This window comes from Erythrobacter westpacificensis, from assembly GCF_039542285.1.
GTDB classification, from domain to species: Bacteria; Pseudomonadota; Alphaproteobacteria; order Sphingomonadales; family Sphingomonadaceae; genus Alteraurantiacibacter; species Alteraurantiacibacter westpacificensis.
On the sequence record NZ_BAABHV010000005.1, the window covers coordinates 145,019 to 202,371 of the forward strand.

The 57,353-nt window shown below is 61.4% G+C and carries 50 protein-coding genes, 1 tRNA gene and 1 pseudogene (2 of these 52 running past the window's edge); 32 read left to right on the forward strand and 20 right to left on the reverse strand.

From position 1 onward, the window contains the following. Positions 1–479, reverse strand: the start of a protein-coding gene (locus ABFX23_RS03220; protein WP_346031685.1) for an SLC13 family permease. It extends 982 nt beyond the left edge of the window; only the first 479 of its 1,461 coding nucleotides appear in the window; the start codon lies at positions 477–479; the stop codon falls past the left edge of the window. A gap of 69 nt (positions 480–548) precedes the next feature. On the opposite strand from ABFX23_RS03220, the gene ABFX23_RS03225 reads away from it, so the two are divergent. From ABFX23_RS03225 to ABFX23_RS03240, 4 genes are all read left to right on the forward strand, one after another. After that, positions 549–926, forward strand: a complete 378-nt coding sequence (locus ABFX23_RS03225; protein ID WP_346031686.1) for a VOC family protein — start codon at positions 549–551, stop codon at positions 924–926. A gap of 129 nt (positions 927–1,055) precedes the next feature. Then, positions 1,056–2,321 (forward strand): OmpP1/FadL family transporter, encoded by a 1,266-nt coding sequence (locus tag ABFX23_RS03230; RefSeq protein WP_346031687.1) that lies wholly within the window; start codon positions 1,056–1,058, stop codon positions 2,319–2,321. A 105-nt stretch (positions 2,322–2,426) separates the two neighbouring features. Beyond that, positions 2,427–3,086, forward strand: a complete 660-nt coding sequence (locus ABFX23_RS03235) for a hypothetical protein (RefSeq protein ID WP_346031688.1) — start codon at positions 2,427–2,429, stop codon at positions 3,084–3,086. Positions 3,087–3,158: 72 nt separating this feature from the next. After that, positions 3,159–5,087, forward strand: coding sequence for a S9 family peptidase (locus ABFX23_RS03240; RefSeq protein ID WP_346031689.1), 1,929 nt, complete (start codon positions 3,159–3,161; stop codon positions 5,085–5,087). Between the two features lie 72 nt (positions 5,088–5,159). Here the strand turns inward: ABFX23_RS03240 and infC are convergent, their stop codons facing one another. Further along, positions 5,160–5,678, reverse strand: a complete 519-nt coding sequence (gene infC, locus ABFX23_RS03245; protein WP_346031690.1) for a translation initiation factor IF-3 — start codon at positions 5,676–5,678, stop codon at positions 5,160–5,162. A 121-nt stretch (positions 5,679–5,799) separates the two neighbouring features. Beyond that, on the reverse strand, positions 5,800–6,501 hold the full coding sequence (gene pdeM / locus ABFX23_RS03250) for a ligase-associated DNA damage response endonuclease PdeM (protein ID WP_346031691.1): 702 nt from the start codon (positions 6,499–6,501) through the stop codon (positions 5,800–5,802). A gap of 45 nt (positions 6,502–6,546) precedes the next feature. Here pdeM and hemF point away from each other — a divergent pair, with 45 nt between their 5' ends. Next, positions 6,547–7,401, forward strand: a complete 855-nt coding sequence (gene hemF / locus ABFX23_RS03255; protein WP_346031692.1) for an oxygen-dependent coproporphyrinogen oxidase — start codon at positions 6,547–6,549, stop codon at positions 7,399–7,401. Positions 7,402–7,429: 28 nt separating this feature from the next. On the opposite strand, the gene ABFX23_RS03260 is transcribed toward hemF, so the two are convergent. Together ABFX23_RS03260 and ABFX23_RS03265 are read right to left on the reverse strand one after the other, a co-directional pair. Beyond that, positions 7,430–8,362: a glycoside hydrolase family 16 protein gene (locus ABFX23_RS03260; protein WP_346031693.1), complete on the reverse strand. Its 933-nt coding sequence runs from the start codon at positions 8,360–8,362 to the stop codon at positions 7,430–7,432. 36 nt (positions 8,363–8,398) lie between these two features. Then, positions 8,399–9,244: a hypothetical protein gene (locus ABFX23_RS03265; protein WP_346031694.1), complete on the reverse strand. Its 846-nt coding sequence runs from the start codon at positions 9,242–9,244 to the stop codon at positions 8,399–8,401. A 226-nt stretch (positions 9,245–9,470) separates the two neighbouring features. Between ABFX23_RS03265 and ABFX23_RS03270 the strand changes: the two genes are divergently transcribed. Then, positions 9,471–11,399, forward strand: coding sequence for a M1 family metallopeptidase (locus tag ABFX23_RS03270; RefSeq protein ID WP_346031695.1), 1,929 nt, complete (start codon positions 9,471–9,473; stop codon positions 11,397–11,399). A 90-nt stretch (positions 11,400–11,489) separates the two neighbouring features. Beyond that, a complete protein-coding gene (locus ABFX23_RS03275; RefSeq protein ID WP_346031696.1) occupies positions 11,490–13,571 on the forward strand; it encodes a RelA/SpoT family protein in 2,082 nt (693 codons plus the stop codon). Positions 13,572–13,781: 210 nt separating this feature from the next. Here the strand turns inward: ABFX23_RS03275 and ABFX23_RS03280 are convergent, their stop codons facing one another. Continuing rightward, positions 13,782–14,723, reverse strand: coding sequence for a peptidylprolyl isomerase (locus tag ABFX23_RS03280; RefSeq protein ID WP_346031697.1), 942 nt, complete (start codon positions 14,721–14,723; stop codon positions 13,782–13,784). Between the two features lie 38 nt (positions 14,724–14,761). Continuing rightward, the gene (locus ABFX23_RS03285) at positions 14,762–15,166 is read right to left on the reverse strand and encodes a metallopeptidase family protein (protein ID WP_346031698.1); all 405 of its coding nucleotides are present in this window, start codon (positions 15,164–15,166) and stop codon (positions 14,762–14,764) included. 99 nt (positions 15,167–15,265) lie between these two features. Between ABFX23_RS03285 and ABFX23_RS03290 the strand changes: the two genes are divergently transcribed. Then, positions 15,266–15,356, forward strand: a tRNA-Ser gene (locus ABFX23_RS03290). A gap of 32 nt (positions 15,357–15,388) precedes the next feature. Beyond that, the gene (locus tag ABFX23_RS03295; protein WP_346031699.1) at positions 15,389–16,675 is read left to right on the forward strand and encodes a tyrosine-type recombinase/integrase; all 1,287 of its coding nucleotides are present in this window, start codon (positions 15,389–15,391) and stop codon (positions 16,673–16,675) included. A 3-nt stretch (positions 16,676–16,678) separates the two neighbouring features. Here the strand turns inward: ABFX23_RS03295 and ABFX23_RS03300 are convergent, their stop codons facing one another. Together ABFX23_RS03300 and ABFX23_RS03305 are read right to left on the reverse strand one after the other, a co-directional pair. Further along, a complete protein-coding gene (locus ABFX23_RS03300) occupies positions 16,679–16,882 on the reverse strand; it encodes a DUF5818 domain-containing protein (RefSeq protein WP_346031700.1) in 204 nt (67 codons plus the stop codon). Further along, complete coding sequence (locus ABFX23_RS03305; protein ID WP_346031701.1) at positions 16,879–17,448, reverse strand: lytic transglycosylase domain-containing protein; 570 nt, start codon at positions 17,446–17,448, stop codon at positions 16,879–16,881. Before ABFX23_RS03305 ends, ABFX23_RS03300 begins: the two co-directional genes overlap by 4 nt. A 224-nt stretch (positions 17,449–17,672) precedes the next feature. Between ABFX23_RS03305 and ABFX23_RS17735 the strand changes: the two genes are divergently transcribed. The 8 genes from ABFX23_RS17735 (at position 17,673) to ABFX23_RS03350 (ending at position 25,451) form a co-directional block, all read left to right on the forward strand. Continuing rightward, positions 17,673–18,488 (forward strand): DUF7146 domain-containing protein, encoded by an 816-nt coding sequence (locus ABFX23_RS17735; RefSeq protein ID WP_428831640.1) that lies wholly within the window; start codon positions 17,673–17,675, stop codon positions 18,486–18,488. A gap of 75 nt (positions 18,489–18,563) precedes the next feature. After that, positions 18,564–19,340, forward strand: a complete 777-nt coding sequence (locus ABFX23_RS03320; protein WP_346031702.1) for a hypothetical protein — start codon at positions 18,564–18,566, stop codon at positions 19,338–19,340. A 104-nt stretch (positions 19,341–19,444) separates the two neighbouring features. Next, positions 19,445–21,439, forward strand: coding sequence for a ParB/RepB/Spo0J family partition protein (locus ABFX23_RS03325; RefSeq protein WP_346031703.1), 1,995 nt, complete (start codon positions 19,445–19,447; stop codon positions 21,437–21,439). A 166-nt stretch (positions 21,440–21,605) separates the two neighbouring features. Beyond that, positions 21,606–22,535 (forward strand): ArdC family protein, encoded by a 930-nt coding sequence (locus ABFX23_RS03330; RefSeq protein ID WP_346031704.1) that lies wholly within the window; start codon positions 21,606–21,608, stop codon positions 22,533–22,535. Between the two features lie 11 nt (positions 22,536–22,546). After that, positions 22,547–22,987, forward strand: coding sequence for a hypothetical protein (locus tag ABFX23_RS03335; protein ID WP_346031705.1), 441 nt, complete (start codon positions 22,547–22,549; stop codon positions 22,985–22,987). Between the two features lie 219 nt (positions 22,988–23,206). Further along, entirely contained in the window at positions 23,207–24,145 is a 939-nt protein-coding gene (locus tag ABFX23_RS03340) for a DUF2493 domain-containing protein (RefSeq protein ID WP_346031706.1), read from the forward strand. A gap of 369 nt (positions 24,146–24,514) precedes the next feature. Then, positions 24,515–24,784 carry a hypothetical protein gene (locus ABFX23_RS03345; protein WP_346031707.1) on the forward strand — a complete coding sequence of 90 codons (270 nt, stop codon included), beginning with the start codon at positions 24,515–24,517 and terminating at the stop codon, positions 24,782–24,784. A gap of 268 nt (positions 24,785–25,052) precedes the next feature. Further along, a complete protein-coding gene (locus ABFX23_RS03350) occupies positions 25,053–25,451 on the forward strand; it encodes a single-stranded DNA-binding protein (protein ID WP_346031708.1) in 399 nt (132 codons plus the stop codon). Between the two features lie 66 nt (positions 25,452–25,517). Here the strand turns inward: ABFX23_RS03350 and ABFX23_RS03355 are convergent, their stop codons facing one another. Next, entirely contained in the window at positions 25,518–25,784 is a 267-nt protein-coding gene (locus tag ABFX23_RS03355) for a DUF6437 family protein (protein ID WP_346031709.1), read from the reverse strand. 335 nt (positions 25,785–26,119) lie between these two features. Between ABFX23_RS03355 and ABFX23_RS03360 the strand changes: the two genes are divergently transcribed. The 3 genes and pseudogenes from ABFX23_RS03360 to ABFX23_RS03370 form a co-directional block, all read left to right on the forward strand. Then, on the forward strand, positions 26,120–26,341 hold the full coding sequence (locus ABFX23_RS03360; RefSeq protein ID WP_346031710.1) for a hypothetical protein: 222 nt from the start codon (positions 26,120–26,122) through the stop codon (positions 26,339–26,341). A gap of 682 nt (positions 26,342–27,023) precedes the next feature. Continuing rightward, a complete protein-coding gene (locus ABFX23_RS03365) occupies positions 27,024–27,353 on the forward strand; it encodes a hypothetical protein (RefSeq protein ID WP_346031711.1) in 330 nt (109 codons plus the stop codon). Further along, positions 27,343–28,830 (forward strand): annotated as a pseudogene (locus ABFX23_RS03370) (type IV secretion system DNA-binding domain-containing protein); the annotation flags it as partial. The gene ABFX23_RS03365 and the pseudogene ABFX23_RS03370, both read left to right, overlap by 11 nt. Before the next feature lie 401 nt (positions 28,831–29,231). Here the strand turns inward: ABFX23_RS03370 and ABFX23_RS03375 are convergent. Genes ABFX23_RS03375 through ABFX23_RS03385 form a run of 3 tightly spaced genes read right to left on the reverse strand, consistent with a single transcriptional unit; the run spans position 29,232 to position 39,007 of the window. Then, positions 29,232–30,749 (reverse strand): hypothetical protein, encoded by a 1,518-nt coding sequence (locus ABFX23_RS03375; RefSeq protein ID WP_048885066.1) that lies wholly within the window; start codon positions 30,747–30,749, stop codon positions 29,232–29,234. A 4-nt stretch (positions 30,750–30,753) separates the two neighbouring features. After that, positions 30,754–32,541: a hypothetical protein gene (locus ABFX23_RS03380; protein ID WP_346031712.1), complete on the reverse strand. Its 1,788-nt coding sequence runs from the start codon at positions 32,539–32,541 to the stop codon at positions 30,754–30,756. Next, a complete protein-coding gene (locus tag ABFX23_RS03385; protein WP_346031713.1) occupies positions 32,525–39,007 on the reverse strand; it encodes an NACHT domain-containing protein in 6,483 nt (2,160 codons plus the stop codon). The genes ABFX23_RS03380 and ABFX23_RS03385 overlap by 17 nt, the downstream gene beginning before the upstream one ends. Positions 39,008–39,346: 339 nt before the next feature. Here ABFX23_RS03385 and ABFX23_RS03390 point away from each other — a divergent pair, with 339 nt between their 5' ends. The 3 genes from ABFX23_RS03390 to ABFX23_RS03400 all read left to right on the forward strand — a co-directional run bounded on the left by ABFX23_RS03390 (position 39,347) and on the right by ABFX23_RS03400 (position 42,451). After that, on the forward strand, positions 39,347–40,483 hold the full coding sequence (locus ABFX23_RS03390; protein WP_346031714.1) for an SH3 domain-containing protein: 1,137 nt from the start codon (positions 39,347–39,349) through the stop codon (positions 40,481–40,483). A gap of 100 nt (positions 40,484–40,583) precedes the next feature. Beyond that, positions 40,584–41,168, forward strand: a complete 585-nt coding sequence (locus tag ABFX23_RS03395; RefSeq protein ID WP_048885070.1) for a hypothetical protein — start codon at positions 40,584–40,586, stop codon at positions 41,166–41,168. Then, on the forward strand, positions 41,165–42,451 hold the full coding sequence (locus ABFX23_RS03400; RefSeq protein ID WP_048885071.1) for a hypothetical protein: 1,287 nt from the start codon (positions 41,165–41,167) through the stop codon (positions 42,449–42,451). The genes ABFX23_RS03395 and ABFX23_RS03400 overlap by 4 nt, the downstream gene beginning before the upstream one ends. 338 nt (positions 42,452–42,789) lie before the next feature. Here ABFX23_RS03400 and ABFX23_RS03405 read toward each other — a convergent pair whose 3' ends face one another. The 3 genes from ABFX23_RS03405 to ABFX23_RS03415 all read right to left on the reverse strand — a co-directional run bounded on the left by ABFX23_RS03405 (position 42,790) and on the right by ABFX23_RS03415 (position 45,030). Continuing rightward, on the reverse strand, positions 42,790–43,656 hold the full coding sequence (locus ABFX23_RS03405) for a nucleotidyl transferase AbiEii/AbiGii toxin family protein (RefSeq protein WP_346031715.1): 867 nt from the start codon (positions 43,654–43,656) through the stop codon (positions 42,790–42,792). Further along, positions 43,649–44,269 (reverse strand): type IV toxin-antitoxin system AbiEi family antitoxin domain-containing protein, encoded by a 621-nt coding sequence (locus tag ABFX23_RS03410; RefSeq protein WP_346031716.1) that lies wholly within the window; start codon positions 44,267–44,269, stop codon positions 43,649–43,651. The genes ABFX23_RS03405 and ABFX23_RS03410 overlap by 8 nt, the downstream gene beginning before the upstream one ends. A gap of 125 nt (positions 44,270–44,394) precedes the next feature. Beyond that, positions 44,395–45,030: a LexA family transcriptional regulator gene (locus tag ABFX23_RS03415; protein ID WP_346031717.1), complete on the reverse strand. Its 636-nt coding sequence runs from the start codon at positions 45,028–45,030 to the stop codon at positions 44,395–44,397. Between the two features lie 110 nt (positions 45,031–45,140). Here ABFX23_RS03415 and ABFX23_RS03420 point away from each other — a divergent pair, with 110 nt between their 5' ends. Both ABFX23_RS03420 and ABFX23_RS03425 read left to right on the forward strand, forming a co-directional pair. Further along, entirely contained in the window at positions 45,141–45,473 is a 333-nt protein-coding gene (locus ABFX23_RS03420; protein ID WP_346031718.1) for a hypothetical protein, read from the forward strand. Then, positions 45,470–45,679 carry a hypothetical protein gene (locus ABFX23_RS03425; protein ID WP_346031719.1) on the forward strand — a complete coding sequence of 70 codons (210 nt, stop codon included), beginning with the start codon at positions 45,470–45,472 and terminating at the stop codon, positions 45,677–45,679. Before ABFX23_RS03420 ends, ABFX23_RS03425 begins: the two co-directional genes overlap by 4 nt. Position 45,680: 1 nt before the next feature. Here ABFX23_RS03425 and ABFX23_RS03430 read toward each other — a convergent pair whose 3' ends face one another. The 3 genes from ABFX23_RS03430 to ABFX23_RS03440 are packed head-to-tail and all read right to left on the reverse strand — an operon-like array spanning position 45,681 to position 48,968. After that, the gene (locus ABFX23_RS03430; protein WP_346031720.1) at positions 45,681–48,317 is read right to left on the reverse strand and encodes a conjugal transfer protein TraG N-terminal domain-containing protein; all 2,637 of its coding nucleotides are present in this window, start codon (positions 48,315–48,317) and stop codon (positions 45,681–45,683) included. Positions 48,318–48,329: 12 nt separating this feature from the next. Further along, entirely contained in the window at positions 48,330–48,617 is a 288-nt protein-coding gene (traL, locus tag ABFX23_RS03435; protein ID WP_054525598.1) for a type IV conjugative transfer system protein TraL, read from the reverse strand. A gap of 36 nt (positions 48,618–48,653) precedes the next feature. Continuing rightward, positions 48,654–48,968, reverse strand: a complete 315-nt coding sequence (locus tag ABFX23_RS03440) for a hypothetical protein (RefSeq protein WP_428831637.1) — start codon at positions 48,966–48,968, stop codon at positions 48,654–48,656. A 375-nt stretch (positions 48,969–49,343) separates the two neighbouring features. Here ABFX23_RS03440 and ABFX23_RS03445 point away from each other — a divergent pair, with 375 nt between their 5' ends. Further along, positions 49,344–49,835 carry a hypothetical protein gene (locus ABFX23_RS03445; protein ID WP_346031721.1) on the forward strand — a complete coding sequence of 164 codons (492 nt, stop codon included), beginning with the start codon at positions 49,344–49,346 and terminating at the stop codon, positions 49,833–49,835. A gap of 4 nt (positions 49,836–49,839) precedes the next feature. Continuing rightward, positions 49,840–50,043, forward strand: coding sequence for a helix-turn-helix transcriptional regulator (locus tag ABFX23_RS03450; RefSeq protein ID WP_346031722.1), 204 nt, complete (start codon positions 49,840–49,842; stop codon positions 50,041–50,043). 160 nt (positions 50,044–50,203) lie between these two features. On the opposite strand, the gene soxR is transcribed toward ABFX23_RS03450, so the two are convergent. Continuing rightward, positions 50,204–50,650: a redox-sensitive transcriptional activator SoxR gene (soxR, locus tag ABFX23_RS03455; protein WP_346031723.1), complete on the reverse strand. Its 447-nt coding sequence runs from the start codon at positions 50,648–50,650 to the stop codon at positions 50,204–50,206. Between the two features lie 188 nt (positions 50,651–50,838). Between soxR and ABFX23_RS03460 the strand changes: the two genes are divergently transcribed. The 5 genes from ABFX23_RS03460 to ABFX23_RS03480 form a co-directional block, all read left to right on the forward strand. Beyond that, positions 50,839–51,210 (forward strand): DoxX family protein, encoded by a 372-nt coding sequence (locus ABFX23_RS03460; RefSeq protein ID WP_346031724.1) that lies wholly within the window; start codon positions 50,839–50,841, stop codon positions 51,208–51,210. Continuing rightward, positions 51,210–52,352, forward strand: coding sequence for an efflux RND transporter periplasmic adaptor subunit (locus ABFX23_RS03465; protein WP_346031725.1), 1,143 nt, complete (start codon positions 51,210–51,212; stop codon positions 52,350–52,352). Before ABFX23_RS03460 ends, ABFX23_RS03465 begins: the two co-directional genes overlap by 1 nt. A gap of 1 nt (position 52,353) precedes the next feature. Further along, entirely contained in the window at positions 52,354–55,443 is a 3,090-nt protein-coding gene (locus tag ABFX23_RS03470) for an efflux RND transporter permease subunit (protein WP_346031726.1), read from the forward strand. Next, complete coding sequence (locus ABFX23_RS03475) at positions 55,436–56,848, forward strand: TolC family protein (protein ID WP_346031727.1); 1,413 nt, start codon at positions 55,436–55,438, stop codon at positions 56,846–56,848. The genes ABFX23_RS03470 and ABFX23_RS03475 overlap by 8 nt, the downstream gene beginning before the upstream one ends. 105 nt (positions 56,849–56,953) lie before the next feature. Next, a protein-coding gene (locus tag ABFX23_RS03480; RefSeq protein ID WP_428831638.1) for an IS3 family transposase occupies positions 56,954–57,353 on the forward strand; the annotation gives its coding sequence in 2 pieces (ribosomal slippage) (positions 56,954–57,286 and positions 57,289–57,353; 1,347 coding nt in all) (it continues 949 nt past the right edge of the window).

A 57,353-nucleotide genomic window follows, 5' to 3' on the forward strand; every position in this document is an offset into this window, starting at 1 on the left:
ACGACCTTGCCGCCCGCGAGCACCGCCAGCGCCATCGGCATCATGATCAGCGTGGTGGAGGTGTTGGAGATAATGTTCGAAAGGATCGCGGCGGCGATCATGAAACCGAGCAGCAGCCCGAATGTCCCCCCGCGCCCGCCGATCCGGTCGAGGATGAACGTCGCCAGCCGCTTGTGCAGCCCGGTGCGTTCGATGGCGAGAGCAAGGAACGCGCCGCCCAGCAGCAGGAAGATGATCGGCGAGTAATAGTCGCCCGCCACTTCGCCCGCCGTGCCCCCACCGCTGAAAGGCAGCACCACGAACGGCAGCAGTCCGGTGACGGTCAGCGGGACGGCCTGCGTCATCCACCATGTTGCCATCCAGCATACCAGGCCCGCCACACGCCACGCCTCTGCGGCCATGCCCTCGGGCGCGGGCAGCAGCACGGTGAGTGCGAACAACGCCGGCCCCAGCCAGAAGCCGATGCCCTTGGCGTTCATGCTGTGGTATCCTCCCTGCCCATGGGGGCAATCGTGGCGCAGCGGCGCGGGCGAGGCAAGGAGGGTTGCATGGCAGACGGCAAGGTTCTGGGGATTGGCGGGCTGTTCATTCGCTCACCCGATCCGGCGGCGCTGGCGGCATGGTACCGCGACCACCTGGGCATCGCGGCGACCGAGAGCGGCCAGCCTACGCCCGATGGCGAATGGGTGTGGATGCAGCAGTCCGGGCCGACGGTGTTCGCAGGCTTTGCAGCAGACAGCGATTACTGGCAGGCGGAGCGGCAGGTGATGCTGAACCTGCGCGTGGAAGGGCTGGAGGCGCTGCTCACCCGCCTGGAGACTGCTGGAGTGGCGATTTCGCACCGCGAAGGCATGGAGGGCGTGGGCAATTTCGCTCGTATTCAAGACCTTGATGGAAACCCCTTGGAGCTGTGGGAACCGGCCTAAAGTTAAAATTGACGGCCCACTAGAAACCTTGCGTTTTGCGGCGCGAGAGGAGGACCCATCTGCGCGGCTCCAAGGCTCGGTGCACCCGCATCGCCAAAGCCACTTCGCATATTAACAGAAGGTCGTTCCATGCCCACTTCCCCCATGCGCATTGCCGCGCTCGCCAGCGCCGCTCTCATCGCCACTCTCGCCAGCAATCCCGCGCAGGCGACCGACGGCTATTTCCTCAACGGCGTGGGGGCCAAGGGCAAGGGCATGGGCGGCGCGGGCATCGCCTATCCGCAGGATGGCATGGCCGCGGTCAACAACCCCGCCAGCATCGCCGGGATGGAATCGCGCCTCGACCTTGGCGTGGAGATCTTCGTGCCCGACCGGGGAGCCGATATCTCCGGCAATGGCGCGGGCCTGAACGGCAGCTATGACGGCAATGGTTCGAACCCGTTCGTCCTGCCGGAATTCGCCTACGTCCGCCCGCTGAGCAACGACCTGACCTTTGCCCTGACGATCAACGGCAATGGCGGGATGAACACCGATTACGAGACCAATCCCTTCGCCAGTTTCGGCGCGCAGGGGGACGCGGGCGTGGACCTGAAGCAGGTCTTCATCAGCCCCACGCTGGCCTATGAATTCGCTGAGGGGCATTCCGTCGGCGTTTCCGCCATCGGGCTGGTGCAGGGCTTCCGCGCCAGCGGCATCCAGCCCTTCACCGCCGCATCCAGCGATCCCGCCAACTTCACCGATCGCGGCACCGACGCCTCTTTCGGTGCTGGCTTCCGGGTCGGCTATTATGGCGAGCTGAACGATGTCGTCTCGATCGGCGCGTTCTACCAGTCGACCATCTGGGCAGACGAATTCGACAAGTATGCCGGACTGTTCGCCGACCAGGGCGGGTTCGACGTGCCTACGTCCTACGGCGCGGGCATTGCCTTGCACCCGACCGACCGCCTGAGCCTTGCCGCCGATGTGAAGCGCATCGAGTATTCCGACGTGGGTTCGGTGGGCAACCCGCTGGCCCCCTTGTTCTCCGGCGTGCCGTTCGGCGCGACAGACGGGCCCGGCTTCGGCTGGGACGATGTGACCGTGTTCAAGGTGGGCGCGGATTACGACGTCAGTGACCGTTTCACCGTGCGCGCCGGCTATGGCCGTTCGGAGAACCCCGTGCCGCAGTCCGAAACCTTCCTCAACATCCTCGCCCCGGGCGTGGTGCAGGACCATTTCACGGTGGGCGCGACCTGGCAGGCGAGCGACCGCATCGAGATCACCGGCTTTGCCATGCGCGCGCCGAGAAACACGGTGGAAGGCAGCGGCTCGATCCCGGTGAACTACGGAGGCGGAGAGGCGGACGTCTACCTCGCCGAAACGTCGTTTGGCCTGGGATTCGGGCTGGAGCTGTAATCCTGTCCCGGGAAGCAGGGGCGGCGCGCCGCGCGGGGAAAGCCTGAACGGCGCGCCGCGGGTGAATTCAGCATCTTGTCAGCCACGGCTGGCTAATCTCCTGGCATGAAACGTCGCACCTTCCTCCTCTCCGGCCCTGCGTTCGGTGCCCTGCTTGCCGCCCCCTCGGCGGCAATGGCGCGCGGCGATGGCTGGGTGCGCGAGTGGGAGATCGGTCCGCAAATCCGGGGCCGCAACTACTCGGTCAACATGCCGCCGCATCCGCTTGCGAGCCATGAAGGCTGGTATTTCGATTTCCCCGGTCCGCGCCGCCGCGACGGCCACGTGCATTACCTGACGCGCGCCAGCGGCCCGCTTGACCGTGCGCGCGGCATTCGCCTGCGCTATCGCATCGATGCGCGGCCCGGCGCGCGCTTTGTCTCGCAGGAATACCCCGACCGGCAGCCGCTGCTCTCGCTCTATATCCAGCGCGCAGGTGACGACTGGCGCGCCGATGGCCGCACCCGCTATCACCGCTGGTATTCGCCCGACAGCCGCGTGGTGCCCCTGCGCCCCGGCGAGCACGAGGTGACGATCATGTTCGACGAGAACTGGATCTCGGTAATGGGATCAGACCGCAAAAACTCGCCCCGCGAGTTCGCCGCTGCCTTGAGGGATGCGGCACGCATCGGCTTTACCCTTGGCACGCAGGGCGGGCGCGGGCACGGCGTTTACGCAACGGCCCCCGCGCGCTTCACGGTGCTGGATTTTTCGGTCCTTCGCTAGCGTTCAAGTCCGCTTTGCCGCGGGCCGGTTCTGTGCGATGACCCGCGCACAGATTCACGGAAGGCACCTGATATGACTGGAACAATTCGCCTGCTGCTGTCGGCCAGCGCCCTTGCCATTTCCTTCCCGCTGGCCACCGCGCCCGCGACCGCGCAGGATACCGAGGCCGAGGCACCGTCTCGGACATATTCGGCGGAGGAGTTCTACACCTCCACCACTTTCGGCACCGTTTCGGGGCAGGGCCATGCTTTCTCTCCCGATGGCAGTGCTGTGCTGATCACCAGTGACGAAAGCGGCGTGCGCAACGCCTACTGGCAGCCGCTGAACGGCGGGGAGCGCATGCAGCTGACCGCGTCGCAAAGCGATGCCTACAACGCCGTCAGCGCATTTCCGGGCGACGGGCGCATCCTGTTCACCGCCAACAGCGGCGGTAACGAGATCAACCATCTCTTCGTGCGCGAGGAAGACGGCACGATACGCGACCTGACCCCGGGCGAGGAAACCCGCGCCGGGTTCAGCGGCTGGACCGCTGACGGCTCTGCCTTCTACGTCGAGACGAACGAGCGCGATGCCTCGTCGTCCGACCTCTACCTGTTCGACGCGGGCGATTATTCACGCGAACTCGTGTTCCGGAATCCGGGAGGCTACTGGCTCGGCAGCGTATCGCCCGACGGGCGCTGGCTGGTGGTGACCAAGGAAGAAACGAACACCGATTCGGACCTGTACCTGGTGGACCTGCAAGGTGATGGTGAGCCGGTGCTCATCACGCCGGGCGATGCCGAGGCGACCCACGGCGCGGAAGGGTTCACGCCTGACAGCGCGAACCTGGTCTATACCACCAACGAATTCGGCGAATTCCGCCAGGCGTGGACATACGACATCGCCACCGGCGAGCGCGAGCTGCTGGCAGAGGACGAGTGGGACGTGTCCTTCGTCGATTACTCGCCTTCGGGACGTTACCGCGTCACCGCGTTCAACCGCGACGGGGCGACCGATGTTACCGTGTTCGACACGGTGGAAGGCGAGGAGATCGACCTCGGAATGGAGGTTGCCAACATGGGCGGTTTCCGCTTCTCGCCCGACGAAGGCATGGCGACGTTCGCCGCCAACACCGATACCTCGCCTACCGATATCTATCAGCTTGATCACGCGAGCGAGCAGGTGACGCGCCTTACCAGCGCGCTAAATCCCGCGATTGCCGAGAGCGATCTCGTCACCTCCACCGTGGCGCGCTTCGTCAGCTACGACGGAGTGGAAATTCCCGGCATCCTCTATCGCCCGAAAGGCGCCGATGCGCAAAACCCCGCGCCTGCGGTGGTCTATGTCCACGGCGGTCCGGGCGGGCAGAGCAGGCAGGGCTACAACCCCGTCATCCAGCACCTGGTGAACCACGGCTACGCGGTCTACGCGATCAACAATCGCGGCTCGTCGGGCTATGGCACCACGTTCTACCACATGGACGACCTGAAGCATGGCGATGCCGACCTGCGCGACGTGGTCGCCTCCAAGGATTTCCTGCAGGGCATGGACTGGATCGCCGACGATCGCATCGCGGTGATGGGCGGTTCCTACGGCGGATACATGACGGCGGCGGCGCTGGCGTTCCATCCGGAAGTGTTCGATGCGGGCATCAACATCTTCGGCGTCACCAACTGGCTACGCACGCTGGAATCGATCCCCGCCTGGTGGGGCCCGCAACGTGATGCGCTGTTCGATGAACTGGGCGACCCGGCGACGGACAGCGAACGGCTGCGCGCCATCTCGCCGCTGTTCCATGCCGACCGGATCGTGAAGCCGATGCTGGTGGTGCAGGGTGCCAACGATCCACGCGTGTTGCAGGTGGAAAGCGACGAGCTGGTGGAAGCCGCGCGGGCCAATGGCGCGCCGGTGGAATATGTGCTGTTCCCTGACGAGGGACACGGGTTCACCCGCCGCGACAACCGTATCACCGCCTCGGAAGCCTATCTCGCCTTCCTGAACGAGCACGTCGGCGCGGACTAGTAACGGCACGACATGAAAAAGGGGCGTTGCCACTGCCGGCATCGCCCCTTCTTTCCGGCTGGCGGTGTTGCCCTATTTGGGCGCGAGCACCATCAGCATCTGACGCCCTTCGAGGCGCGGATAGGCTTCGACCTTGGCATCTTCTTCCATGTCGTCCTGCACGCGCTTGAGCAGGTCCATGCCCAGGTGCTGGTGCGCCATTTCGCGGCCACGGAAGCGCAGGGTGACTTTCACCTTGTCGCCATTGTCGATGAACTTGTGCATCGCCTTCATCTTCACGTCGTAATCGTGATCGTCGATGTTGGGACGCATCTTGATTTCCTTGATGTCCTGCGTCTTCTGCGTCTTGCGCGCCGCATTGGCCTTTTTCTGGGCTTCGTAGCGGTATTTGCCGACATCGAGGAACTTGCACACCGGCGGGTTCGCGTTGGGCGAGACTTCAACGAGATTGAGGCCCGCATCCTGGGCCTGCTCGATCGCTTCGCGGGTGTACATCACGCCGAGATTCTCGCCGTCGCCATCGATGACGCGGACCTTCTCGGCCTGGATAAACTGGTCGTATTTCGGGCCGGATTTGACCGGCGGTGCCATGTTGCGGCGGGGTGGACGAGGTATGTTGTGCTCCTGATTCTGCTTTGGTTGAGCCGCTTATGTAATAAGGAACGGTGGCAAACGCTAGGGGATAGAAACGGGCGCTCTCACCCGCGCCCTCTCATTCACGCCAGAGCGGGAACCGCGCCAGCCGCTTGCCGGCCGGGACAACCGCGTCGATGGCGCTGGCGGGTTGCAGCGCCCTGAGGATTGCCGGATCGGCCGCGTCCATGCCGCCGGTCAGCGCGCCGAAGGCGGGCAGGATCATCCGCCCGCAGGTCGCATCGCCGTTGTGGCTGACGACCGCGCAGGGGCGGCGGATGTGGCGGTGGTGGATCTTCACCTGCACGCGCGGGTGAAAATGGCCGGAAAGCTCGGGCCGCGTCTCCCCCTTCTTCGCCATGTGCCGCAGCACCATGCCCGCAACTTCCAGCTCTTCCGCAATGGTGCCGCCGCTCTTTGCCTCCATCGCCGGATCGTGGTTGCCGGTGATCCATACCCAGTCCGTGGCGCGGGTGAGGGCAGCGAGCATCCCCTCGGCATAAGGCTCCAGCCGCTGCGAGCCGTCCGAATCGTGGAAATTGTCTCCCAGCGTGTAGACCCGGCGTGCGCCCGTCTCGCGCAGTGCCTCGGCAAGCCGCTCCAGCGTCTCGCGGCTGTCGTAGGGTGGCAGTAGCTGGCCGTGCCTGGCGTAGAAGCTGGCTTTTTCCAGGTGCAGGTCGGCCACCAGCAGCGCGTTCTCTCGCGGCCAGAAGAGCGCGCGGCTCTTGGTGAGGACGAATTCGTCCCCGCAGAATGGGAATGCGAACGAAACGGGAACCATGGATGCCACTTGCCGCCTGCCGCGCGCTTTGGCAAGACCGAACCCATGGAGTGGACACAACAAACCCAGCAAGCGCGCGAATGGTTCGAAACCTTGCGCGATCGTATCTGCGCCGAGTTCGAGGCGATCGAACGCGAGGCGGGATCGGATGCCAGTTTCGACTACACGGCATGGGACCGCGAAACGGAGGACGGTTCGGATGGCGGCGGCGGCGTGCGCGGCGTGATGAAGGGCAAGGTGTTCGAAAAGGTGGGCGTCAACGTCTCCACCGTCTCCGGCGAATTTTCACCCAAGTTCGCAGGCCAGGTGAACGGCGCGAGCGAGGAGCATCCCGAATTTACCGCCACCGGCATTTCGCTGGTCGCGCACATGGCCAACCCGCACGTGCCCGCCGTCCACATGAACACCCGTTTCCTGACTACCCAGGCCGCATGGTTCGGCGGCGGAGCGGATCTCAATCCGCCCATCGAATATGCAGAGGATACCGACGCTTTCCACGCCCGCCTGCGGGCAGCGTGCAGCGCCCACAACCCTACCTATTATGATCGGTTCAAGAAATGGGCCGACGACTATTTCTTCATTCCCCACCGGGGCGTTGCGCGAGGGGTGGGCGGCATCTTCTACGATCACCTCGAATGTGCCGACCTGCCGGCTTTCGAACGCAATTTCGCTTTCACGAAGGACGTGGGCGAAGCTTTCCTCGACGCTTTCCCCGCCATTGTCCGCAAGCGCATGGGCATGGAATGGAGCGAAGAGGAAAAGGCCGCGCAGAAGGAATGGCGCGGACGCTACGTCGAATTCAACCTCGTCTATGATCGCGGCACCCTGTTCGGCCTGAAGACCGGCGGCAATATCGATGCCATCCTGATGAGTCTGCCGCCGGAAGTGACCTGGGGTTGAGCTGACGGTTCAGGTCACTCGGCCCAGGTCATTCGGCCGGCGCGTAAACCCGCACCCAGTCCACTTCCATCGCGATGTCGCCTGCTTCGATCCGGTCTGCCGTTTCCTGCGGCATGCCCTTGTAGGGCTCCTCGATACCGTTGATCTTGTAGGGGTAGATACCGCCCACGGCGAAGTTCAGCACCACGAACTGCGGGTTGTCGAACACCCATTCGCCGAAGAACTCGGCGTTGGTTCGGGGGATGCGGAAAGTCAGGCGGTCGTCGACGTAGAATTCGATCACGTCGGGTTTCCATTCGGCGGCATAGACGTGCCAGTCGGTCACGTCGGTGCCTTCGGGAAAATATTGCCGGTCGGCAATGCCCATGTCGCCGGAATAGCCGGGGCCGTGGATGGCAACGCCCGTCCAGTCGGCATAACCGACGTATTCCATGATATCGATCTCGCCTTCGCTCGGCCATTCGGCATCGGCCAGCAGCCAGAAGGTGGGCCACACGCCCATCGCCTCGGGCATCCGGATGCGCGCTTCGGCCCGGCCATAGGTGAATTCGAAATTGCCCTTGGTGTTGACGCGGCCGGAAATGAAATCGGCGTCACGTTCCTCATTGGTGTCCTGGCCCGGACGATAGACCGGGCGCAGCACCAGCGCGCCTCCGTCGGCCCCTTCCAGGCCCTGCACGAACTGGATCGTGTCGGGAGAATCGACGTAGGCCTGCTCCTCCTCATTCACCCAGAAATCCATGCCCACCACGTTCCACTTGGTGGGATCGAGGGTGTCGCCGGAAAATTCATCGGAGAAGATCAACTGGCGGGCGGCGGCTTCTCCGCCGGAGCCGTCGGCCTGCGCCTGCGCGGCGTCGACTTCGGCCTCCGTCGGCGGACCGGTCTCGGCAGACTGCCCGCAAGCGGCGAGGGCTAGGGTGAGGAAAGAGGCGGTAAGGGCTGTTGTGATCGTTCTCATACGGCGCAGCCTAATGCGACGCGCCGCGCCTGTCACCTAGTCGTCTGCGCCCGGTCCCTGGCTTTCCATCAGGCGGCCGACGTCACGGAGCGCGATCTGGCTGGGGGTGTTGGCCTGATTGCTATAGAGGCTGGTGAGGTATGCCTCGTCGAAAGAGGTCAGGCGGAATGGCGGGGCCTCCACGTCCGGCTCGAACAGTTCGAGGATCGTGCCCAGCCGCGTTGCACCCTCGGGCGCGCGGGTCTGGGCGAGGGCGCGCATGGTGACGTAATCGGCGATGGCGACGGTATCCATCCCGGCGATTGCATCGCGGTCGATCATCACGACGGAGATGCCGATATCCTCGCGCACGCCAAGCTCCAGCCGGCTGATCGCGGTGCTCTGGAACGTCGGCGGGCGACCGTTGGAGCCGATCCCGTCGCGCGACATCGTGGCGGTGACATTCCACGCACGCACCGGGCCTTCCTGTTCGTGAACCCGTTTGGCCGCCCAGTAGTCGAGCGCGCGCACGGTGTAATGGTCGGCATCGCGCAGCTGCTCGAATTCGTCCGCCGGGTCATCGACGAAAGCGACGATCACGTTGGCGGCGCATTCCTCCCCGCGAATGACGCTGTGGCCCACGCGTTCGGTGTTGGAACGGATACGACCGATGATCTCGTAAGCGGTCTGCGTCTCCGCGCCGAAGACGCCAGGGCACACCGGGTCCTGCATCCGCGCGAGCGGGGCCTGCACCGATCCCGTAGGCGGAGTGATCTCCCGCGCCTGTTCGCGGGCCTGCGCGTGGATTTCGCCGCGCTCTCCCGAGACGATGATGTCCTGTCCGCCCTCGACTTCGGTCTCGAGCGTCTCCTCCACCTGCGACACGGCATCCTGCGCGGCCAAGGGGAGGCCAGCGCGCTGGTCGATAGGGCGGCTGCAAACAGGAGGGGGCGCATGATCGATCTCTCCGACGGTGAATTCGTGTGTAACACCAACAGCATGGCATCGACAAATGCCAGCACGGTTCCATCAAGGGCTGACTCGGCTCGACGATTTGCTATGGTTGCGGGCGAAACGAATACCGGAACCGGCCCGCTCACCCGGCTTTCTGCGATAAACTGGAGAATCCATGCGCTTTCTTGCCTTTGCTACTTGCCTGGCCCTGCCATTTCTTGCCGCCGCCTGCACGGCGGACGACCTGCCGGACGAGGAGCGCACCGTGGCCCCGATCCTGACGAGCGCGCAGGCGCAGGACGAGTTCACCTACGCGCGCCCGCTGGAAGCGCGCGTCACGCATGTGGCGCTGGATCTCGATCTCGATTTCGAGGGCAAGCGCGTGGAAGGGACGGCCACGCTGGACGTGGACGCGGCGGACGATGCGACCGAGATCGTGCTCGATTCCAACGGCCTTATCATCGGCGGTATCACCGATGGCAACGGCAACGCGCTGGACTACGAAATCGGCGAGGCCGATCCGGACAACGCCGAAAAGGGTGAGCCGATTACCGTCCAACTGGGCGAAATGACCGGGCCTGCATTGCAGCAGATCGTCATCAACTACGCCAGCGGCCCGGACGCCGAGGCGCTGCAATGGCTGGAGCCGGAGCAGACCGCGGGCGGCGAATATCCTTATGTCTTCAGCCAGGGGCAGGCGATCCTCAACCGCACCTGGATCCCGACGCAGGACAGCCCCGGTATCCGCCAGACCTGGGAGGCGCGCATCACCGCACCAAAGCCGCTGAACGTGGTGATGAGCGGTATCAGCCGGGGTGAGCCCGAGGATGTCGGCGAGAACCGCCACGCGTTCGAGTTCGTGATGGAAAACTCTGTCCCGCCCTACCTGATCGCGATTGCCGCCGGGAACATCGAATTCGCCGAACTCGGGCCGCGTTCCGGCGTCTGGGCAGAGCCGGAAGTGCTGGAAGAAGCTGCCGCCGAACTGGTCGACACCGAAGCCATGATCGATGCCGCCGAAGAGATTTACGGCGAATACCGCTGGGGCCGTTACGACATGATCGTGCTGCCGCCCGCCTTCCCCTACGGCGGCATGGAAAACCCGGTGATGACCTTCCTCACGCCCACGTTCATCGCGGGCGATCGCAGCAACACCGGCCTCGTCGCGCACGAACTGGCGCACAGCTGGTCGGGCAATCTCGTCACCTATTCCAGCTGGCGCGACGGCTGGCTGAACGAAGGCGTCACCTCCTACTTCGAAAGCCGCATTTCCGAAGCCGTCTTCGGCGAGAAGCGCGCCAACCAGGAATATGCGCTGAGCTATGCCAGCCTGGTAGAAGCAATCGAGGAGCAGGGCGCGGACAATCCCAACACCGCCATGCGCACGCCCGACGGCATCAGTCCGTTCGACACCATCGGCCCCGCCATCTACGACAAGGGCACGGTGTTCCTGCGCACGATGGAGACGATCATCGGGCGCGAGCGCTTCGATGAATTCATGCGCGGCTGGTTCGACCGCCACGCTTTCCAGCCCGCCACCAGCGAGATGTTCCTTGCCGAGCTGCGCGAATACGTGGTCGACGGGGACGAGGCGCTGGAAGAAGAGCTGATGCTGGACGAATGGGTCTACGGCACGGGCCTGCCGGAAAACGCCGTGGCGCCCGATGCGGAAGCCTTCGCAGAAGTCGACAGTGCTGCCGCGGCCTTCGCTGCCGACGGCACGCTGCCCGCCACCGAAACGTGGTCCGGCTGGACCGGGGCCGAACAGCAGCGCTTCCTGCAGGAATTGCCGGAAGAGCTTTCCGCCGACGAACTGGCCGCCCTGAACGAGCAACTCGCGCTGTCCGACAGCGGCAACAACGAAGTGCTGTTCCTGTGGCTGGAAGCGGCCCTGCGCAACGAATACCAGCCTGCCGTGGCGCAGGCCGAGGAGTTCCTTGCCGAAGTGGGCCGCAACAAGTTCGTGGCGCCGCTTTTCACCGCGCTCTGGGAAACCGGAAGCTGGGGGCAGCCGATCGCCACGCGCATCTACAACGAGACGCGCGGCGGCTATCACAGCTATACCCGCGGCAACGTGGACCAGATCGTGGGCTACGAAGGTTGATCGCCATTTGAGCGCGCGGCGCGGAAATATCTCGCGCCGCGCGCGATACCCCTTGCCCAAAGCCGTGCTGCAACGCACATTCGTTTCACGATGTTGCGCCAGTACGAACTAGTTGAACGGGTAAAGGAATACGATCCCGACGCCGACGAGGCGATGCTGAACCGCGCCTATGTGTACACCGTGCAGAAGCACGGCAGCCAGAAACGTGCCAGCGGCGACCCATATTTCAGCCACCCGGTCGAAGTCGCCGGGCTGATGACCGACCTGAAGCTGGACCAGCAGACGATCATCACCGCGCTGCTGCACGATACCGTGGAAGATACCCTCGCCACGATCGAGGATATCGAGGAACGCTTCGGCCCCGATGTCGCCCGGCTGGTGGACGGCGTGACCAAGCTCTCCAAGATCGAGGCCATGCCCGAGAACGAGCGGGCGGCGGAAAACCTGCGCAAGTTCCTGCTGGCGATGAGCGAAGACCTGCGCGTGCTGCTGGTGAAGCTGGCGGATCGGCTGCACAACATGCGCACGCTGCACCACATCAACAATCCGGACAAACGCCGACGCATCGCGCGCGAGACGATGGATATCTACGCCCCGCTGGCGGAGCGGGTGGGTATGTACGAGTACATGCGCGAGATGCAGCTCCTGGCTTTCGAGCAGCTGGAGCCGGAGGCCTACCAGACCATCACCAAGCGGCTGGAGCAATTGCGCCAGTCAGACGCCGGGCAGGTCGACCGCATCGCGCTCGACATCAAGCACGCGCTGAGCGAGGCGGACCTGGAAGTGGAAGTGTGGGGGCGCGAAAAGCATCCCTATTCGATCTGGCGCAAGATGGCCGAACGCCACCTGCCGTTCGAACAGGTGAGCGACATCATGGCCTTCCGCGTGCTGACCGACAACGTGGAGGATTGCTACGCTGCGCTGGGCGTGCTGCACCGCACGTTCCAGTTCGTGCCGGGCCGCTTCAAGGATTACATCTCCACGCCGAAGAACAACGGCTACCGCTCGCTCCACACCACCGTGTTCTACGACAAGTCGATGCGCGTGGAAGTGCAGATCCGCACGCGCGAGATGCACCGCACCAACGGTTTTGGCCTTGCCGCGCACTGGGCCTACAAGCAGGGCGGGCAGGTGGATGGCGAAGTCGGCTGGCTGCGCGACCTTATCGAGATCGTCGATGCCAGCCACGACAGCGAGGAACTGCTGGAGCACACCAAGCTGGCGATCTACCAGGATCGCATCTTCGCCTTCACGCCCAAGGGCGCGCTGTTCCAGTTGCCCAAGGGCGCGACCGCAGTGGATTTCGCCTTCGCCGTCCACACCGATCTTGGCGCGCAGACCGTGGGCGCGAAGATCAACGGGCGGCACATGCCGCTGCGTACCCCGCTGGGCAACGGCGACGTGGTGGAGATCATCAAGGGCAAGAATGCCGAGCCGCAACTGTCGTGGCTGGGCTTCGTCGTCACCGGCAAGGCGCGCGCATCCATCCGCCGGGCGGTGCGCGCGAAGGAGCATGCCGAGATCGCCGAGATCGGTGCCAAGCTGTTCGATGAGATCGCCGAGCGCCTGCCCACCAAGGTAGGCAAGAAGGCAATCAGGCTGGCGGCAGAGCGGCTGGATTTCGAGGATACCGAAGACCTGATGTACGCCATCGGTGCAGGCAAGGTGTCCGACCGCGACGTGATGGAAGCCGTCGTTCCCGGCAGCACGGCAGACATGCCCGAAGAGACGCAGCAGGAACGCGCCATCTCGATCAAGGGGCTGACGGCAGGGGTCGGCTTCGACCTTGCCGAATGCTGTCACCCCGTTCCGGGCGACCGGATCGTGGGCCTGCGCCGTCCGGGCAAGACCGTGGAAGTGCACGCCATCGATTGCCTGGAACTTGCCAACGGCGTGGATGCCGACTGGGTGGACCTTTCGTGGGGCGAACGCTCGCAGGGCGCTGTTGGACGCCTCAACGTGGTATTGTACAACCGTCCCGGCACGCTGGCGGAAATGGCGGGCATGTTCGCGCGCAACAGCGCCAACGTGATGAACCTCGAACTGGTCCAGCGCGATGATGTGTTCCATACCTACGAGGTGGACCTGGAAGTGCAGGACCTGGCGCACCTCACGCGCATCATGAGCGCCCTGCGCGCTACCGATGCCGTGGCGCAGGCAGACCGGGTCTAGGGCTGCGCTTTCCTACCGGGCGGGGCCGGGGGTAAGGCTCGGCGCGCTCTTTCATAACGTCCAAGACCCCCGCCGAAAGTTTTGCAAAACACGGCGTCCCGCGTTCCGGGATCGTTCCGGCCTGCTTCGCGAAGCCGCAGGAATCTGCCGGTTTCGGTCGCTTGCGAGGCGCTTCCGGAAAGTTACACATTCGGCGCGAGCAGGCGAGGGCTACTGCCCCATGCGGTGAACGGGTACCTGCACGCTGCACACGTCGACGCCGCCAGCGGGCACGGTGTAGAACGCATCGTCCCGATTGGCGCGCACTTCCACGTATCGGGCAAAGCTCTCGCTATCGGATGCGAGATACTCGTAAGCCGGAGGATCGGCCAGATCGCTGGCCAGTCGCACCGAGAGGATCGGCGTTCTCAAATCCGCCTCGTCCTCGCTGTAGAACCCGAGTTCGCCGGAGCCGCGCGGCAGGCTGGAGAGGTGCTCCATCCCCTCGATCACGCGCCCCACCACGGCAAGGTTGCGATCCATGTGCCGCTGCGGCTGGCCGATGATGGCGTAAAGCTCGGCGCCGGTCCCGGTATCCGGCGCATAGTCCCGCGCAACGCCGATGTAGCCGTAGCAGTGGATCGGCCATTGCGTGAGCGTTCGCGTGTTCTCGCCCACAATGGTAGCGGAAGGCCATCCGTCCTTGAACTGGGTCCAATGGGCATGGTTGTCCCGCTGGTGTTGTCGCGGATGCCACAGGATGATTTCGTCTTCCTCGCCGACGACTGTCGTTACCGCATAGTCGCTGTCAGGCGCCTCCAGCCCCTCAGGCAGCGGCTTCGCCTCGGTCGCATCGCCCCATTGCGTCACGTAGTTGTCCTGCACCCGGTATACGCTGGTCCCGTCCCACCAGCGTGCCTGCGCCAGTGCTCGGAGGTTCTCCACCCACGGCTGGCTGAATGGCGGCGACATGAGCTGGATGACCACGGTTCGCTCGCTCCCGCGAGTGTCCGGGGCCAGTTGCATCACCAGTATGTCCTCTGGCGCGACGGCGCGCCATTCTTCGGCGCTGGCAGAGGCAACCACAGAGGACGGCGTATCCGGCTCCTCCGCCTCCTGGGCAGCGGCGGGAAGGGCAATGGCGAGGGCGGCAACGAGAGCTAGGTGCTTCATAAACGGCATCCTGACACTGCCCGGCCGGTTGGCAAGCCCTAGAGTACCTGGTCTTCCAATGCGTGCATGTCATCGTCCGACAAGCCGAAGTGGTGGCCGATCTCATGGACGAGGACATGGCCGACGAGATGTTCGAACGTCTCGTCACCGCGTTCGCACCATTCCAGCAAAATGGGCAGCCGGAAGAGGCGAATGCGGTCGGGCATGGTGCCAGAATGCTCGATGCTGCGCTCTGTCAGCGGCAGCCCTTCGTAGACGCCGGTGAGTTCGAACGGGCTCTCGATGCCCATGTCGGCCAGCAGCTCGTCCTCGGCGAAATCCTGCACCTGGATCACCACATCGCCGAGATGCTCGGCAAAGGCCGACGGGATGCGGGAAAAGGCGGCGCGGGCGGCGGCCTCCATGTCTGCGATACTTGGCGCAAGGCCGATGGTGCGTGTCATGATTGCGGAATTAGGGAATGTGCCTCGCGAAGTCATTACGCAGCTTGTCTTTGCCGGATAGCTTCGCTAGGTGCCCGCCTTCTGCAAAGTCAGGCATGCGGAGCGGTGGCCGAGTGGTCGAAGGCGCACGCCTGGAAAGTGTGTATACGGTAACCCCGTATCGAGGGTTCGAATCCCTCCCGCTCCGCCACCATACCAATCTCACATAGCCCCAGATTGTCTATGAAACCAGCAGAATTGCTGGATTTTTTGTTTGCGCTTGCTTCAGATGTTCTCTATATGTTTCTTTGCATCTCGCACCAAGTGTGGGGAAAAGTGTGGGGAAATTTTCGAGGCAACGAAAGGTTTGGCGGAGGAATGGGAAACCTAACTGCTACGGGATTGCGAAATCTGCGTGAGGCTGGCCGGTTCTCGGACGGTGGAGGGTTGATTCTGTTTCGCAACAAGTCCGGCAAGGCTAGCTGGATTGTCAGGGTTCAGGCGAACGGGCGAAGGCGCGATGTAGGAATTGGTTCTTATCCAGATGTCTCGCTCGCTGATGCACGTGAACGGGCTGCGAGCGTCCGAAAGCTTGCGAAGGCCGGCGTCGATGTGGTTGCGGAAAGGAAGAAGGAACGTGAGGTTATCCCGACTTTCCGCGAGGCTGCAGCAAAGGTTCACGCTGAACACAAGAAGGGTTGGAAGAACGGTAAGCATCAGGATCAATGGATATCGACGCTGGAAGCATATGCGTATCCGCACTTCGGAGATGCCCTGGTCTCCGACATCGAAGCTCCGGCAATCCGCGATGCTTTGGCCGAAATCTGGCTCGAAAAGCCTGAAACGGCTCGGAGAGTGCGTCAGCGCATCGGGACCGTGCTCGACTGGTCCTTCTCGAAAGGCTTCCGTACAAACGAAGCGCCCATGCGCTCGATCTCGAAAGGTCTACCTCGGCAGCCGCGGAAGTCGGGTCACTTTGCGGCGATGCCATTTGTCGATGTTCCAGCTTTCCTAACCAGGCTGCACCAACGATCCTCGGTCGGGCGCCTGGCCCTTGAATTCCTGATCCTCAACGCATCACGATCGGGGGAAGTCCGGAATGCAGTTTGGTCGGAGTTCGATCTTAAGCGCGCCGTCTGGATCATCCCCGCGGAGCGGATGAAGATGGGTGAGGAGCATCAGGTCCCACTCACTCGCAAGGCGTTACAAGTGATCGAACGCGCAAAGGTCTTCCGGACCGAAGCCAGCGACCTCGTTTTTCCTGGCCAGCGACGCAAGAGTCCACTTTCCGACATGACCTTGCTCAAGATTTTGAGAGATATGGAACTGGACGTCACTGTCCATGGCTTTCGCTCATCGTTCCGCGATTGGGCAGCTGAAGAGACTTCTTTTCCAGGCGAGGTCGCGGAGGCTGCCTTGGCACATGCTGTCCAGAATCGCGTTGAGGCGGCCTATCGCAGGACGGACTTTTTCGAGAAGCGGCGCAAGCTCATGGCGGAGTGGGCAAAGTTTTGCGCGCAAGGTAAGTGATCGCTACTCGGCCAGAACGCCCAACCAATCCACCTTTAGGCGATCGAACCCAACGATTTCGCCCTCGGCGGTTACTTCTTCGCCGATCTGGTCGTTGTCAGGTTCGAAATCGTCCAGCACCCAGTGATCGCCCGCTTCGGTTACGATAGCGAAGCCGCGTGGCAGATGTTCAAGCCGCCCGCTGATACGTTTCCGATTCGTATTCATGATGGCCTGTATGCCATCCAACGCTGCAGAACGCTCCTCACATATGCCGGTGTTTCCCGATTTCTCGGGATGCCACCCGCACGTGTGACGGCACCGGGACCGGCGTTGTAGGCAGCGAGCGCTAACTGGACATCGCCAAAGCGGTCCAGCATCTGCCGCAGGTAACGCGCACCGCCATCGATGTTCTGGGCGGGATCATGCCGGTTGCGAACGCCAAGCTCACGGGCGGTTGCCGGCATCAGCTGGGCAAGTCCGGCAGCGCCAACTGGGCTGATAGCCATCGGATTGAAACGGGACTCGGCCCAAACCAATGCCTGCATCAGTCCAGGCGGAAGACGATACCGGACTTCCGCTTCCCTAATCAGTGGCTCGTAAATTGCTTCACGATAGGAAGCAGGGAGCAGTACCCTCGACGGCGCTTCCTCGCTGGTCCAGAGATCTTGATCACCAGCGGTTTCAGGCCGCTCGTAGCGATGTTCCAGCAGCGCGAACTCCTGAGCCTGTGCGCAATGTACCAAGGGACCGACGACGCTCGCCATCGTTCCGATCATCAAAGTAAGTCTCATCCTTCTTACTCCTGTCGCTTGCAACGAAGCGGAATAGAACATAAATAGAACATGTAGGAAAACAGATTGTCCGTCCCGACAGTGAGAGGGGAGGATAGCGGTCATGGGGGACCCGAGCCTGCGAAGGAGCCCTTATGTCCGTTGCCACGACCAACCATCCACTAGCCGAGACGGCGCGACGCCTCTGTGAAAGCCGTGGCGGCAAATGGTCAGGCACAAGGGGCATGGCCTGCTGCCCTGCGCATGATGACCGCACGCCGTCACTCGGTGTGTCGCTCGGTCGGCAGGCTATCCTTTTCCATTGCTTTGCGGGATGCGATCAGCAAAGCGTATTGTCTGCATTGGCGCGTGAAGGTTTCGAGGCACCGGCGCTCTTTTCAGCTTCTGCGACTACCGAAGGTCCCGAGTCGACCAGAACGCGCGAACCCTTGGCGGCAGCGCTGAGGATCTGGCGCGATGCACAGCCACTGCGTGCCAGTCCGGCAAAGGCATATCTTGAGAGCCGCGGCATCCTCGCCGCATCTTCTGCGCTCCGCTTTCACCCACGAACGCCGCTCGGCCCCAAGGGGCACACCCGGTTTTTGCCGGCCATGATTGCGGCGGTCTGCCGCGACGAGGGGCCGATCGCCATCCATCGCACGTTCTTGTCGAGCGAGGCTTCAACCAAGGCCGCTTTCGAAAAGCCGAAACGCGCACTCGGCGCGCTCGGTGAAGCTGCTGTCCGCCTCTTCTCTCCGGCCTCCGGCAAGCTCGGCCTTGCCGAGGGCATCGAAAGCGCGATGTCGGCATATGCTCTCACCGGCATTCCCGTCTGGGCAACTTTGGGCAATGAGCGCTTCGGCCTCGTCAGCGTGCCCGAGAACGTAACTGAGCTTCATCTCTTCGTCGATCATGATGCTGGCGGCGAGTTGGCCGCGTCGCGTGCCCTGGCCGCCTATGCCCGCGATGGGCGGACGATCCTCGTTCGCAAACCATTCTCACGCGACACCGACTGGAACGATGAACTTACAGCATGGCTGCGCCGCAAAGCGGCGCCGTAGAGGAGAGAGGGCTTCTCGAATTCCTGAACCGGCAGAGGGCGTGTCCCGATGCCTTCATCAGGAGGACGAATTACCATGTTTCAATCAGACCTGTTTCCCGCCGGCGAGCAGTTGCCGTCCATGCCATTGGCCTATGCCATTGGCACCCGAGTTGCCGCGCTTCTCGCTTCGGGACGTCATCTTACCCGTACCGACATTTCCGGCCTGTTCGCCGAAGAGACCGGTGTTCTGGACTGGGGAGGTGCCTGGACGATCGACGACTACAACAGCGCGGTCGAGATCGGCGCACTACTCTGGCTTCGAGAGTCCTCACGGATCGATCTGGCGACGAATGTACACGAAGCCGAAGCGCGGTTCGACTGGCTCGAAGCAGCCTTGCCGCCGCGGCACGTTCGCAGCGAAGCACAGGTCGAGCTCCAGCAGTTCTCGACCCCGCCGATGCTGGCCTGGCTGATGGCGAAGGCCGCAGCTGTCTGCGCGCAAGACACGCTCCTCGAACCGTCCGCAGGCAATGGTGGCCAGTCGATCATCGGCCGCGAAGTGCTCGATATCGATCTCGCTGCAATCGCCGAGACCTTTGGCCTTTCCGGAGTTACCGGGCCAGCTGCAGAGCAGATCGGCGACCTCGTTCTCGCCAGCGGCAAACCGCTGGGCCTTGCCAGCCACGATCCACTCACGGTGAAACGCTCGCTAGTCGGCGGCGAACAGCGCCTTGAACTGACCGGGTTCTCGCCCGATCGGCTCGACTGGTACAAGGGCAAAGGCTGCTTCACCGAGATCATCCGCTACCGCACGCGCCTGTTCGTCCCGGTGTCGAATGCCTCGTCGGTTCTCCCCGCGCTTGCCGCCTGAGTGCTCGGGCAGACCCCAATCCCAAAATGAGAGTGGAGGGAGCCCTTTGGGCTTGTGGGCCTCGTGATCCTCACCTGCGCCTTCATTCCATCAGGAGAACACCCATGATCCAGTCGATTCCTTTGAAGAAGCTCGTCCCGAGCCCGCGCAACGTTCGCAAGTCGAGCGACGTGCTGGCCGACCTCCAGCTGCGGGCAGACATCGCCGCGCGCGGCCTGCTGCAAAACCTCGTCGTGCGCAAAGGAAAGCGCGGCAAGTTCGAGGTCGAGGCCGGCGGTCGTCGTCTTGCCGCGCTGCAGGCCCTCGCCGAAGAGGGCACCTTGCCCGACAACCACGAGGTCACCTGCCTTGTCATCGAAGGCGAGGAAAGCGAGGTGCGCGAAGCCAGCCTTGCCGAGAACTTCCAGCGTCTCGCGATGAACCCCGCCGACGAGGCGCAAGCCTTCGCTTCCATCATCGAGGCAGGGGCTACCACCGAAGATGTGGCGCGCCGCTTCGGCCTCACTGTCCGGTTCGTCGAAGGGCGTCTGCGCTTGGCAAGTCTGGCACCCTGCGTCTTCGAAGCGCTCGCCGAGGGCACGATCACGCTCGACATGGCCAAGGCCTATGGCGCGATCTCCGACGTGGAGCGCCAGGCGCATGTCTTTGCCGAGCTGCAGGACGCCTGGTACCAGATCACGCCGGACACGATCCGCCGCATGGTGCTCGACGCAACTGTTCGTGGCTCCGATCCGCGCGCTATGCTTGTCGGACGCGATGCCTACCTCGCCGCAGGTGGCCGGATCGAGCGCGAACTGTTCGACGATGATGCCAGCGAGAGCTGGATCGATGTCGCGCTGCTGGAAGACCTCGCGCACAAGGCCATGGAAGAAGCCGCAGAAAAGGCCGCCATTGAATATGGCCTTGCCTGGGTCCGGCCGACCCTTGGCAACTATGTCAGCCATGACCTTGTTGAAGGTCTCGGCCGTCTGCCGTGCGAGCCTGCACCCATGACCGAAATGGAAGCGCAAGAGCTGGGCGAACTCGAGGCCGACTACGACCGTGTCGCCGCCATTCTCGAAGACGAGGACAGCGACGAGGACGAGGTCGCCAAGGCCGAGGAGGAACTGGTGGCGATCAATCGCGCCATGCGGGACCTCACCGATCGTCCGCCGGTGCTGACCGACGAACTGAAATCCGAAGCCGGTGCTTTCCTCGTCCTCTCGCGCAATGGCGAGGCGACCTTGGTCCCGCAGTTCTACACCGAGACCGAAGTCATCACCAACGACGATGGCGCTATCGAGGCAGTCGAGGAAAGCGGAGCGGCGAAGCCCAAGGGGAGCTCGTTGTCGCAGCGCCTGCTCGACGAGCTCGCGATGCAGCGCCGCGACATCCTGGCGATCCATCTCGCCAACGATCAGGCACTGGCGCTCGACTTCATGGTCTTCACGCTCGCCGATGCCGATGGACACGACTGGCGGGCCCAAAAGGCATCGACGCTTGTTGGCCCAGTGGCGTCCGGACCGGTTACCGGGTTCGAAGCCAAGGACGCACCAGCAAGTGCTGCCCTGGCCGAGTTCGCCGGTTCGCTCGATGAAAGCTGGCGTGCTGGCGAGAGCGATGTCGAACGGTTTGCGAGGTTCCGGGCACTCTCAGACGAGGCGCGTTCGGCCTGGCTTGGTCATGTCGTCTCGCGCACGCTAGTTGCCAGTCTTGCCTGTGAAGGCGAGCGCTCGGTGCCACTGCACGAGGCGCTCGGCTCGCTCCTCGACATCGAGACCGCGCATTGGTGGCGTCCTACGGCGGCGAACTACTTTGACCGCGTGGCCAAGGCCCGCACGCTCGAGGCGCTCGATGCTGCGGGTGGTCCCGAACTGGTCAGTCGCTATGCTGCCTCGAAGAAGGCCGAACTGGCGAGCGCTGCCGAGCGCATCTTCTCGGGCAACTTCATCGGCGAGGCCGAGGTCAAGGAACGGGCGCAGGCCTGGGTACCTTCGATCATGCGGTTCACTGATGCCGATGTCCCTGCCGATCTGGAGGAAGAGGCATCGATTGATGACGAAGCCGACGAAACGGACAGCGGCGAGGTGGCCGATGAGATTGCCGAGCAGGCTGCCTGACCCCTCCTGACAGGTCCAGGTCACTCGGCGGGCGGTCCGTCCCAATCGGGACGGGCCGCCCTTTCGCGTTCTCGCTGAATATCGGCTGCCTCAGCGGCGGAGAGGGGAGGGAGCTTTGCTCTTCCTGAACCGGGGCATGTCCGTCCCGGCGATCAGGAGAATTCCCATGACCAAATCCCGCCGCACTGCATCGACTTCGCCAGCCCAACGCATCACCGCAGCCATCATCGAAAAGCTCGAGCAAGGCACAAAGCCCTGGGTCAAGCCATGGCGCGGTGTGCCCGTCTCGCGACCCTTGCGGAGCTGCGGGACGCCCTATCGCGGGATGAACACCTTCTGGTTGTGGATGGTGGCCGATGCCTCCGGCTTCGCCTCGCCCTACTGGATGACCTACCGCCAGTGCCAGGGGCTCGGCGGGCAGGTCCGAAAGGGCGAAAAGTCGACCATAGCGATTTTCTACAAGAGCTACACCAAGGAGGTCGAGAACGCCGAAGGCGAAGCGGACACCGAGAACCGGTGCGTGCTCAAGGCCTACGCGGTGTTCAATGCCGACCAGTGCGATGGCCTCCCTGCATTTTACCACCCCAAGCCGCTGGTTGCAGCGCTTGAGCCCGAAGGACGCGAAGACCGGCTCGATGCCTTCTTTGGTCAAGTGGGCGCCAACCTGCGCCACCATGGCGCGCAGGCCTATTACGAGCCGCTGCGGGACCGCGTCACCATGCCGCCAGCCGAACTCTTCGAAGCCTACGACCACTACTATGCGACGCTCGCACACGAGCTGTCACACTGGACGGGTCATTCTTCTCGGCTCGACCGCGATCTCAAGAACCGCTTCGGCAGCGACGCCTATGCTGTCGAGGAATTGATCGCCGAACTTTCCTCGGCCATTCTTGGGGCCGAACTGGGTCTACCGGTTGCCCACCTCGATCATCACGCCAGCTACATCGCGTCCTGGCTCAAGATCCTCAAATCGGACGAGCGCGCGATCCTGACTGCTGCGGCCAAGGCCGAGGAAGCGGCCAGCCTGTTGCTTGATCTTGGGGGTCACCAATCCTGTGAAAGCGAGCCCGACATTGATCTCGCTGATGCGGCCTGAGGAGCAGTAAGATGGGACGTTCCGTCAGCTATCCGACCGGCTCCGTGGTGGCCTTTCGCCTGCTCGATGACGGCGAAGAGAACGACACCGACTGGGTTTATGAGTGCCTCGTCGACGAGATCATCGATACTACGAAGGCGGCCTTTCCTTCCTTCGAGCGCTTCGATGGATGGCGCGGCCGCGAGGATCGTATCCTCCTTCGCAATGCCTTCGCCGATTGCGGCATATCAACCTATTGCGGGCTCGCCGCGATCTGGCTCGCCGAACGTGACGATGCCCGGTACTGGGAGGCCGATTTCTACATCCCACGAACGGCAAGGGCACGGCACTGGCTCGCCCAGGTGTCGGGACGCTTCATCGACCTGTTCGGGGATCTGCGCCTGGTCGGGCGATTCTCGAATGGCGAAGCGATCTTCGAGCGCTCCCGATCCACCTGCGACATCGGGACCTGATCCTGCCTCATCCCTGTCCGCCGGGAGAGGCCCTTGGGCCGGTCGGGGCGCGCCGCAACCTGCGGCCCGTCGGCCCGTGTTGCCCGCGCCAGCCTAGGGCCGCAGGTTTCCCGCTACGCGGTGCGTCACGCCCCTTGTCCCGGCCCTGATCGGGCTCCGGCGGACAGGACCGAGGCAATGGTGCCTCCTCTCCTTGTCCCCGCGATCAGGAGACACCCCATGTACGACAACTTCATCGACCAGTTGAGCGGTCTCGACCTCTCAGGCCTCAGCATCAGGCCCGCCCCATTCAACGAGACCGACTTTCCTTGCGAGGATGCGATCGAACAGACGCTTGGTGCCGTATGGTCCGACCTCTTCGCGATGTTTTCCGATACGGCCCTGGAAGCCGATGCCGAGGATATTGCCTGGGGCATGGTCAATCTGTTCCACCGCGCAGCCAGCCGCAAGTCGGCTCAACTTGATCGGGCCAGCGACGAGATCCGCGTCCTGCTCGCATCCGCCGATGGTTCCGAAGTGCATTCGAGCAATCTTGAAGAGCAGGTCGAGCGCGCGCAGGCTGCCGAAGCCAGCATGCTGGCCTTCGAGCAGATGCGCGAGGCTGCGGCAGCACTCTATCGCGACGAGACCGGTTCCTCGTGGAAGCCCGTTTCCGGTTCGCGCACGAGCCATTCGCGCCATCTAACCTCGGCTGTGATCGATGCCCGCGACTTCCTCCGCGCACGCGCCGAGAACCGGCGTCACGCCCTGATCCCGGAAGGAACTCCGGTCGTCTTTGCAGGTGGGCGCCAGAGCTTCGAGAGCGCCGAGGATGCGAAGCGTTACGCAGACAATATCTGGGCGACGCTGGACAAGGTTCGCGATGCGGTTCCCGATCTCTTCCTGGTCCATGGCGGCGACGGCAAGGGTGCCGATCGCCTCGCCGCGAGCTGGGCTGAACGCCGCGAGGTCCAGCAGCTGACTTATTCACTCGATCGTCGGCTTGGTGCCCGCGCCGGGTTCAAGCGCAACGAGCAAATGCTCTCGCTCAATCCGCGATACGTTGTCGCCTTCCCGGGCAATGGCGTAACTGAACGGCTTGTGATCGATGCCAAGGCGCGTCGGATCACCGTGGTCGATCGTCGCGGCCCCTTGGGGAGCTCACCAAGGGGCGGCTAACGCTCCTTACTTGCCGCGATTGACGTTGTCGCTCTTGGACGGGTCGGGATTGTCGCGGGCATATTCCCTGCCGTTGACCTTTACGACATGAGCGCCGGGGTGCTCGCCACGCTTGCTTTCGGCGACGATATTTCAGCGTGGCACATTCTTACGCGAACCGACATCATAGTGCTCGTTCCGACCTCCCGGACCGTCGTTCTTTCCCTTGATTTTTGTCATCCCAATCTTCCTTCAGCGGCCCACCCTTGAGGGTGTATTCTTCAAGATGGGTCTCGTTGAAAAAGGATCAATTCCCTGAATAGTTGAAGAGATTGTGTGTTGCTCCTCAAGCACATGTGCATTTGCACGTCGCCGTACTATCTTGTGCGAATGCAACTTGACGATCTGCTGCAGCGCTACTTCGCCGCCACCGACCTCTCCGGGGTTGCTCCCGACACCTTTGCAGCCGGCATCGAGCATTGCCGGGTCGATCTCGGCCTTGAGGAGGACCGAGGCAAGCGCTTTGCACTGTGGTCGTTCCTGCACATGTTCGGGTCCGCCCCCGATCTCGATGTGGCGTTCGAGGCCGAGGAGGACCGGGAGGCAGCCCGCAACTTCATGGATCTCCTGGCAGCATCGGAAGGCGATGGAGCAGGCTGATTGCAGCAGAGTCTTGGCACCTTCAGACCCGTACCCGATACCCATCCGGCTTTCTTCGCGAACAGTCCTGAACCAGGTCAGCTGAGGACAGCAACCCGTTCCTTTCCGGCCGTGTTGTTGCGCTTCGCGCGCCTGCCCGCACCACCCGTCATGAACAGGTTCCCCTTGGAGCTTCGCTCCTGCGGTGCAGTCCTCCCATGCCCTGCTTCTTCTGGATGTTCGCAAGCCGGAGATGGTCTCCGGTTTGAGGAACTGAAGGAATACAACCATGACCAATATCGCAATCCTCACCGGCCGCATCGCCCGCGATCCGGAATCCCGCGAGACGAAGGGCGGCACCAATGTCACCGGGATCACCGTCGTCACCGATCGCCCTGCACGCGATAAGGACGGCAAGACCTACAAGGACGAGAACGGCTACACTGCCAAGGAAAGCGAGTTCCACCGGGTGACCTGCTTCAACGGCCTCGCCAAGACCGTCGGGCAGTACTGCACCAAGGGCCAGCTGGTCAGCGTCCAGGGCCGCATCCACTACACCCAGTGGGAAGACAAGGATGGGGTCACCCGCTACGGCACCGAGATCCTCGCCGACAAGGTCGACTTCCTCTCCCGCGGCAGTGGTTCGGGTGACGACCACGACAACACCGACGCTCCTGAGATCGACTGATATCCAACATCATCGATCCCGCTCAGAGGGGCGCTGTCCAGACCGGGCAGCGCCCCTCTTTGTGTTCTAACCGGACGATGCCTGTGGCTCGCGAGCGGGACCAGGCCGGGCTGCTTCCAGCCGCCGCAGGCCTTCTTCCTCGCCCAGCTTGCCGAGCAATTCACCGGCCTTCCTGATGCCCTTCTTCGAGAAGGTCTCGATACCGGTTCCCAGAAGCATCTGGCCCAGTTCAATGGCAGCCTTCTCTTCCAGTTCGCGCTGGCGCTGGTCGAGCGCTTCCCGGTCGGCTTCAAGTTTCTTCAATGCGGCAATCGCGCTTCGTTGCGACGGCATATGGGGGTCCTTTCAATTATCCCCTTGTGGCGGCAGCCCGCACGCATCCTGCCCCGGATCCTGGCATGTAGGAAAATGAATTCTGACCTCGCTCCGGGAGGAAAGGTTAGAGGGTCCTGGCTCACGGAACTCCCATGCTGACGGGGCTGCAACCACCGCGTCAAGGACGGCGGGGCCCCACGATTTTGCCTCCCCTTCGCTTGCGCTGCGGTCCGACAAAACCGTTACCCCCACCGCCGCTTCGCGGTCGCCCATGCGGGCGATCCTGTGACCCGGCGGTCGCATCCCCGTCCGCCAATCTCCTGTCGGCTTCCCGGCACAATCAGGAGGAAATCATGGCTACACTTGCAAAGGTTCAGACCAATTCGAACAGCTACTTCGAGGCACTTGCCACGGCCGAACGGCGGGCACTGCACAGCTTCTTCGACCAGCACGTCATTGAGGACGACGATCTCGGATACTTCGCTCTCGACGAGGGCGACTACAACGCCCTGCCAGCGCACCTGGCACACCGCGTGGTGCACACGGTCCATGGGGGCCTGCTCGACGAATATTGAAGCGCGCAAAGAGGGCGGGGCCGGTAACGGTTCCCGCCTTTTTTCATGCTCGCCTGTGTTGGAAGCCGGGCGAGAAATTGAGCGGGGCTGTGGACGCGCTCTGTCCCGCGCAGCTGCCGCTGCGCTCCTGAGGGCGCGGCCTGACTTGTTTCTGGGCCCCGCACGCACTTGCGCACCGGAACCGGGTCGGACCAGCGCGCGCGGAAGGAACGACAGACCCCGTTCCTGCCGCTCCACACGTGGTCCTTGGCCGGTCCCTTTTGCGCAGGTGCGTTCTCTTGTTGGGAATGGAGACCGGCACAGATCGTGTGCGAACATGGGCCAGGTCGAAGGGGTTGCTCACGCTCCCCCGGTAAGGGTGATCAATGGGCCCAGAGACAGAACGGCCAGGGTCACTGGCAACCACCCGCGCAATTGGGGACGAGATGCACACCGGACGCAGCGGGGCCGCCTTTGTTCTTTTAATGTTCTCAAGCGGTTGCAGTGCAAATATGGTATGTGCATCGACCGATTTGACCGCAAATCGCGATTTGGATTCGCAAATTGGCTGCAATTCACATTAGTCTAACACGCTGGAATAGATAGGGAACTTTTCGTTTTCCTACATGGCCATTCCTATTTAGTGTGATCCTCGCCTTCCGCAGGTCGAACCAGGCTTCTTGAGCATAAGGAGCTTGGAAAAATGCAACGTTACAGGGTCCTCCAGACCTACGTCCCGCCGCTGATTGCGGACTGGATTCTGGAGCAGTCAAATACGCGCGATACCAGCGTGAGTGTGGTCATCCGTGACCACCTCGTCACCGCTTGGAACCGCGACAACGATCATGCAGATCGTCCCGGCGGGAGCGATCCGGCACGCCAGATGGTGTTCCTCACCACGGCGCTCGATGCGCTGCTCGCGAGCCATCCTGACGACAATCTGCGCAAGCGCACCCACGCTGCCTACCACCGCCGCCTGGCCCAGCTCGGCTTCATTCCTGCGCGCGCGAAGGAGGCCGGCGATGAAGAATAGTATCGTCAATTTTACCCGCGGCACCCAGCTCCTGGGGCACTTCGGTTTCATGTTTGCAGCCGGCTTCAAACTGCCGCTGATCATCTCCGCACTGGTCGTGCTGGGTACCGCCTGGTGGCAGGTCAGCAGCGCGCTCGACGACTACCAGGCCTACCTTCTGGGGATGCATCTCTATGCCTCGGGCTACATGTTCATGGAGTTCGATCCGGCCAAGCTCGTGAACCTGCGCCTGCCCGGTGGCGACATGGTGGCCTTCCCCATGGCAGTCGTCAGGGACTTCCCCCCAATGCGCGAAGCATGGGCCCTGTTCTTTGCCACGGTGAAGCAGGCGGTAGTGCTCTCCACGGTTTGCCTTATTCCGCTCATGGCCGTCTTCTGGTGGGTTGCCGAGCACTTCGGCGAGAAGTCGAAAGCCAAGCGCCACCTGCGCGGTGCGCGGCTCGTATCGCTGTCCGAACTTAAGGCCGACATTGCCCGTCACAATCGCGGCAAGCGCGCCCTCGAGTATGGCCGCGAGCTAGGTTGGAAATGGCGGCTTGCAGGCCGCAAGGCGCTGAGCGAGGCGGGTCTCTATTCGCCTGCCCATATCGCCGGCGTCAGCTACCCGTGGCGGCAGGAACAGGGCCACGCCATGCTGGTCGGCACTACCGGGATGGGCAAGACCGTGGCGCTCTTCGAGCTCGTCGACGAGATCCGCGAGAGGGGAGAACGCGCGGTCATATTCGACCTCACAGGGGCATTCATCGAGGCCTTCTATGAGTCCCGCCGCGACGTCATCCTCAACCCGCTTGATGCCCGGTGTCCGGCCTGGAGCGTGTTCAACGACTGCACCACCAGTTCCGAGTTCCATGCCGCAGCGGAGTCCCTGGTACCGCACGACGGCGGCGGGGCGGAGCAGTTCTGGGTGCTTGCAGCCCGAACCCTGTTCGTCGAGACCTGCCTCAAGCTGGTCGAGAAGGGCAAGGGCACCAACGCCGCACTCGCCAGCGACCTGATGAACGCCAATCTCTCCGACCTGCACAAGCTGCTCGAAGATACGATGGCAGGGCCGATGACCGACCCGCAGGCCGCCAAGATGGCGGAATCCGTGCGCGCGGTGTTCAACGTCAACGCCAAGGCGCTGCAATTGCTACCGACCGAAGGCAAACTGTTCTCGATCCGCGACTGGGTCAAGGGAGGCGGCAAGGAGGGATCGTTCCTGTTCCTCTCGGCGCGCTATGCTGACCTCACCGTCCTCTCGCAAATGCTCACGCTCTGGCTCGATACGGCGATCAACACACTGATGACCGGGCGGACCTCGCCTGATCTCAAACTGTGGTTCCTGATCGACGAGCTTGGCGCGCTGCACCGGCTGCCTTCGCTCGAGAAGGGCCTCCAGACCGCACGCAACTACGGCGGCGCCATCGTGACCGGCGTGCATGCCTATGCCAAGCTGAAGGAGGTCTATGGAGAGAACATGGCGATGACCTTACCCTCGTGGTCGACAGTGCTGCACGGCTTGGTGCTGCTGTCTCGAAAAACAAGGGTGAGAAGTCATCGGCGTTGGAAGTGACCGAGCGCTTGAAGGCGGCTGCACAGGCGGGGACGGGTAAGGCGATGGCTAAGAATGTCCCCAAAGCTACCGAACCGGAACTCGCCAAGGAGCGCAGTCGCTCCATGGACTTTGGGATATGATCAGGTACTTCCCCCGAAAAGACCGCTTAGCGCCTCAATTTCGGACATAGAAGACAATGCGCCAACCGCCTGAAAGCTGACATTCGATTGTTGCCAGATGCTGGTTAGGTCGTCTGACTGGGGCAGCCTCTCTGATTTTCGAATCCTTTGGGGCTATTACATCGTAGAGGCCGGCTCCTCACCCGTACGACCTCCCATCGGTCGTTAGATTGGGGGATCCTCCGCAATCAGCGTTCGAAATTCATCTATGCGTCGAAAAGGGATCACTCTCGGATTGAGTGTCACGACAGGAAAGCGGCTCAAGAGGAAGTGCCGCACTTTCGACAAACCAAGCCGTTCCTTAAGCAGGTGTTCTCGAGCTTCCTCTTTGGCCAGGGCCTTGCCGTAGTATCGATCAAGCCTGCAATTGTAACGCGCGAAACGAACAGGATCGGTCTCAATGCGATTAATATCGATGAGGTTGTTCTTGCACTGTACGTTGTAGATGACCTGATCTAGCGTCGCGACTACATCGAACTCTTTGCGGTTGATGCGCTTGACGTCGGTAACCGCAAATCCCTGTTTAGCGAGCGCGGCATTCACATTGTCTTCGAAGATAAAGCCCGACCGGATTTGAAAGCGCCGCTGGCGGTTGAGACAGGCAGTTTTCCAATAATAGAGGAATCGGCTGAGAAGGGTCACCGTCGAGATATGGGCGCCGTCTAACCTAATGAACGGCGCGATCGCATTGGTGCACGCAACGTAGTCCGCATCGTGATGCTCCAAGTGTCGGCGTAAGGCCCCGGGGAGCTCGGCCTCATCGGCGAGTTCAGTAAGACGGTCGGCCGGTAGTTTGATCAGATAGTCATCCTCACAGCAGGCCAGGCACGCTTGGACGAAATGCGCCATGGGGCCAAAATCAGTCTCCATAAGCGCAAATTCGGCATAGGCCGCCTCCATCAAACGGATATCATTGCGTAGTTCGGCAGCAGAAAAGATTAGGCGGGGATCGACCGGCTCCAGGGTGGCCATGATTTGCGCGCCATCCATGCCGGGCTGCACGTCCAAAATCCCCGCACGCTCAGGTTCCAGAAACATGCTTTCGAGCAGCTCGTACTCGTAATTGGCTGTGAAGCCGTTCGCACTCACGTTAAGTGCGAAATCGGGGAAAATTCGAGCCAACATTTGTTTTTGATGTAGGCCGGTAATCGTTGCACCGCTGTGTTCGACCAGAGGCAGAATAAAATTCAGCGTATCTATTCGCCCCATCTCTCGCGAGCCGCGACAGGCTAGCGGCATGGCGTAGAGCATCGCGACGAGATGGCGTCGGCGGGATTGAAAATATCCGATCGCGTGTGCGATGGTTTGAAATCCGGAGGCAACTTCGAACAGGCCGTGGGCACGAAAGGCTGCACCGATCGCGCTTGCCTGTATTACAGTGAGAAGAAAACGCTCGGCGAGACGCTCGCCAAATTGATCAATCAAGGCGCTTCGTATCGACGCCAGCGCGGTCGGGTCGAGATCGTCGAGACGAAAGGTTACGATAGCCTGTTCGAGAGCATCGTCCTCAAGGCCGAAGAGCGGCAGATTGATAAACTCTTCGATCGCGCGGATCGTATCGAGCCAAGCATATACACTGCTTTGGGCCCGGAAGGGCGCAAGCGCTTGGGCGATACCGCCACTGTGCGCTGCGATTTGCTGCTGGATAAGGGTTTCGGCTGCGGGGCCGGTGATCTGGTGCATGCTGCTAGCTGTTGCCGGCCTTGCAGTCGGGAGCTGGCGCCCCTTTTTTTGATCCGCCAGAGGGCTTGTTTTGCTTGGTGCGCCGTCGTCTTTTCGGCTTGGTTAATTTGGGCAATAGCACGCTTTGCCAGTCGATCTTCCTGCGCTGCGAGAAATCGGATTCGAGGGCGACGACGGCGGGAAGGCCCGGATGGGTTTCCACCGCACGGCCGATCCAATCCAGCGCTGCATCAAAGTCTCGCTCTTTGCGGCAGCGCTCCGCCAGCGCGAAGCACATCGCCGCGTCGAGCAGTTTCGGGGCGTGCAATCCGCCTGGTTTGGAACGCTGCTCGAAATAGCGCTCAAGCGTCTCCTTGTGGGTCTCGAGAGGCCATGCGTCGAGGGAACCGAATAGGGTCCCCATTACCAGTGCTTCGCTACTTGGTTCGCCGATCTTAGCGGAATGCTGTTGCAACAGGGCATCGAGCCTCTCGGATCGATCATCCTTTGACATCAGAGCCGCAAACAGGGTGTAAAGCGTGAGCAGTGTCGTCCGGTTGGCTGCGCCACTCGACTTCGCCAGTCGTTCGATGTCCGGATAAATCGGCCTCAGGTCGGTAATCGTGGCCTTTTGTTTACCCGCCAGAAGTGGCACGATCTGGCTTAAATGACCTTCCAAGCGTTGCCGCGCATCTTTTGCCTTTCGCAACGGCCTACCGACCCAAAGTTCGGGCGCGAGTGGCGCCATCACCACGCCTGATTGTTCCATCATATAATCGTATGGCTCGTGCTCGACCGTGTTGCCCGTGGCGACAAACGCCGAGATCACGTGGTGCGTCAGCCGAATAAGGCCTTCGAAGCTGAGCACGGGGCGGCGATCGACTTCGGCCACTTCGCGATGACCCTGCGCGAGGGTAAGGGCATCAGGCAGTTCGCGTAGGTTATGCACATAGCGCGAGCGAAGCGCGTAGGCTTGCCTCAGCGCTTCTTCTAGTTCGTGCCGAGCAATGGCCGCGCCCGGTACGAGCCCGGAGGCCCTGAAATAGTCGCCGCCGACATGATTCAGAACGAATGCCCGGTAACGGCGCGCCAAGGAAGCATGCTCGGTGGATCGGATCGCCTCGCGAACGCCATCACGAGTGCGTGCTGAGGCTTTCGCCAGCGCCTTGTCGACCGGACCGCGCTTGCGCTCATCGACATCGTGCCAGTGCGTCGAATATCCGTCGAATTCCTGCGCGAGCGATTCAACCGCTGAAACGAAGAGCGTGTAGGCGAGTGCCAAGTCGTCCCGCATGCGATGGAGGCCAGTGACGAAGGTGCGGATAGCGCGCATCGCCGCCAAGAAACTCTTACGATCCAGTGCGATCAGCTGGTCGACAAACGCAGAGAAAAGGGCGATCTCGTCATCGCGAAGCGGCAGGCGCTCATCGAAATAGCGCAGCGCGAATTTGCTTGGCGGGTCGTAGGATGCGAACCCAGGCCCTTTGGAGGTCAGTCGTTCGACTACCGCGGCGTCGGGGGACACGATTGCCCGCAGGCCAAAGCTGGCGAGGGCGGAGAAATCGGTGAGAAAGGGCGCGATCGTGTGCGAGATCAGTATTCCCGGCCCGGCCTCAGCCGCCTCAATCCTTTCTTCGATCTCGTAAACGATGGCCCGGTTTCCGCGAATGCCGTCGGTTTCTCGGAGGGTTCCTGCGACGGTCGGGACATCCTTCCCGTAGCAGAGCTCCAAATTGGAGTAGAGCACGCCGCGCAGTTGATTCGTCCGCCCAACACCGCGCGTATAGAGCTTGCCGCTATTGATCTGCAGCATCGCTTGGAGCCCTCTCGTCGGAGGAGGTCTTGCGGCGGGCGCGGCTTCTGGGCCAGGCTTGACGGCGCGGACATCCCGCCGCTTCGATCGCCGTCAGTCGATCACCAAATTCGCCACGCTCATAATGGCCAAGGTTTGCAATGGCCGCGCGAACCGGCTTGGGCACCGCGTATAAGACCTCGAGGGGCTGGTCCGGGCGGACAATCAGCGCGAGCATCTGGTGTCGAAAGTGATCATCCTTGGGATCCTTCTCGATATACCGACGCACCTTGATCAGCAGGAGGAGCGCCTGCTGCTCAGCTTCGAGCAGCGGCTTTAAAGCATCCCATTTGACCGCAAGCCTAGTACCGCCTCGCTCGGTCGCATGGCGGCCATGCCCCCTGCGGGTTCCCCACGCGTCGGCGCGGAAAGTCCATTGATCGGCAGAATCTACCCATAGGCGCTCGAACGCATCGGCTTTCCACAAGGACATCTTTTCGACGGTTTGCGCGGAGGGCCGCACGCGCTGAAGCGCTGTCTTGAAACCAAAGGGGTCGCGTTCGTCGAGTTTTGTATACGCATGGTCATCGCTGCTGAGCCAGCGCGTGAGCAACTGCTTTTCGCGATTGTCGCGGCGGTCGAAACCATCATCTTGGTCAACAGGCAAGTAGGCGAAGAAGGGATCGGCCGAATAGACGGCATGAGCGACAGTGCGGGCCATGTCGCGCTCAACAAGCTGGGATCCGATGGTAACGTCGAGACCATCGATCGATTCCCAGCTGCCACTAACGAGGAAACTGCTTGGTAGATTCAGCGAATCATCGAAGCCAGCGAGCGGCAAGAGATCCAACGGATGGGAAGGCACCGAGCCTGTCTCGCTGGCGCCCGGCATATACGGAACGACCGATCGCGCGTCTTCCAGCGGGAACAAATCGGTTCCGTCCGCCAGCCACAGCCCATCGCTTCGCGACAAAGTTTTTTCGGCAAGCCAGCTCTCCCAAGGCGTTTCTTGCCAGCTATCGCCGATGATGGGCTTATCCGCGGCGAACTGTCCTGCGGTGAGCATAAGCGCGTGCCAGGCGAGATAACCACCATAGCGGTCAATATCGGGAAATGACGTCGAACCATAATTGCGATCGTCTTCCGATGACCAGCGAGGCCGAGGGCAATCGTACATGGTCTTGACCTCGGCATCGTAACGCCGAATCCAGTTCGTCGCTGCATCTTGTACGTCCCATTTGGGGAGGACGAACAATCTGCCCAGCGGATCGATCTGGTATTTGTCGAAATCATAATCGAAGCGGAACGGGGATGGATGTTCGGGCCGATCGGCCGGCCGCATGTCGTAAAAGCCGGGCCGGTGGCCGGATCGTGATACGCGCGGCATTGCAGGTACGTTCAGTGTCTCAAGCCAGGCAAGATAGGTACCCGGCTCCGGAATCGATCCGCTTAATGCAAGCGCGCGCAACGCCAGGATGGCGAAATGGCGACAGAGCGCGTGCGGGAAGCTTTCGCTCGTCGCGATGGCCTCAAGCGCGTTTCGATAAGGTAGAACCGTTGCGGGCGCATCGCTTGCCAAACGGGCGATGGCGATGAGCAGCCAGAGGCGCGCATGCAAATGAAAGAAAGGAAGCGTTTGATCTTGGAATGCGCCGGCGCCGGTGCGATCGATCCCTGCAACAAGCGCGTCAAGGAAGTGCGTCTCGCCCAGCGCCACCAACCGCCGAATGCTGTGCGCCGCTCGCCACCTACTTGCCGCATCGGGCGCTCCGAGGCGCATCCATAGAAGGTCTGCGACGATCGTGTCTTCCTCGTCGGTCGTCGAGAAGGTGCGCGTCCACGGTCCATCCCCGATCGTATCGGGCAGTGACTGCGTTGAATGTTCGGCATAGCGGCCCAAGGCGTCACCGATCGACGAAGCGCTTGCAGTTCTTGCCAGCTCGATCGCGCAAGCCATCCAGAAATCGCTGGAAACCTCAAGATTTTGGCCTGGTGTTGCCTTGAGCACAGCGGCGACAAGGCGTTCGCGCGCGCCACCTGCCAACCGTGCGACGCGGGACAAGGGGCGGCGCCAGCTATCCCCAGACCGAACAACTGCCCCAAGATCCCGCAGTGCAATGCCAAGGGCTGCTTCCTCCAGTTGCCCGTCAAGGGCTCGTGATTGGCCGGCCCATTGCTCCTGCGCCTCCTCCAGAAACGACAGCTTGTCGGCGAACGAGAGCTGTAGATCCTCGACGACGGTCGAGAGCAATGCTGTTCTCGGACCGGGTTCGGTGACGTCCGCCACGAATCCGCTGAGAATAAAACCGTCGGTCGGTCGATATCCCTCAAAAGCCGCGGCACCTTGCTCGATCGCTGCCCGCAATTCGTCTGCAGTGATGGCCGACGCCTTGCGAAGTGCATCGGGCGCGATGGGCTTCGGCCGCGCTGTGGGAGCCGTTTCGGCTTTAGTGCCCCGTGTCCTGTCGGCGTGCAGCGACACGATGCGCTTTCTGGCGGCTGCCTGCTCTGAAAGTTCGTCTTGGAACAATCTTTTCAAGCCGTTCACCGTCTCGCGGTGAGGCCGGGCGGCGTCCTCGCGATCTAGGTCGACGACGATCATGTCCGCGAATACTTCGCGCAGGTGCCCGGGAAGGCGGACCATGATGGGTCTGGCCACCTCCGGGGGAAACCAGTTCCAAGTCGATTCAAAAGCGGCGAGCCCGAAGAGCCCTGCAGCGAGCGTTGGGCGTAGACGATCGCGTTCGACGAGTGCCTTCAACATCGGCGTTAGCGTCCATCCGAGGCCGACCTTGTCCCGGTCCGAGAGGCGGGCCATCGCTGCCAGTCCGCCAGTTGATCCAATGGCAGACATTGCCTTTGCGAAGTTGCGCCAATCGAGCGCTTCTGCTTCGTCGGGAAAATTGAGTTCGCACAAACGTAAAAATTGGTGGACCGCAGCTGCCGGCAACGGCTCGCCGGAATATTGCGCAGCGAAGGTGATGAAGTCGCCGATCCGTTCCTGATCATCCGACCCGACCGCATCTGCGAGTTCCAGTCCGATGCGAAAATAGGGCCGTGCCTCGTCGGGCGATATCGGGAGGAGCGCGCGCGCAAGCATGCCGTAGGATTGGATCTGCTTGCTGACATCGGTGTCTGCGGCAATCACTCGCTCCGCTTGGCCGGCAAGCCGCAAGGCCGCCGCTTGAGTTTCCTTTCCACGGGCGAGCAACGCTGTATATCGCAGCCAATCCGATACGAGCTGGGATCCGGATTGCTCAAGGAAGGCGGCCAAGGCTTCGCCGCTGGCTTGATCGAGCGGAGCGCGGCATTGCGCAGCCCATCGGAGCACATCGAGACAAAGATGTCTAAGGAAGCGATCCTGATCGCGATAGGGATAGTTCGATGCGGATGTTATCGCGTTCTCTGCGCGCGCCAACGCAGCGGCGATCGCTGGCCCGGGTCTGTCCGTGGTCAGAATTGCTGCGACATCGTCGACCAAGGACGTGAGCGGCGCCAGACGGTGGGAGAGAAGGCGTTCCCAGCGCCTCGCTTCGTCGCTGCCCGGCAGCTTCCTTTTCCGTTTCGCGCGATCATTCTGGGCTTTTGTGAGGACGGCACGCAAATGGTGTTCGAAGGCGGCTGGTCCGCGTCGACGGATCGAGAGCGGTACCAGCGCGCACATCTCCTCTGGCACAATATCCGTAATCGCTGTCGATCGCCGCCGGGCTGCGGCAGCAATCGCAGCGCGCTTAAGGTGTCGCGAGACACTTCCGCCGCTCAGAGGCCAGGGATCGTCGATCTCATAGGTGCGTAGATCTGGAGCTGGCACATGCAAAACAATTGCTTGTGCTTCGCGCACCAGTCCCATGCCGATCGCCTGCCCACCGGCCGTGAGGAGCGCGTCGGACAGGCGGTCCTCGCGTCGATAGTCGAAATAGCTGCCTGGTTCGAATGGCTCCGGTTCGAGCTTCGCCAGGCGCGTGAGCAACCGGCACCTTGTATCGGGCGTGACTTCAATCCGCTCCAAGATCGCAGCGATTACGACCGGGGATTGAGTTCTGCACTTCGCCATTGCTGCAATCATCTTGTCGGCAGGCGCGCTCGCATCTTTCGCTTTTGCCAGCCGGTCGACAAACGCCAACATGTCGGCGGCAATTTTGAACGCATAGATATCGTTCAAGCCGGACAACCTGCGGTCGACCCTGACGGCCTTTCCGAGCAGCAGCTGGACGAATATCGCTTCGGCTTCGAGCAGGGCCAGGTCCTTATGCCCCTTCGATCTGCCTTCGCGCCGCTCGCGGAGGGACCAATTGAACCAGGTCAGAGCGCGATCGGATTCCAAGGACGCGCTGTGCATGTCTCCTGAGAAGGCGTCCAGCACGGCCAACGCGGAATGCCGGACACCTGGCCAGCCGGATCGGTCGTCTCGAAAGCGCCGTATGGCTTCGGGGTCCTCACTGAGAGCGACGAGATCTGGATGAGCGCGCAGATAGGCATCGCTGCGTTCGGAGGCGCTGGCAATGCGGGACGCTTCCACTGTGATCCGCGTCAAATCGTCAGTTCGCCCGCCGCGTGCGCACGCAGAGGCTGCCGCCTCGAGGCGAGCCAGCCGTATCGCGCGATGGGCCACGCGGCCGAGATCGGGGCTCGAGAGCGAATCGAATGCCAGCGTGACCAGAGTATCGATCTCGCCGACCTCCACCAAAATTCCAGGGAGTGCGCGCGCGGCGTAGATAGAACGGTCCTGCCTCGCTAGGAGACGCGCCACCAGATCGCTGCGTGCTACCGTGTCGGCCCCGATCATCTCGACGACCAAGGTTTCAGTCGGCTCATCTCGAAAGATCAGTCCGGTGAGTGTTGCTTCGATGAGAGGAAAGAGGTCCGCGACGAAGCTTTGCACGTCACCGGCGTCCAATCCCAACGCCGCGGCGAGTTCTTCGATTGGCACGGGCGGGGGCAACATCGCCATGCCCGCGAGCAGGCCGCGCGCTTCAGCTTGCGTGGCACCACGGGCAATCGCCTGCTCTTGGGCGGCGTCGATCTGTTCACGTAGAAGCCCTTCGAGTGTCTCACCCTCGCCACCTGGCCCCTCGATATCGAACGGCTCGCCGCGGCTCAGAAGATTGTCGAGCAAGCGCGGGTTGCCGGCCGATCGGCGCTGCAGGACAGTGATGTCGTTCTCGCTTGCGGTCGGAAATCTTGCTCGAACGAGACGTTCCGTTTCGTCGCGAGTGAAGATGGGGATCTCAAATTCGCGGCACCGTGCGTCGCCCTGTGCAAGATGGCGGCGATGACTACGGCACGATGCGACGACACGTATGCCGTCCAGAGGCGCTACGTTCAAACTCTGTAATAGGATTTGCGCGAAGGATTGGGTTCCCGTCCGCTCGGCCTGCATGCCGCAATGATCGATCGCATCGAGGATAAGAACGACGTGGGCGTCCGGCTTGAACGCCCGCAGCGCTTGCACGCTTGCACCAAGTCGGTCGCGAAGCGCACCGATATTGTCTTCAAGATGGCTGGCTGGAAGCTGGATATCGCACAGACCATCGGCCGCCAGCAGATTGGCGAGATGGGGCAGTGACTTGCGCGGCAAATGGCGGCCATCGGACGGCTCCCGCCACCTGCCCGCGCCGAATCCGTCGAAAAGCAGGACGCAATGCTGGTCGTCCAACTCGCGCGCAAGCGCTTGCATTAAGACGGTTTTGCCAACGCCTCCTGCAGCATGAACCAACAAGGCACGCGTATCGGCGAACAGCGCCGCAACGAGGTCCTTCAGGACCGGGCGCGATATCGGCGTTTCGATGGCGGGGAAGGCCGCCTCTACCGGATAGAGATCGCGTTCATAGGCGACGTCGAGCGCTCCGAGGACGTCCACCCGGCCGATGACGTTGTCATCTTGTCCGCGCATGCCGGCGCGATCGCGCACCAGCCTGCGCAAATTTGCCAGGCGAGCATGGCTCAGATTGTCAGTCGCCCCTGACCAGGACGCGAGTACTTTCAGATTGCCATGTTCGGTCGCGTCGAGCGCTTCGCCGGTTCCTATAAGGCTGAGTTTTCGGGTAAACTCCTGCAGAGCTTCGCCGTCCAGGCCAATCGCTTCCCGAAGTTGTTGGGCATGCCGTGCGACCCGCCCTTCCGCCGCGGTACCGGACCGCAACGCCTCGAGGGCAGTCATCGTATCTCGATCGATAGGGCGATTGGTGATCAGCGCAAATTTCGCAAGCTCGGGTTCGGCCGGTCGGATTGTTTCGATGTCGTTGTTGGCTCCGACAAACTTATTCAGGGTCTTGGACATTTCAGCAGCCCGCATTGGCTCATGCGCCGAGCTGACGGAGTACTTAAATTGCAGGGTTTCGATTTTGGTGGCGGATAGGATCCGCGATCCGCCGCGATACCGAGTGAGGTCCGCGATTTCATGGGCAGTCTGCGAAACATCCTCTGCTTCTTCGTGGGAAAAGCCCTCAATAGCGACTGCACTGAGATCGGTGTCAGGGGGAAGCAATTCGAGACAAAGGCGCGCTGCCCAAGCCTCGTGGAATTGGTGCCCATCGCGGGATGCCCGTACTACGTCTATTTTATCTGACTGTCCGCTCATTAGGTTCTCAAGTTCCCGCTAGAACGAAGATAGAACAGATGTGGATAAGGAACAAGTCGAAGGCCGACCTTATTGAGGAAGTCAAAAGGATAATTTGGGGCTCAAGATTCCTCATTCCGGAACCCTCCTAGTGCGAGCAACGTCACGATGGCGTGTAACTGGAACTATCGAATTCCGGCACGTTGGCTTTATCTGGTGCATAAACTACCCGTGGCAGACGCAGGCCGAATCTGCCATCCTTCAAAGATGACCTCGGATGATCCATTTGGCCGACGACCCCATTCGGTTGTCGAGGAGTTCTATCGCCGCGAAAAACAGAGAAGCGATCTGATTAAACAGGCGCTTGGCCCGACCTATGCGCTGCAACAGCAAATGAACGCGCTCAAACCGCATCTGGGCTTAATGTCCGAAATGCAAAACGCAGGCATACTTGGTGCCGTAGATCAGGCGCGAAAGCTCCATGCTGAAGAATTCAGGTCGCTCAACCTATTGATGTCCTCTCAAAGACTTTCAGGTGTCACCCAAGCTGCGATGGCATTGAGCCAGCACAATGACGGGCTGCTATCCAACATCCGAAACCTGTCGCGGTCCTTTGACACAGGCATCCTTGCGACGGCGAAAGCGCTGCAAGGCAATAATTCTGTCCTAGCTGCCGCAATGGCAGCTTCCAAATGGCAGGATCAATGGAAGTCGTTGGCGGAACAGCTTTCACCTGGCCTGCTAGCTCTGCGCGCGACTGCCGAACGAGCAATGATTCTCGATATGGCGACGCTCCGTGCAACGGCTGAGCATTTGCATGGTTCAGCGGCGTACATCGCAGCCCAACAAGTCATCGAAGCCCAAGAGTTGGCGGAAGCACTCACTCACGCGGAAACGCCGGATGAAAGTGCAAAGCTCTTTGTGGCATTCGTCGCCGCGATTGCGGCAATCTTCAAAGCTCTGGGAGACAACACGGTCGATGAGTTGCGGCGTCAAGGATTGCTTGGATTGCTGGTGATCACAATGACAATCATGGCGCTGCCGCAGCTTCAACCCGACCCTGGCATGACCGCCGAAGAACAGCAGGCATATTCAGAGCTTCAGGAAAAAGTCGATGATCTACAAGACAGCCTGCGGGAGCTTATCGAAGCGGAGGGAGAACTGAGCGGGGAGTATGTGGCTTCGCTTCCGAGAGGCGAATTGGCCCGCAAAGCCAACATTCGCTCTGGTCCTTCAGGTTCAGCGGCCCGCATTATGGTTGCCGATGCGGGAACGCCGATTGCCGTTGTGAAGAGCGAAAAGCGATGGAGACTTGTTGTCTATCGAGACCCTCTGACCGAACAACTCGCGCAGGGTTGGGTTTATGAGACGCTGGTTGCCATGGTGGGCGATGATCAGTCTTAAGCGATGCGGCAGGTTCATGTGATAATGATGAGGCAACGCTGCCTCGTCCCAGTGCTTAGAGCGTGAAAGTTTCGCCGGCGGGAGCGGAGGGGAATACTAGATGGTCAGCTTCAGCAACTTCCAGCGGCTCGATCCCGTCGCGCGGGATGTCGCGATCGAATTGCTCGCTAACGCGCAAGGGCAGCCGCCCTCGTTCATGGCATTCATGTACCGGTGGATGGCCTTCAACGGCTGGATGTCTGCGGTGACCCTGAAGGACACTGACAGGGAGATGATCGATGCGTTCGTGGCTGCTCCGCGGCTGATCGACGCCTTCGATCAGCTGATGGCCGGCGATCCCAATTTTCGGCAGATGGTAACCGAGTTCACCGCCTTGTGGCCCGTGCTCAACGTGCGCAGCGTGCGAGCTAAGCTCGGCTATGACGCGTTTCGCCAGCACGATCGCGCCGCGCTGCTGGCGCTCTGTGCGGCGGCGAATGTTAAGCAACAGCCCTCCGGCTGGGTCGCCGAAGGCCGTCCAAGCTGGGAGCAGCTACTGCGGACCATCTATCAGGTGCGTTGCAATCTCTTCCACGGCGAGAAGTCGCCCCAGAGCCTCCGCGACCGTGATCTCGTGCTTGCCTCGGATCATATCCTGGCGCACTTCATCGCGGCAACGGGATGCTTCGACTGGCACGATCATTGAGCAAGCTCGCGCTCTGGGCAGCCGACAAGACGGTGGCGCTAACCGGTCAGCGCCGCCATCTCCACAAGGGCGCCATGGTGGCCCCAGCCTTCACTGCGCCACTGCTGGCACCGCAGATCCAATTCGGGCCAACTGCCTTGGCCGCTGCGATCGCGCGCACCGCGACTCTTCGCAACGCGCCACCGGCCTTGCTCGCGCACATGAAGGACAGCGCGCTGAGCGAAGCGCAGATTCTGCTCGCCGACGGGCCCGGTTTCGAACTGTCGGACCTGCTATCAAACCTAGCAGACAGCGAGCGCACCCATTTCGCCTCGCGGGTCGGCGCAGGCATCACCGATCTCTATATGAACGCGTTGGGCTATGGCTGGCGCGACAATGCGGCCTGCCTGTCGTCATCGCTCGAGCCTCATGCCGATTTCCTCTATCATGGCGGCGCCGCGCTCGGTCACGGCATCGTGCTGGCCGAGGCGCGCGGCTCGTTCGCCGCGAAGGCCAGCGACGCCAAGATGGCGGCGGAGGCGCAGCGTAAATATCTGCGTCAGGTCCGACCCTATATCGGTGCGGCCTCACCCCACGGCCAGGTCATCCACGGCTACTCGATCGCGTTCGGTGCACGTCCGGGGATCGCCGGGGCCTTCCTGCGGCTGTCGCAGACATTGCGCCCCAAGGCCAAGCCCACCAAGCCCCCCGTGCCGGCCCCGGCGCCGGGAGCGTCGAACCCCGTGCCGGCAGCGATGGCGCTGGCGACGTACCGCTCGAGCTTCATTCTCATGGATACGCTGCCGGTCGCCGGCTGGATCGACTGGCTCAGTGGCGACCACGATTTGCCGGAAGACGCTGAACCTGTGACCTTCTTCAGGTTCGATTATGCGGGCCGGTCATTTCTTGCCTCGATCGACGCGCTGGCACCGTATCGATCTCCCTATCTTTGGCTCGACGAGCTCCATGACCATCCGTTCTGGCGTCACCGCTGGGAGCGGCGCTGGGCGAGCGGCCCGCCGCCGCTCTATATGTTCGCCATCGAGGAGAAAGCAGGCACCGCGTTTCTCGACGCATTGACCGGCATGATACGCTTCGGCCCTCGTGAACGGCCCGAAACCCTGGAATTGCCGGTGAACGATCTTGCGGGCTTTGCCGCCGGCGGCGCGGAACCGGCCGGACGACGCACGGGCGAGGACTACGACTATGCGCTGTTCCGCGACGGTCTCGCCTTGCTGGCGGGGCCACCGCCGGGGAAGCTGACGGGTATTCGGACTTGGCATCCGAAAGAAGGATTAACCTGAGGATTGCGCGAGGCACGGAGCGCGGATGGGCGTAGTTTTGGCATTCAACGAGTGAAGTAGGTCAGGCTCGGCTCGTCGGCCAACGATAGAAGTTCATCCCCGGCAAGTTTCAGTCGTCATTCGTCCTAGCAAGAAACTTGCGGCCGCTTTCTCCAGTGTCTCGTCGCAAAGCCGCCTTTCCGCTTTCGGCCCAGGAGTAGGCGCTAAATTGGCTCGGAGCCTTCCTTTGCTTGTGGCGATACTTCACGCAACCATGCGCAAAGGTGTCCGAAATTTGCATGTATTTTTCGGACACCCGCCTTTTGACGAAGTGGCTGCACAGCGGAAAGGCTTCACCATCATGAAGCCCGAGTGAGGCGCTCGCATGCAGGACCGATCAGGGCCCATATGGCATCAACGACTTCCTGCAGTTCGACAGTCTCGAGCTCGATCGAGGCTGCATAGGCATTCCACTGTCGCTGCTTGTTCGCATCATTCGCCATCTCCGGCGTAAGGCCGGCAGATCGTTCAGTAGGGATGGCTGTTTCCCGCCGCGCGAAAGTCGCGGCCAGGGCGGCATCGAGTTCTTCGTCGGGTACATCGATCGACCTTGGGATCGCCCAAAGGTCGTAGAAATCCTTCATGCGTCCGTTTGCAATTCCAAGAACCACGATTGCATGAAACTTCTCGGCAATGACTGTTGCGGGAGGATAGGTCCGGATGTTTGGCGCTGGCAGATCGAGTAGCGTTGGATAGTCCAACTGACGGGTCGGATCGGCCATAGCGTCGCCGAAACCAATGTCGATGGTGATCGGGATACGCGTCTTCTCAAGATAAGCGACTGTCTTCAGCCGAGTGCCGCCATATTCCACCTCCTCGCGGATTGCCGTCGCCGAGAGGTTATCGACATCGAAGACAAGTCCATCGTCTACATCGACGCTCATGATTTCCCGGAAGTCTGCCACAAGCTGGTCCGCATCCGCATCGCCGTGTCCAAGGAAGTCCGCATCGCGTGTGACCCGGTTGTCGTCGTCGAGCCAGACGGTCACGAGCATTCCGCCCTTGAGAACGAAACGATCGCGATGCGCAGATAGGGATAGCCGATAGAGAAGGCGCTCAAGGGCAAAGCGCACGAGTACGACATCGAACACTTTGCCTTCCGCCCGCGCCAGACTGAGCAGCCGATCCTTGACCGACTTGGCGAGGTTGACCGGCGGCTTAGCCATTGGAGGTTAGGGCCTCGAGATAGGGTTGCATCTTCTTCCAGGCTCCGCCCTCGACAGCCGCCTGGGCTATTTCGCCGGGCCTAGCCTTGCGCTGTTCAATCGCGGCGCGAAGACCTTCGATTGCGACCGAGCGGTCCACGAGCTTCGGGTTCCGGAAGATGTCCGCCAGCGTCTTGGGTACGGAATAGATGGGCACGGATACGCCGGCGATCTGGTGGTGCTCGATCCCTTGCTGGAGGTACTTGTCGCTGAAGCGAACGGTGCGGATTGGCGGATAGGACAGGGTAGGTGACCAATCCTGGTTTCCGATCGCGACCCAGATGCGGCGCGGCATCTGGTCGGTAAGGCCGTGAAAGGCGAGCGCCGAAAGCATTGCAATCACGCCCTTGGGGATCTTCTTTGCTATTTCCGCCAGGGCCTGGTCTGCGTCGTTGTCGGCATCGGCGTACTGATAGAGACCGCGTGAGATCCTTTCGATCTCGCCGTCCTCGACCGCTCGGGCAATGGTTTGAGGGGCGACGCCTGCTTTGCGCAGGTCACGCGCGCGCAGGATGGGCTGGGCGCCGAACAGTTCGCGCAGGGCGTCGCGCTGTGTTCCTTGCTCTTGCGGCATAACGTGACATTTCCTCAAAATAGAATTCATATTATCCGAGGAATTGTCACATAGCACTGAACTAAGTTGGATCGCAAGCTCGCAGTCCGTTCCGAACCCATGGCCTCGTCTGTCGACCGCAAAGGTCAGAGCGCTCGCCCAAACCAGATAACCCGCCCGACGACGTGTATTTCAGAACGATCCATGTCGTTCCAGGTCGGATAGGCCGGATTGTCGCTGGCGACTGTGATCTGCTTCGCTCCAGGCTTGATGGCGATGCGTTTGACAGCCAGCACATCGTCCGTGCGCAGGACATAGATGCCATCGCGGAGCCGGGAGCCATGATCCGAAGCATCGACGAGGACCTCGTCACCATCGCTCAGGGTAGGCTCCATAGAGTCCCCCAACACGCGCACGATCGACAGGCTGGCACTCTTGGCGGGCGTCAGCGCGCGCAGCCAGCGTTCATCGAAGCCGAAGCGGGTATAGGCATTCTCGCTTGCTGCAATCGCCCCGAACCCGGCCGATGCCTGCACATCGAGAATGGGGATCTCGACCATGCCGTCGTTGTCGTTCTTTTCCGGCCCACCGAGCAAATGCTCATCGACCCCCAGGAAGGAGGCGAGCATTCGGCGATCGTCTGGTTCGAGCGTCTTGGGCGAACCGCGCTTGATGAACTGCTGGATATAGCTGGGATTGCGACCGAGCATCCGCGAGATCGCGGCATAGCCGCTTCCCCGCTCACGCAGGAGCCGGTCGAGCTCTTGTCGGACATGTTCCATCGTCTCGTGCCTTCGTTCTGGATCGTAGGATTCTTCCTAGACCTGAGGATGTATTCCTACTAAGAACATAACAAGAACACAAGTGATTCTTGAAGCGATGCGAGTTGTAAATGACCCTCCTGGAACGGATCGAAAACCATCTGAGAGATAACGGCATTTCCGCTACAACCTTCGGACGAGAAGCGGTTGGCGATCCACGTTTTGTGCTCGATCTCAGGAAAGGCCGCATTCCGCGTCGAAAGACAGTGGCGCGGCTGGAGGCCTACCTGTCTGAGCGGGGAGCCAGGGTTTGCGCTTGCCAGTTTAGGAACGGCGGCATCACGACCAAGGGCACCATCGGGCAATTCAAATATGCGGCCAATTCGGCTATGGTCGACAGGCTCGAAACTGGAGCGTCCCGGAGGGGAGGCTACTCTGGATCTGGTGAAGGAGACAATCGATGACCAATCCTGACAACTCCCCGCCACCATCCAAGGACGACTGGCAGGGCTTTCGCGAAATCGATCGAGCGATCGCCGAGAATCGAATGACCGCGTACAGTTGGAGGAAGGCCTGGGCGGACCCCTGGAGCCGAGCTGGCCTGATCCTCTTTGCCGTACTGTTCATCGCATTCGTTATCTTCGTCGTGATCTACGACGGCCTGCTCTGACCTACCATTCCTTGATCTCGTCGGCCGCTTCAGCGCTTGCTCCCCGCGCATTGCGCGTACGCCCGTCAAGATAATCGCCAACGCTATCGACCCGTTCGCCACCACGGCGCTGCGCACGATCAACAGCACGGCCGATATCTTCTCTTGCGGTTGAAGGATCCGCCAGACTTCCTGGCACCGATCCCAATCGCACAGATCCGCGAACGTCACCCCTGCTACCAACACTTGGTCGCGAGACCGGTGCGGCCGAGGGCAGTGTAAGTTCTCCCTCGATATCGTCGTGGATGCGATCGGCGTAGCTCGCGACAAAGCGTGCCTGCAGTTGCTGGCCGGCTGGACTCATCTGGAACGCGATGTCGTCAAAGCGCACCGGGCCATAATAGTCGCGATTGGCTTCGATCTCGGCCATGCCCCATTCGCGGTAGGACTGGCTCAGATTGAGCGTGCCGGCCGCATTGGCGCTTTCGTACCAGCTTGCCTGGTCTTCAAGACGGCTGGCCAGCTCCTCGGCACGGCGGGCTTCGACAGTGTAGCTCTGGGCTTCGGTGAGTGACGTATTGATGCCGGAGGCGGAACTGGAAATCAGGCTCTCCGAGCTCGAACTTGTCTCGCGCAAGAATCCTTCGCGCGTACTCGACCAGTTGCGGCTGTCCGAGATCTGGGTGAGCGCGGCCAAGAGCCGAGAGCGATCTTCCGAAGCAATGCCGATATCGCTGTCGGTCCAGTTGTGATTGCGCCCGCCGCGTAGCCCAACATCTCCTCGCAGTGGTCCTCTTTGGCCGCGAAGTCCAAGGCCAGCATCCCCATTCAGGAACCACGACACGGAAATGTCGTCCGAGGCCCGCCGCGACAGCCCAAACTGCTGCTGCAGCGTGCGCGAGGCGTTGTCGATTTCGCTGAATGCCGTGCCGATGCTTTCGCTGGTCGAGGTGCCGTTGACAGTCTCGTTTGACTGCCCGGTCGAGTAGGCATCGCGCAGCTCGAAAAAACGGCTCACCGCCGAGCTCGTCGATTGCTGCGCGAGGTTGGAGAAGGTCTCGCTCTGGCTGCGGCTTTGGCCGGCAATAGTCGAAAGCCTGCTCGAGAAATCCGAACCCAGCGTCGGCGAGAAGGGATAGCTCGACGTCGGGACGTGCGCGAACTCGGCCTCGGGAAAGCTTGTTGTCTGCGTTCCGTTATCACCGAAACTACGCGTCTGGCCTGCGCCATAGGCAATGTTGGGCGCGAGATTGCCCTGTGCAAACTGCCGCGAGAACACCGACGAATTCTCAAGGTTGGTGTTGCCGAGCGAGATGTTGCCCGTGCTTGCTTCACGCGCGGCTTCCTCGGCGGCGTTCTGGCTCGGGTTGAGGTAGGACGTGGCCTGGCCGGAGATGGCCATGGCGCCGCGCGCCACGCCGCCTGCCAGGAACGGAATTGACGCGACGAGATAGCCTGCGAGCACGCCGATGTCGGAGTTCACATCGCTCATGCCCGCGAAAGTCGCGAGGCTAAGACCGGTATCACCGGCAGCAGCGGCCACATCGCTCGCGCCCTTGAACATGAGGATCATGTGGAGGATCACGAAGAGCGGTCCCCAGGCGGCAAGATAGAAGAAGCCGGTAACATAGCCGCGCAGGGCAATCGGTCCGGTCCGCGGCATCAGGAACAGCGGGAAGAGCACCGGGAACAGCGCGTAGAAGACGACCGTCAGCACGACATTGAGGATCGGCACCCATTTCATGGAATTGTGGGCGATCGAGGCATAGGTGCGTTCGGTCTGGATATCGGCGCGGGTCTGGGCGAAGACATCGATGCTGCCCATGCCGCTCGCTCCGGCAAAGCCGTGCATCGCCTGGTTCATGGCGTTGATCGAGAGCACCTGGCGGAAAATGTCGCTGGCATTGCTCGAAACCCCCGAAAGATAGCTGTAGGCAATCGGCAGGTCGGCAAAGAGCTTGGCGCGCGCGAGCGCTTCGGTCTGGCGCGGATAGAGCTGGCGCCCGAAGGCACTGCCCATGTCGTCGATGAGGTTCGCCCACTGGCCGCCAAGCGTGTTGTAGGCTTCGCGGCAGGTGGTGACGACCGAAGTCACTTCGCCGGTGTTGACGTCGCGGATGAGGAAACGCTGTGCGCGCGCTTCGCTACCCGGGCCGATGGTCGCCCAAATATCGGCGCTCTCTGCGAGCTCCTGCATCGAATAACGGCCAAGCAGCACGTCGTAGAAGACGCATTGCTTGAAATGCTCGTCGAGATTGGCGGCAAACTCCGGATCGGAGATACGCAGGCCTCGGGTCGCTTCCAGGAGCCGCGCGCCGTAGATCATCCCGTTCTTCGAGTAGTTGAGATCGTCGGGCAGGCCGAAGACCAGTTCGGCCGAGCGGGTGAGATAATCGCCAGCCTGGCTGGTGAAACTCGCCATCAACGCGAGGCCCAGCGGGACATTGGCTATAGTTGCCGGTGCAAGGCCCGGATTGACGCGGTCGGTGACATGGACGTCCATGCGCGGCACCATCAGGCACATGTAGATGAGCGTTGCGCCGAGGAACCAGTTCACCCAGGCGCGCCAGTCCTGGTTGAAGGCGCCCACCAGCGCGGCAAAGCGGTTGCGCTGGGCAAGATGACGCTGGGCCTGTTCGTGCGCGAATTCGGATTGCATCGGTATCCTCCCTCAGCCTGCGAGCAGGCGGCAATGGGAGGGCGGCGTGGCTTTGAGGCCAAGGAATGACCCTGGCAGGTACCAGTAGGCAGCATGCACCAGTCTCGCGCCCTTGTTGCCTGACTTCGCCTTCCGCAGGCCGAACCAGGCAATGACCGAAAGGCCTGTGCCGATGATGATGTGCTGCGTGAGGATGCCCCAGGCGAAGGGGATCAGCATCCCCGCAAACTCGTCCACGGTCCAAAAGCCGATAAGCTCCGGATCGTCGAGCCGCCGTGGAACAATATACCTGTCGGCCATGCCGCCCTCCCGTCGTTAGACCTTGCGACCAGGGGTTCAGATGGTCGCGGTCACGACAGAGGTGACGATCGGTACACCCGTGCCAACACCGATCCCGACACCGACGGGCACTGCGACCTGGCCGAGCGCGAAACGTCCCGAGGCAAGCGCGATGAGGCCGCCGGCGAGCGAGAGCACGGTGATGATCTTGCCGCCCGAGCCTTCGAGGAAGTCGGTGAACATGGTCAGCGCCGGATCGAAGGTGGTATCGGCACCGGCATAAGCGGTGCCAGCGATGGCGAGCGCCAGCGCGGCGGGCACCATGTAGTCGCGCATCCGCGGGGCCGAACTGCTCAGGGTCTTGGTGGTCATGAAGGAAAACTCCGGTTGGTTGGTCGACAACAGCGAGCTTTGATGTTCGCTGTATGTTCTTTTCTTCAACCGGAGCGGTGGTGTAGGAAATGGGGCAGCACATGATTGCGGCGCCGGACCAAGCAAAAAGCGACAATTTGCGCGGACGAGGCGGGATTTTGCGCCAACCTGGCGGGATTTTGCGCGCGACCGGCCGAATTCTGCGCCTAGGTTGCCGGATATTGCGATTTGGCGGCCGGATTCTGCGTGAATCATGGGCGGGAAGCGAGTCGATGCTTCCCCTTTGTTCCTTCTATGTTCTTTTCATTTTCCTACATCCCTCCTTCGCCCTAACTCTCGATTCGGACTGAAGAAGAATGCGAAAGGAATTCGTCCGTGGCTGGCGGGGCAGAGTTTTCAGAAGAACGGACAAGGGCGGGATTGGCGCGGCTGCTTGCCGCTGCGGTGCAAGCGAGCGGGCGCCCGAAGTGCGAAGTCGCAGCCAATGCGGGCTTGCACAAGGACGCATTGAGGCGCGTGCTGCAAGGTGATCGCGGGGCGACGCTGGGCGAGGCGATGCGCGTACTAGAGGCTAGCGGTGTCGCACCTAAGGCTCACCTTCTTCTGTACCTTGTCTGCGGCTCTGATCAGGCGATTGACTGGCTGCGCTCGGATCTGGCCGAATTCTTCCAGGAGTTCAGCGCGGAGTTTCCTTTAGCTCTACAGCGATCCCTGGGAGACCAGGTGGGTGATGTGAAACCGCGCTGGGCCAAGGGTGCGGCAAACCGCGTCGCGCGGATATTGTCGGACCACATAATGGAGCTTGAGCGTAAGGACGAGTTTCTTGGCAATTTCTTTGCTGGCGAGAAGGGGCGTGCATGTGACTGATCATATGGACAATGAAACAGGTGACCATGAGCGACCCACTCGGCTGATCAGGATCAAAGAGGTCCAACATCGCACAGGGTTAGGGCGTTCAACGATTTACCGATGGATGGCTCAGGGCAAGTTCCCAAAGCCTGTGCACCTTGGAGGCTACGCCGTCGCCTGGGCCGAAGAACAGCTAAATGAATGGATTTCTGCCAAGCTGAAATAGGCACTTGTAAGCAACTTTGCAGACCTTGGGTTCTTCCCAGACCAGGATAAGTATTCGGCAATTCCTTTCATCGATTGCTGGAGACATTGCTGATCAGTGGAGTTACTAGCACTTGCGAATTTCCAATGAGATAAATTTCAGGCTCTCCGAATCTTGAGGTCTACTTGTCTAGAAGCAATCGCGCTCCGGCCCCTTCTTCAGCGAAACGGTCTTCCGGGTTCCGCAGAGGGCAATCTTTCAGCGACAAACAGCCGCAGCCAATGCAACCTTCCAACTCGTCTCGCAGCTGGGTGAGGCTCTTGATCCTTTCGTTCAAGTCGGCTCGCCATGCCTCGCTCAGTTGATGCCAGTTTGTAGCGCTAATCGCGGCACTGGAGAATCGGGCAAGGTGCTCCTTTATCGTCGAAAGCGGAACACCGGCACGCTGAGCGATCCGGATAATCGCGATACGGCGCAGTATTTGCCGAGGATAACGGCGCTGATTGCCAGCTGTGCGCCAGCCTTCGATCAATCCCTTTCGTTCGTAGAAATGCAGCGTGGAAACCGGCACGCCGCTGCGCGCAGCGACCTCGCCCACGGTAAGAACCTGGTTCTTGTCAATGCTCACAAATACCTCTTGACCTCAACTATAGTTGAGGTTGTAGTAGGCCGGTCGGTAGCAAACCACAAGAGCCGCACACATGCAGTGCACTCATGCAGCAGGAGCCGACATTTGTTCCCGATTATCATGCCCTTGGCGCCTACCTCGCGCCGCGATGCGAACATTCCGAATCACCCAGCCTTAGAGGTGTTCGCATGAAGCGCATCGCCCCGCATCGACTGCTGACGCTGGCTGTTGCGCTGTTCTTCCTTGCAGGGGCGTGGGCCAACCTGATGCCTACGGAAGCGACCGCTGCGGAATACGCTGCCTGGGGCTATCCGCGCTGGTTTTCATATGTGACCGGATCGCTCGAACTGTTCGTGGCGGTCCTGCTGGCTTTCGGCCGCACTCGCATCGTCGGGGTCGTGATCGGCGGCGTCGTGATGGGTGCTGCGTTCCTCACGCTCGTTGCACATGGCGAATACACCCACGCGCTCGCGCCGCTTGCTGTTCTCGCCGCACTTGGCGGCGTTTTCGTTCTTGCCCGCCGGGTCCGGCCCGTCGCCACTCTCAGGGAATTCCGATAATGACCGACGACACCAATCATATCGATGACTGGGACGCGATGGAGCACGACCGTTCCACCTCGCGTCGCAAGTTTGTCATCACCGTTATCGTGCTCGCGCTTATTCTTGCCGCCCTGTTCGGCTGGCGCATGTTGCGCAATGCGCCGGCAGAGGCGCAGGCCATGCCGCCGACCCAGGTCGCGGCCATGGTCGTCGATCCGCAGGATGCAGAAATGACGATTGATGCTGTCGCCAGCCTCAGCGCTGTGCGCGAGGTGATGCTGTCCGCCGAAGTTGCGGGGCGCGTTTCTGCAATTCGCTTTGAAGCAGGAAACAATGTCGGTAGCGGGGCGCTGCTCGTTCAGCTCTATGACGAACCGTTGACGGCGGACCTGCGGGCGGCGCAAGCGCGTGCCGAATTTGCCCGCCTGCAATTGCAACGCTCCGAAGAACTTGCTCCTACCGGAGCGGAACCGCGCGAGCTGCTGGAGCAGCGCCGCTCCCAGTTGCGTCAGGCAGAGGCGGAAATCGCGCAAATCCGCGCGCGTCTCCGCCAATTGCAGATACGCGCGCCCTTCTCCGGTCTACTGGGTATCCGCGAAGTGGACCCCGGTCAGTTTCTCAACGCCGGTGATCGCGTCGCGTCGCTGACGTCGCTGGATCGCCTCTACGTCGACTTCAACGTACCGCAGCAGGACTTGGCGCTGTTGCAGAGTGGTTCCCGCGTACGCGTGACAAGCGATGCCTATCCCGGGCGTGAATTCGAAGGGCAGATCAGCACCATCGAACCTCGTGTGGATGAAGACACGCGAAATATTCGCGTACAGGCGATCCTTCCAAATCCCGGCGGTGCCCTGCGCCCCGGTATGTATGCCAACGCATCCGTTATCCTTCCCCCTCAGGAGAATGCGCTGGTGGTTCCTGCAACGGCCATCCAGACATCGGCACAGGGCAGCAGCGTTACCGTCATTCGCGGCGAGAACGCGCGTGAAGGGGGGCAGGCAGAGATTGTCCCTATAACTGTGGGCCGGCGGGTGGGCGAGATGGCAGTGGTGGAAAGCGGCCTTTCGGCTGGCGATGTCATCCTGACGGAAGGCCAGTTGCGCGTGCAGCCGGGTGCGCAGGTCGAAGTGACATCCCTCTTAGTGCGGGAGGGCAACTGACATGGCTTTCACCGATCGTTTCATTAAACGCCCTACGCTGGCGGTGGTCGTCAGCCTTATGATCTTCCTTGTTGGCCTGAGCGCGGTCTTCGTCCTGCCGGTGCGACAGTATCCGGAAATGGAAAGCGCCACGATTACTATCGACACGAGCTATCCCGGCGCAACGCAGGAGGTGATGCAAGGCTTCGTCACCACTCCGATTACGCAGTCCATCGCGACAGCCAGTGGTATTGAATACGTGACCTCGACAAGCACTCAGGGCCAGAGCCGGATTTCGGCCAAGTTGGTGCTTAATGCCGATGCCGACCGCGCGATGACCGAGATCATGTCGAAAGTGCAACAGGTGCGATACCAGTTGCCAGAAGGCGTGACCGATCCCGCAATCACCAAGATCACTGACGGCGCCTCCGCCATCCAATACGTTCACTTCGCGAGTGACACAGTTGCGCCAGCCCAGCTGGTCGATTTTGCGACCCGTATCGCCCAGCCAATGATCACGTCGGTACCGGGCGTTGCCTCTGCCCAAATCGATGGTGGCGCCCCGCCGGCGATGCGGATCTGGCTGAACCCCGGTGCGCTGACGGCCCGCGGGCTGACTGCAAGCGATGTTGGCGATGCGTTGCGAGCGAACAATGTGCAGGCCGCACCGGGCCGGCTGGAGACCGAGAACACGGCAATCAATATCACCGCCGCTACCGATTTGCGCGATGTGCAGTCCTTCCGCGAAATGGTGGTGAAGGAAGGCACAACCGGCGTTGTGCGCCTAGCCGACATCGCCACGGTTGAACTTGGCGGACAGAATTACAACTCAGTCGCCTTGTCATCAGGCACGCGCGCAGTGTCGATCTCCATTTCGCCCACGCCGGACGGCAATCCACTGGAAATTGTCGAGGCGGTGAAGGCATTGCTTCCGCAAATCCGTGAATCAGCGCCACCTGGTGTGCAAGTCATCAGCGTGTTCGATACTGCACAGTTCGTCGAGGCATCCATCGAGGAGGTGGAGAAAACGCTTATCGAAGCCGTGGTGATCGTCATCGTAGTCGTCTTTCTCTTCCTCGGCAGCGTCCGCGCGGTGATAATACCGATCGTGACCATTCCTTTGTCGCTGCTGGGGACGGCTGCGCTGATGTATGTGTTCGGCTTCTCCTTCAACCTCCTGACCCTGCTGGCCATGGTACTCGCCATCGGGCTTGTGGTAGACGATGCCATCGTCGTGGTGGAAAATATCCATCGGCATATCGAAGAGGGTTCGAAGCCCTTTGCCGCGGCTATCGAAGGGGCGCGGGAAATCATCGGGCCGGTGATCGCCATGACGATCACGCTGGCGGCCGTCTATTCGCCTATCGGCCTAATTGGAGGCTTGACGGGCGCGTTGTTCAGAGAATTCGCTTTTTCTTTGGCAGGCGCAGTCATCGTTTCGGGCGTTGTGGCGCTGACGCTTTCTCCGGTGATGAGTGGAAAGCTGCTCAACGCGAAGATCGGTGAAGGTCGGCTGACCCAGTTGATCGAGCGAACCATGAACAGAATGACCAGACGCTATTTAACACTGCTCGACAAAACGTTGGCCGCCCGCACTGCTGTGATACTGGTGGGCGTGACCATTTTCGCGGCGATTTTTGTTTTATTCCTGGGTTCCGAAAGCGAACTCGCTCCGCAAGAGGACATGGGCTACGTCTTCGTGCAGACCAAGTCCCCGCAATACGCCAATGTCGATTACACCTTGCGCAATAGTGCTCAGGTCGATGCAATCATGCAAGATTTGCCCGAGTTCGAGCAGACGTTCATGTCCGTTGGCGGCGTCAACGGCGCAACGGGAGGGTTTGGCGGCGTCGTGTTGAGTGACTGGGCCGAACGCGAACGCAATGCGGACGCTATACAGGCCGAACTTACCGCCCAAACAGCAAGCGTGACCGGCGTTTATGCGACCTCCTTTCAGGATAGCCCGCTGCCAGCCGGAAGCGGCGGCCTGCCGGTCCAGATGGTGATCCGCTCGACGGGAGACTTCGAACAGGTCTACGAAACTTTGGAGCAGGTGAAAGGCGCAGCATGGGGCAGCGGACTGTTTGCGTTCGTCGACAGCGATCTCGCATTCGACAGTGCGGCAGCCAACATCACCATCAACCGGGCCAAGGCCGGTGAATTGGGCGTCCCCATGGCAGAAATTGCCAGCACGCTGGCGCTGCTTGTCGGCGAAAACTACGTCAATCGCTTCAATTGGTTTGATCGCTCCTACGACGTGATTACGCAGGTGCCGGACGAATACCGCGTCGATCCATCCGATCTCGGACAATATTATGTCGAGAACTGGCAAGGCGATTTGCTCCCATTGTCGACGGTTGTCGACGTGGACGTGGAGCCACAGCCGAACATGCTGCCACAGTTCAACCAGATGAATTCCGCCACGCTCTCCGCCGTCCTCGCTCCGGGAGTGACGATGGGGCAGGCGGTCGAATTCCTGCAAAACCAGCCCATGCCTCCCGGCACCTCGATCGACTGGCTTTCGAACAGCCGTCAGTATGTGAACGAAGGCAACCGCCTGATGATCGCCTTCGGCTTTGCGCTTGTCGTAATCTTCCTGGTGCTGGCGGTGCAATTTGAAAGCTTCCGCGATCCGCTGGTGATCCTCGTCACTGTCCCGCTGGCGATCTGCGGCGCTCTTGTCCCGCTCTATCTCGGCTTCACCACACTCAACATCTATACGCAGATCGGACTGGTGACCTTGATCGGGCTGATCACCAAGCACGGGATCCTGATGGTTTCCTTTGCCAATGACATGCAGCGCAGGAAAGGTCTTGGTCGCTTTGATGCAATCCGCCACAGTGCGGCGGTGCGTATGCGGCCGATCCTGATGACGACGGCGGCTATGGTTTCCGGCCTTATTCCCTTGCTCTTTGCATCGGGGGCTGGCGCATCCAGTCGCTTTGCAATCGGTATCGTCGTTGTCATGGGTCTGCTGATCGGAACGTTGTTTACACTGTTCGTTCTACCGACATTTTACTCAATGATTGCTGCCGACCACCGTCCTCTTTCCTCCGCGCAGGACGAAAGTGAAGATGCCGCGCAGCACAACGGAGACCTGGCACATGCGTAACCTGTACAAAGCAGGAGCGGCGTTCCTGCCGGCGCTCCTGGCCGCCTGCGCCACGACACCTCTGGCCGAGGAAAGTCCGGCACTTCCGCAAGCCGCAGTTGGTCCTTTCCTGACTAATGCCAATGAATTCGACGCAACTGCCGAGGTCCCCGACAACTGGTGGAAGCTTTACAATTCCCCAACCCTCGACTCCCTTGTCGAGCAGGCTCTGGCTGCGAATACCGACCTGAGGATCGCGGATGCCAATCTCGCCCGTGCGCAGGCGGTATTGCAGGAAGCGAGGGGCGCGAGGCTGCCGATTACGGAAACGAGCGGCGGTGTCTCTTATGGTGATGGCGTTTCGGGCGCGGTCGGCAGCATGGGAGATGCCGATATCTCCGCCAATGCCGGCTTTGGCCTCTCCTACGAGGTCGATTTTTACGGTCGGGTCCGGCAGGTTATCGACGCCGCCCGCGCCGATGCCGAAGCGCAGGAAGCAGCGAGGGATACGGTCCGCGTGACAGTTGCGTCAGAGACGTCGCGCAGCTTCCTCAACGCTTGCTCCGCAGCCTATGCTTTGGATGTCGCTCGCGAATCCTATCGGACGAGCCTTGAAAGCCTCGAATTGACGCAGAGGCTCCAGCGGGCAGGTTCACTGGGCATGCTCGATGTCGAACGTGCCGGGGCTGCGGCAGCTCAGGCACGGTCGGCCATTCCTGCGATAGAGGCCCAGCGGCAGTTTGCCCTATTCGAGCTCGCTGCGCTACTGGGAACAATTCCTGCCGAAATTCCGGCGCCGGCGCGGCATTGTGATGTGCCGCCTGAACCCGTTGCGGCATTGCCCGTAGGAGATGGAGCCGCACTTCTCCAGCGGCGTCCCGACATCCGCCAGGCAGAGCGCGAGCTTGCGGCGGCGGCCTCACGCGTAGGAGTGGCGACTGCAGAGCTTTACCCGACGATCACTCTTGGTGGATCCGCAAACTTCTTCCGCAACGACGCGGTGACAGGGAGTGAGTCCTTTTCATTCTCGCTCGGTCCACTCGTTTCTTGGAACTTCCCCAACATGTCGACCGCGCGTGCGCGGCTGCGGCAGGCGGAAGCTGGCCAAGCAGCGGCCCTCGCACGTTTTGACGGTCAGGTGATCAAAGCATTGCGCGATGTTGAGCAGGCTATGGCTAGTGTCCTGGGAGAATCACGCAGGCTATCTGCGCTCACCGATGCCCGCGACAGATCGCAAAGTGCATTCGATCTTGCCGGACGACGCTATCGTGCAGGTTCCATCGGCTATCTCGATGTCTTGCTCGCCCAACGGGACTTCCTCGACGCCCGCGCGGCCCACGCCGCGTCTCTCCAGCGATTGTCCTCGCAGCGCATTAATTTGTTCCGTTCACTTGGCGGGGGGTGGCAATCAGGCTCTTCAAAGTGACGTAGGATCTATTGCGCTGTCCCCCGTCAGCGCCAATGGCACAGATTTGAGGTTGTGAAGTAAGGAGGATTTGGGCTTCGTCGTAGTGACGAAGGAACGAAGACGATGCCAAAATCCTCCAATGCAAAATCCCCTGCTGAGCAGGTGGTCAAGGATATCCGCCGCAAGACCCGCCGACACTTCTCCGCGGAAGACAAGATCCGCATCGTGCTCGATGGCCTGCGCGGCGATGACTCCATTGCCGAGCTGTGTCGCCGCGAAGGGATTGCCCAGAGCCTGTATTACACCTGGTCCAAGGAGTTCATGGAGGCTGGCAAGCGCAGGCTCGCTGGCGATACGGCACGTGCCGCGACCACAGACGAGGTGAAGGATCTGCGCCGTGAGGCCCGCGATCTGAAGGAGTGCGTGGCCGATCTCACTTTGGAGAACCGGCTGCTCAAAAAAAGCATCATCGCGGATGGGGACGACGACGCATGAGGTATCCCGCATCCGAGAAGCTGGAGAT

Coding starts and splice junctions, on each gene's coding strand:
- ABFX23_RS03475 (WP_346031727.1), top strand. CDS start 55,436: ATGCGTAACCTGTACAAAGCAGGAGCGGCGTTCCTGCCGGCGCTCCTG.
- ABFX23_RS03275 (WP_346031696.1), top strand. CDS start 11,490: ATGTTGCGCCAGTACGAACTAGTTGAACGGGTAAAGGAATACGATCCC.
- ABFX23_RS03410 (WP_346031716.1), bottom strand. CDS start 44,269: ATGCCGCAAGAGCAAGGAACACAGCGCGACGCCCTGCGCGAACTGTTC.
- ABFX23_RS03325 (WP_346031703.1), top strand. CDS start 19,445: ATGATCCAGTCGATTCCTTTGAAGAAGCTCGTCCCGAGCCCGCGCAAC.
- ABFX23_RS03320 (WP_346031702.1), top strand. CDS start 18,564: ATGTTTCAATCAGACCTGTTTCCCGCCGGCGAGCAGTTGCCGTCCATG.
- ABFX23_RS03355 (WP_346031709.1), bottom strand. CDS start 25,784: ATGCCGTCGCAACGAAGCGCGATTGCCGCATTGAAGAAACTTGAAGCC.
- ABFX23_RS03425 (WP_346031719.1), top strand. CDS start 45,470: ATGACCAATCCTGACAACTCCCCGCCACCATCCAAGGACGACTGGCAG.
- ABFX23_RS03240 (WP_346031689.1), top strand. CDS start 3,159: ATGACTGGAACAATTCGCCTGCTGCTGTCGGCCAGCGCCCTTGCCATT.
- ABFX23_RS03460 (WP_346031724.1), top strand. CDS start 50,839: ATGAAGCGCATCGCCCCGCATCGACTGCTGACGCTGGCTGTTGCGCTG.
- ABFX23_RS03235 (WP_346031688.1), top strand. CDS start 2,427: ATGAAACGTCGCACCTTCCTCCTCTCCGGCCCTGCGTTCGGTGCCCTG.
- ABFX23_RS03260 (WP_346031693.1), bottom strand. CDS start 8,362: ATGAGAACGATCACAACAGCCCTTACCGCCTCTTTCCTCACCCTAGCC.
- traL (WP_054525598.1), bottom strand. CDS start 48,617: ATGGCCGACAGGTATATTGTTCCACGGCGGCTCGACGATCCGGAGCTT.
- ABFX23_RS03335 (WP_346031705.1), top strand. CDS start 22,547: ATGGGACGTTCCGTCAGCTATCCGACCGGCTCCGTGGTGGCCTTTCGC.
- ABFX23_RS03390 (WP_346031714.1), top strand. CDS start 39,347: ATGACCTCGGATGATCCATTTGGCCGACGACCCCATTCGGTTGTCGAG.
- ABFX23_RS03360 (WP_346031710.1), top strand. CDS start 26,120: ATGGCTACACTTGCAAAGGTTCAGACCAATTCGAACAGCTACTTCGAG.
- ABFX23_RS03350 (WP_346031708.1), top strand. CDS start 25,053: ATGACCAATATCGCAATCCTCACCGGCCGCATCGCCCGCGATCCGGAA.
- ABFX23_RS03365 (WP_346031711.1), top strand. CDS start 27,024: ATGCAACGTTACAGGGTCCTCCAGACCTACGTCCCGCCGCTGATTGCG.
- ABFX23_RS03405 (WP_346031715.1), bottom strand. CDS start 43,656: ATGGCTAAGCCGCCGGTCAACCTCGCCAAGTCGGTCAAGGATCGGCTG.
- ABFX23_RS03440 (WP_428831637.1), bottom strand. CDS start 48,968: ATGACCACCAAGACCCTGAGCAGTTCGGCCCCGCGGATGCGCGACTAC.
- ABFX23_RS03280 (WP_346031697.1), bottom strand. CDS start 14,723: ATGAAGCACCTAGCTCTCGTTGCCGCCCTCGCCATTGCCCTTCCCGCC.
- ABFX23_RS03465 (WP_346031725.1), top strand. CDS start 51,210: ATGACCGACGACACCAATCATATCGATGACTGGGACGCGATGGAGCAC.
- ABFX23_RS03270 (WP_346031695.1), top strand. CDS start 9,471: ATGCGCTTTCTTGCCTTTGCTACTTGCCTGGCCCTGCCATTTCTTGCC.
- ABFX23_RS03345 (WP_346031707.1), top strand. CDS start 24,515: ATGCAACTTGACGATCTGCTGCAGCGCTACTTCGCCGCCACCGACCTC.
- ABFX23_RS17735 (WP_428831640.1), top strand. CDS start 17,673: ATGGCCTGCTGCCCTGCGCATGATGACCGCACGCCGTCACTCGGTGTG.
- ABFX23_RS03340 (WP_346031706.1), top strand. CDS start 23,207: ATGTACGACAACTTCATCGACCAGTTGAGCGGTCTCGACCTCTCAGGC.
- ABFX23_RS03300 (WP_346031700.1), bottom strand. CDS start 16,882: ATGAATACGAATCGGAAACGTATCAGCGGGCGGCTTGAACATCTGCCA.
- ABFX23_RS03430 (WP_346031720.1), bottom strand. CDS start 48,317: ATGCAATCCGAATTCGCGCACGAACAGGCCCAGCGTCATCTTGCCCAG.
- infC (WP_346031690.1), bottom strand. CDS start 5,678: ATGGCACCGCCGGTCAAATCCGGCCCGAAATACGACCAGTTTATCCAG.
- pdeM (WP_346031691.1), bottom strand. CDS start 6,501: ATGGTTCCCGTTTCGTTCGCATTCCCATTCTGCGGGGACGAATTCGTC.
- ABFX23_RS03415 (WP_346031717.1), bottom strand. CDS start 45,030: ATGGAACATGTCCGACAAGAGCTCGACCGGCTCCTGCGTGAGCGGGGA.
- ABFX23_RS03305 (WP_346031701.1), bottom strand. CDS start 17,448: ATGAGACTTACTTTGATGATCGGAACGATGGCGAGCGTCGTCGGTCCC.
- ABFX23_RS03225 (WP_346031686.1), top strand. CDS start 549: ATGGCAGACGGCAAGGTTCTGGGGATTGGCGGGCTGTTCATTCGCTCA.
- ABFX23_RS03285 (WP_346031698.1), bottom strand. CDS start 15,166: ATGACACGCACCATCGGCCTTGCGCCAAGTATCGCAGACATGGAGGCC.
- ABFX23_RS03330 (WP_346031704.1), top strand. CDS start 21,606: ATGACCAAATCCCGCCGCACTGCATCGACTTCGCCAGCCCAACGCATC.
- ABFX23_RS03375 (WP_048885066.1), bottom strand. CDS start 30,749: ATGCACCAGATCACCGGCCCCGCAGCCGAAACCCTTATCCAGCAGCAA.
- ABFX23_RS03295 (WP_346031699.1), top strand. CDS start 15,389: ATGAAACCAGCAGAATTGCTGGATTTTTTGTTTGCGCTTGCTTCAGAT.
- ABFX23_RS03395 (WP_048885070.1), top strand. CDS start 40,584: ATGGTCAGCTTCAGCAACTTCCAGCGGCTCGATCCCGTCGCGCGGGAT.
- ABFX23_RS03230 (WP_346031687.1), top strand. CDS start 1,056: ATGCCCACTTCCCCCATGCGCATTGCCGCGCTCGCCAGCGCCGCTCTC.
- ABFX23_RS03380 (WP_346031712.1), bottom strand. CDS start 32,541: ATGCTGCAGATCAATAGCGGCAAGCTCTATACGCGCGGTGTTGGGCGG.
- ABFX23_RS03450 (WP_346031722.1), top strand. CDS start 49,840: ATGGACAATGAAACAGGTGACCATGAGCGACCCACTCGGCTGATCAGG.
- hemF (WP_346031692.1), top strand. CDS start 6,547: ATGGAGTGGACACAACAAACCCAGCAAGCGCGCGAATGGTTCGAAACC.
- ABFX23_RS03470 (WP_346031726.1), top strand. CDS start 52,354: ATGGCTTTCACCGATCGTTTCATTAAACGCCCTACGCTGGCGGTGGTC.
- ABFX23_RS03420 (WP_346031718.1), top strand. CDS start 45,141: ATGACCCTCCTGGAACGGATCGAAAACCATCTGAGAGATAACGGCATT.